Annotated in this window: 54 protein-coding genes and 1 tRNA gene (2 of these 55 only partly in view); 33 read left to right on the top strand and 22 right to left on the bottom strand. The window is 61.9% G+C overall.

Annotated elements, in window-relative coordinates; translation table 11 throughout:
• Positions 1-219: the 5' portion of an L-lactate permease gene (locus HMPREF9237_RS00715; protein WP_016441792.1), read on the bottom strand. Its footprint begins 1,530 nt before the window's first position; 219 of the gene's 1,749 nt are visible here — the first part of the coding sequence; it begins with the start codon at positions 217-219; its stop codon lies beyond the left edge, outside the window.
• Between the two features lie 43 nt (positions 220-262).
• Here HMPREF9237_RS00715 and HMPREF9237_RS00710 point away from each other — a divergent pair, with 43 nt between their 5' ends.
• Positions 263-1,342: an alpha/beta hydrolase fold domain-containing protein gene (locus HMPREF9237_RS00710; protein WP_016441791.1), complete on the top strand. Its 1,080-nt coding sequence runs from the start codon at positions 263-265 to the stop codon at positions 1,340-1,342.
• On the opposite strand, the gene HMPREF9237_RS00705 is transcribed toward HMPREF9237_RS00710, so the two are convergent.
• Positions 1,292-2,188: an A/G-specific adenine glycosylase gene (locus tag HMPREF9237_RS00705; RefSeq protein ID WP_016441790.1), complete on the bottom strand. Its 897-nt coding sequence runs from the start codon at positions 2,186-2,188 to the stop codon at positions 1,292-1,294. The two genes, HMPREF9237_RS00710 and HMPREF9237_RS00705, sit on opposite strands and share 51 nt — an antisense overlap.
• A 55-nt stretch (positions 2,189-2,243) precedes the next feature.
• Between HMPREF9237_RS00705 and HMPREF9237_RS09660 the strand changes: the two genes are divergently transcribed.
• Positions 2,244-3,590 (top strand): hypothetical protein, encoded by a 1,347-nt coding sequence (locus HMPREF9237_RS09660; RefSeq protein ID WP_039898137.1) that lies wholly within the window; start codon positions 2,244-2,246, stop codon positions 3,588-3,590.
• A 66-nt stretch (positions 3,591-3,656) separates the two neighbouring features.
• On the opposite strand, the gene radA is transcribed toward HMPREF9237_RS09660, so the two are convergent.
• On the bottom strand, positions 3,657-5,033 hold the full coding sequence (radA, locus tag HMPREF9237_RS00695) for a DNA repair protein RadA (protein WP_016441788.1): 1,377 nt from the start codon (positions 5,031-5,033) through the stop codon (positions 3,657-3,659).
• A gap of 37 nt (positions 5,034-5,070) precedes the next feature.
• On the bottom strand, positions 5,071-5,763 hold the full coding sequence (locus HMPREF9237_RS00690; RefSeq protein WP_016441787.1) for a potassium channel family protein: 693 nt from the start codon (positions 5,761-5,763) through the stop codon (positions 5,071-5,073).
• Between the two features lie 286 nt (positions 5,764-6,049).
• On the opposite strand from HMPREF9237_RS00690, the gene HMPREF9237_RS00685 reads away from it, so the two are divergent.
• Positions 6,050-6,289 (top strand): hypothetical protein, encoded by a 240-nt coding sequence (locus tag HMPREF9237_RS00685; protein ID WP_016441786.1) that lies wholly within the window; start codon positions 6,050-6,052, stop codon positions 6,287-6,289.
• A 25-nt stretch (positions 6,290-6,314) separates the two neighbouring features.
• Here the strand turns inward: HMPREF9237_RS00685 and HMPREF9237_RS00680 are convergent, their stop codons facing one another.
• On the bottom strand, positions 6,315-7,715 hold the full coding sequence (locus tag HMPREF9237_RS00680; protein ID WP_016441785.1) for a TrkH family potassium uptake protein: 1,401 nt from the start codon (positions 7,713-7,715) through the stop codon (positions 6,315-6,317).
• 187 nt (positions 7,716-7,902) lie between these two features.
• Here HMPREF9237_RS00680 and HMPREF9237_RS00675 point away from each other — a divergent pair, with 187 nt between their 5' ends.
• From HMPREF9237_RS00675 to HMPREF9237_RS00665, 4 genes are all read left to right on the top strand, one after another.
• Complete coding sequence (locus HMPREF9237_RS00675) at positions 7,903-8,109, top strand: helix-turn-helix domain-containing protein (RefSeq protein ID WP_039898405.1); 207 nt, start codon at positions 7,903-7,905, stop codon at positions 8,107-8,109.
• A 169-nt stretch (positions 8,110-8,278) separates the two neighbouring features.
• A complete protein-coding gene (locus HMPREF9237_RS09120; protein WP_005504750.1) occupies positions 8,279-8,377 on the top strand; it encodes a 30S ribosomal protein bS22 in 99 nt (32 codons plus the stop codon).
• 440 nt (positions 8,378-8,817) lie between these two features.
• Positions 8,818-9,324, top strand: a complete 507-nt coding sequence (locus tag HMPREF9237_RS00670) for a MarR family winged helix-turn-helix transcriptional regulator (protein WP_016441783.1) — start codon at positions 8,818-8,820, stop codon at positions 9,322-9,324.
• 86 nt (positions 9,325-9,410) lie between these two features.
• A complete protein-coding gene (locus tag HMPREF9237_RS00665) occupies positions 9,411-10,082 on the top strand; it encodes a histidine phosphatase family protein (protein ID WP_016441782.1) in 672 nt (223 codons plus the stop codon).
• A 71-nt stretch (positions 10,083-10,153) separates the two neighbouring features.
• Here HMPREF9237_RS00665 and HMPREF9237_RS00660 read toward each other — a convergent pair whose 3' ends face one another.
• From HMPREF9237_RS00660 to HMPREF9237_RS00650, 3 genes are read right to left on the bottom strand one after another with little or no spacing between them, the layout of a single operon-like run.
• A complete protein-coding gene (locus tag HMPREF9237_RS00660) occupies positions 10,154-10,633 on the bottom strand; it encodes a PLD nuclease N-terminal domain-containing protein (protein WP_155875751.1) in 480 nt (159 codons plus the stop codon).
• A 39-nt stretch (positions 10,634-10,672) separates the two neighbouring features.
• The gene (locus HMPREF9237_RS00655; RefSeq protein WP_016441780.1) at positions 10,673-11,581 is read right to left on the bottom strand and encodes a 1,4-dihydroxy-2-naphthoate polyprenyltransferase; all 909 of its coding nucleotides are present in this window, start codon (positions 11,579-11,581) and stop codon (positions 10,673-10,675) included.
• Positions 11,582-11,637: 56 nt separating this feature from the next.
• Complete coding sequence (locus HMPREF9237_RS00650; RefSeq protein ID WP_016441779.1) at positions 11,638-12,984, bottom strand: hypothetical protein; 1,347 nt, start codon at positions 12,982-12,984, stop codon at positions 11,638-11,640.
• A 169-nt stretch (positions 12,985-13,153) separates the two neighbouring features.
• Between HMPREF9237_RS00650 and ubiE the strand changes: the two genes are divergently transcribed.
• From ubiE to secA, 3 genes are all read left to right on the top strand, one after another.
• Positions 13,154-13,858: a bifunctional demethylmenaquinone methyltransferase/2-methoxy-6-polyprenyl-1,4-benzoquinol methylase UbiE gene (ubiE, locus tag HMPREF9237_RS00645; protein ID WP_016441778.1), complete on the top strand. Its 705-nt coding sequence runs from the start codon at positions 13,154-13,156 to the stop codon at positions 13,856-13,858.
• 50 nt (positions 13,859-13,908) lie between these two features.
• The gene (locus tag HMPREF9237_RS00640; protein ID WP_016441777.1) at positions 13,909-14,913 is read left to right on the top strand and encodes a polyprenyl synthetase family protein; all 1,005 of its coding nucleotides are present in this window, start codon (positions 13,909-13,911) and stop codon (positions 14,911-14,913) included.
• 135 nt (positions 14,914-15,048) lie between these two features.
• Positions 15,049-18,003: a preprotein translocase subunit SecA gene (secA, locus tag HMPREF9237_RS00635; RefSeq protein ID WP_016441776.1), complete on the top strand. Its 2,955-nt coding sequence runs from the start codon at positions 15,049-15,051 to the stop codon at positions 18,001-18,003.
• Between the two features lie 123 nt (positions 18,004-18,126).
• Here secA and HMPREF9237_RS00630 read toward each other — a convergent pair whose 3' ends face one another.
• Positions 18,127-19,116, bottom strand: coding sequence for an Rv3235 family protein (locus HMPREF9237_RS00630; RefSeq protein ID WP_016441775.1), 990 nt, complete (start codon positions 19,114-19,116; stop codon positions 18,127-18,129).
• A gap of 98 nt (positions 19,117-19,214) precedes the next feature.
• Positions 19,215-20,195, bottom strand: coding sequence for a LysM peptidoglycan-binding domain-containing protein (locus HMPREF9237_RS00625; protein ID WP_016441774.1), 981 nt, complete (start codon positions 20,193-20,195; stop codon positions 19,215-19,217).
• A 373-nt stretch (positions 20,196-20,568) separates the two neighbouring features.
• On the opposite strand from HMPREF9237_RS00625, the gene HMPREF9237_RS08705 reads away from it, so the two are divergent.
• Genes HMPREF9237_RS08705 through HMPREF9237_RS00610 form a run of 3 tightly spaced genes read left to right on the top strand, consistent with a single transcriptional unit; the run spans position 20,569 to position 22,559 of the window.
• Positions 20,569-21,147: a hypothetical protein gene (locus HMPREF9237_RS08705; protein ID WP_016441773.1), complete on the top strand. Its 579-nt coding sequence runs from the start codon at positions 20,569-20,571 to the stop codon at positions 21,145-21,147.
• A complete protein-coding gene (locus tag HMPREF9237_RS00615; RefSeq protein ID WP_016441772.1) occupies positions 21,144-22,028 on the top strand; it encodes a hypothetical protein in 885 nt (294 codons plus the stop codon). The genes HMPREF9237_RS08705 and HMPREF9237_RS00615 overlap by 4 nt, the downstream gene beginning before the upstream one ends.
• A gap of 9 nt (positions 22,029-22,037) precedes the next feature.
• Positions 22,038-22,559, top strand: coding sequence for a DUF6912 family protein (locus HMPREF9237_RS00610; protein WP_016441771.1), 522 nt, complete (start codon positions 22,038-22,040; stop codon positions 22,557-22,559).
• 102 nt (positions 22,560-22,661) lie between these two features.
• On the opposite strand, the gene HMPREF9237_RS00605 is transcribed toward HMPREF9237_RS00610, so the two are convergent.
• The 7 genes from HMPREF9237_RS00605 to HMPREF9237_RS00575 are packed head-to-tail and all read right to left on the bottom strand — an operon-like array spanning position 22,662 to position 31,355.
• Positions 22,662-25,736: an AAA family ATPase gene (locus tag HMPREF9237_RS00605; RefSeq protein ID WP_016441770.1), complete on the bottom strand. Its 3,075-nt coding sequence runs from the start codon at positions 25,734-25,736 to the stop codon at positions 22,662-22,664.
• A gap of 6 nt (positions 25,737-25,742) precedes the next feature.
• The gene (locus tag HMPREF9237_RS00600; RefSeq protein ID WP_016441769.1) at positions 25,743-26,999 is read right to left on the bottom strand and encodes an exonuclease SbcCD subunit D; all 1,257 of its coding nucleotides are present in this window, start codon (positions 26,997-26,999) and stop codon (positions 25,743-25,745) included.
• Positions 27,000-27,034: 35 nt separating this feature from the next.
• Positions 27,035-27,601, bottom strand: coding sequence for a phosphoribosyltransferase (locus HMPREF9237_RS00595; RefSeq protein WP_016441768.1), 567 nt, complete (start codon positions 27,599-27,601; stop codon positions 27,035-27,037).
• A 14-nt stretch (positions 27,602-27,615) separates the two neighbouring features.
• Positions 27,616-28,449 (bottom strand): inositol monophosphatase family protein, encoded by an 834-nt coding sequence (locus tag HMPREF9237_RS00590; RefSeq protein WP_016441767.1) that lies wholly within the window; start codon positions 28,447-28,449, stop codon positions 27,616-27,618.
• Complete coding sequence (gene rsgA, locus HMPREF9237_RS00585; protein ID WP_016441766.1) at positions 28,450-29,478, bottom strand: ribosome small subunit-dependent GTPase A; 1,029 nt, start codon at positions 29,476-29,478, stop codon at positions 28,450-28,452. It lies immediately after the preceding gene.
• Positions 29,475-30,851, bottom strand: coding sequence for a 3-phosphoshikimate 1-carboxyvinyltransferase (aroA, locus tag HMPREF9237_RS00580; RefSeq protein ID WP_016441765.1), 1,377 nt, complete (start codon positions 30,849-30,851; stop codon positions 29,475-29,477). The genes rsgA and aroA overlap by 4 nt, the downstream gene beginning before the upstream one ends.
• Positions 30,852-31,355 carry a DoxX family protein gene (locus HMPREF9237_RS00575; protein ID WP_039898130.1) on the bottom strand — a complete coding sequence of 168 codons (504 nt, stop codon included), beginning with the start codon at positions 31,353-31,355 and terminating at the stop codon, positions 30,852-30,854.
• An 89-nt stretch (positions 31,356-31,444) separates the two neighbouring features.
• Here HMPREF9237_RS00575 and HMPREF9237_RS00570 point away from each other — a divergent pair, with 89 nt between their 5' ends.
• From HMPREF9237_RS00570 to HMPREF9237_RS09110, 11 genes are all read left to right on the top strand, one after another.
• Positions 31,445-32,056: a sigma-70 family RNA polymerase sigma factor gene (locus tag HMPREF9237_RS00570; protein WP_016441763.1), complete on the top strand. Its 612-nt coding sequence runs from the start codon at positions 31,445-31,447 to the stop codon at positions 32,054-32,056.
• Positions 32,053-32,382 carry a mycothiol system anti-sigma-R factor gene (rsrA, locus tag HMPREF9237_RS00565; RefSeq protein WP_016441762.1) on the top strand — a complete coding sequence of 110 codons (330 nt, stop codon included), beginning with the start codon at positions 32,053-32,055 and terminating at the stop codon, positions 32,380-32,382. Before HMPREF9237_RS00570 ends, rsrA begins: the two co-directional genes overlap by 4 nt.
• 145 nt (positions 32,383-32,527) lie before the next feature.
• Complete coding sequence (locus HMPREF9237_RS09865; RefSeq protein WP_096334972.1) at positions 32,528-32,602, top strand: 50S ribosomal protein bL37; 75 nt, start codon at positions 32,528-32,530, stop codon at positions 32,600-32,602.
• A 331-nt stretch (positions 32,603-32,933) separates the two neighbouring features.
• Complete coding sequence (locus HMPREF9237_RS09115) at positions 32,934-33,506, top strand: MIT C-terminal domain-containing protein (protein ID WP_196800213.1); 573 nt, start codon at positions 32,934-32,936, stop codon at positions 33,504-33,506.
• A gap of 154 nt (positions 33,507-33,660) precedes the next feature.
• The gene (locus HMPREF9237_RS00550) at positions 33,661-34,011 is read left to right on the top strand and encodes a PadR family transcriptional regulator (RefSeq protein ID WP_016441758.1); all 351 of its coding nucleotides are present in this window, start codon (positions 33,661-33,663) and stop codon (positions 34,009-34,011) included.
• Positions 33,998-34,723 carry a DUF5808 domain-containing protein gene (locus tag HMPREF9237_RS00545; protein ID WP_016441757.1) on the top strand — a complete coding sequence of 242 codons (726 nt, stop codon included), beginning with the start codon at positions 33,998-34,000 and terminating at the stop codon, positions 34,721-34,723. Before HMPREF9237_RS00550 ends, HMPREF9237_RS00545 begins: the two co-directional genes overlap by 14 nt.
• A 2-nt stretch (positions 34,724-34,725) precedes the next feature.
• Positions 34,726-35,079 (top strand): hypothetical protein, encoded by a 354-nt coding sequence (locus HMPREF9237_RS00540; RefSeq protein WP_016441756.1) that lies wholly within the window; start codon positions 34,726-34,728, stop codon positions 35,077-35,079.
• On the top strand, positions 35,072-35,923 hold the full coding sequence (locus HMPREF9237_RS00535) for an ABC transporter ATP-binding protein (protein WP_016441755.1): 852 nt from the start codon (positions 35,072-35,074) through the stop codon (positions 35,921-35,923). Before HMPREF9237_RS00540 ends, HMPREF9237_RS00535 begins: the two co-directional genes overlap by 8 nt.
• Positions 35,920-36,714 (top strand): hypothetical protein, encoded by a 795-nt coding sequence (locus tag HMPREF9237_RS00530; protein WP_016441754.1) that lies wholly within the window; start codon positions 35,920-35,922, stop codon positions 36,712-36,714. The genes HMPREF9237_RS00535 and HMPREF9237_RS00530 overlap by 4 nt, the downstream gene beginning before the upstream one ends.
• Before the next feature lie 53 nt (positions 36,715-36,767).
• Complete coding sequence (locus HMPREF9237_RS00525; protein WP_039898397.1) at positions 36,768-37,004, top strand: type II toxin-antitoxin system Phd/YefM family antitoxin; 237 nt, start codon at positions 36,768-36,770, stop codon at positions 37,002-37,004.
• A complete protein-coding gene (locus tag HMPREF9237_RS09110; protein WP_081637263.1) occupies positions 36,998-37,267 on the top strand; it encodes a Txe/YoeB family addiction module toxin in 270 nt (89 codons plus the stop codon). The genes HMPREF9237_RS00525 and HMPREF9237_RS09110 overlap by 7 nt, the downstream gene beginning before the upstream one ends.
• Positions 37,268-37,636: 369 nt before the next feature.
• On the opposite strand, the gene HMPREF9237_RS00520 is transcribed toward HMPREF9237_RS09110, so the two are convergent.
• A complete protein-coding gene (locus HMPREF9237_RS00520; protein WP_016441752.1) occupies positions 37,637-43,483 on the bottom strand; it encodes a DUF4011 domain-containing protein in 5,847 nt (1,948 codons plus the stop codon).
• 251 nt (positions 43,484-43,734) lie between these two features.
• The gene (locus HMPREF9237_RS09385) at positions 43,735-44,001 is read right to left on the bottom strand and encodes a hypothetical protein (protein WP_016441751.1); all 267 of its coding nucleotides are present in this window, start codon (positions 43,999-44,001) and stop codon (positions 43,735-43,737) included.
• Positions 44,002-44,315: 314 nt separating this feature from the next.
• Between HMPREF9237_RS09385 and HMPREF9237_RS00510 the strand changes: the two genes are divergently transcribed.
• The gene (locus HMPREF9237_RS00510; protein WP_016441750.1) at positions 44,316-45,101 is read left to right on the top strand and encodes an L-threonylcarbamoyladenylate synthase; all 786 of its coding nucleotides are present in this window, start codon (positions 44,316-44,318) and stop codon (positions 45,099-45,101) included.
• 4 nt (positions 45,102-45,105) lie between these two features.
• On the opposite strand, the gene HMPREF9237_RS00505 is transcribed toward HMPREF9237_RS00510, so the two are convergent.
• A complete protein-coding gene (locus HMPREF9237_RS00505) occupies positions 45,106-45,696 on the bottom strand; it encodes a GDSL-type esterase/lipase family protein (RefSeq protein ID WP_016441749.1) in 591 nt (196 codons plus the stop codon).
• Between the two features lie 95 nt (positions 45,697-45,791).
• Here HMPREF9237_RS00505 and HMPREF9237_RS00500 point away from each other — a divergent pair, with 95 nt between their 5' ends.
• The 5 genes from HMPREF9237_RS00500 (at position 45,792) to HMPREF9237_RS00480 (ending at position 51,866) form a co-directional block, all read left to right on the top strand.
• A complete protein-coding gene (locus HMPREF9237_RS00500) occupies positions 45,792-47,093 on the top strand; it encodes a hemolysin family protein (protein ID WP_016441748.1) in 1,302 nt (433 codons plus the stop codon).
• Positions 47,086-48,111, top strand: coding sequence for a hemolysin family protein (locus HMPREF9237_RS00495; protein WP_016441747.1), 1,026 nt, complete (start codon positions 47,086-47,088; stop codon positions 48,109-48,111). The genes HMPREF9237_RS00500 and HMPREF9237_RS00495 overlap by 8 nt, the downstream gene beginning before the upstream one ends.
• 193 nt (positions 48,112-48,304) lie before the next feature.
• Positions 48,305-49,873: a M23 family metallopeptidase gene (locus HMPREF9237_RS08700; protein WP_016441746.1), complete on the top strand. Its 1,569-nt coding sequence runs from the start codon at positions 48,305-48,307 to the stop codon at positions 49,871-49,873.
• Complete coding sequence (locus HMPREF9237_RS00485) at positions 49,873-50,736, top strand: glycerophosphodiester phosphodiesterase family protein (RefSeq protein ID WP_016441745.1); 864 nt, start codon at positions 49,873-49,875, stop codon at positions 50,734-50,736. The genes HMPREF9237_RS08700 and HMPREF9237_RS00485 overlap by 1 nt, the downstream gene beginning before the upstream one ends.
• A 185-nt stretch (positions 50,737-50,921) precedes the next feature.
• The gene (locus tag HMPREF9237_RS00480; RefSeq protein WP_016441744.1) at positions 50,922-51,866 is read left to right on the top strand and encodes a zinc-binding dehydrogenase; all 945 of its coding nucleotides are present in this window, start codon (positions 50,922-50,924) and stop codon (positions 51,864-51,866) included.
• A 137-nt stretch (positions 51,867-52,003) separates the two neighbouring features.
• Here the strand turns inward: HMPREF9237_RS00480 and HMPREF9237_RS00475 are convergent.
• A tRNA-Arg gene (locus tag HMPREF9237_RS00475) sits at positions 52,004-52,076 on the bottom strand.
• Between the two features lie 129 nt (positions 52,077-52,205).
• Here HMPREF9237_RS00475 and argS point away from each other — a divergent pair.
• Positions 52,206-53,882, top strand: coding sequence for an arginine--tRNA ligase (gene argS / locus HMPREF9237_RS00470; protein ID WP_016441743.1), 1,677 nt, complete (start codon positions 52,206-52,208; stop codon positions 53,880-53,882).
• An 8-nt stretch (positions 53,883-53,890) separates the two neighbouring features.
• Positions 53,891-55,312, top strand: a complete 1,422-nt coding sequence (lysA, locus tag HMPREF9237_RS00465; RefSeq protein ID WP_155875748.1) for a diaminopimelate decarboxylase — start codon at positions 53,891-53,893, stop codon at positions 55,310-55,312.
• A gap of 55 nt (positions 55,313-55,367) precedes the next feature.
• On the opposite strand, the gene aroD is transcribed toward lysA, so the two are convergent.
• Positions 55,368-56,174 (bottom strand): type I 3-dehydroquinate dehydratase, encoded by an 807-nt coding sequence (gene aroD, locus HMPREF9237_RS00460; RefSeq protein ID WP_016441741.1) that lies wholly within the window; start codon positions 56,172-56,174, stop codon positions 55,368-55,370.
• Between the two features lie 272 nt (positions 56,175-56,446).
• On the opposite strand from aroD, the gene HMPREF9237_RS00455 reads away from it, so the two are divergent.
• A protein-coding gene (locus HMPREF9237_RS00455) for a homoserine dehydrogenase (protein WP_016441740.1) crosses the window boundary here: on the top strand, positions 56,447-56,475 show its 5' portion. Its footprint extends 1,258 nt past the window's final position; the window shows 29 of its 1,287 coding nt (coding positions 1-29); the start codon lies at positions 56,447-56,449; the stop codon falls past the right edge of the window.

Genomic DNA, 56,475 nt, shown 5'->3' with positions numbered 1-56,475 from the left:
GAGGGAAATAAGGGAGCACCAGTGGGTGGCGACGGAAAATACTCCCAGGAGCACGAAGAACACCAGGAGCGGAAGCGCCGCCAGGAGGGCGGAAAGCCACAGTTGGCCGCCGACCGCATCGGGCGCGGGCGTGAAGGTAGCGCTGGTGAGGAGCGTGGAAGGGGGGAAGAGTGCGGAAAGCGGGCTCGGTACGGCGAGCAGCGCGGGGCTACAAGGCATTCCTTTATCGTACCGGGGCGGGAGCTGCCTTTATGATGACCTTATGGCTAGCCCGGACGTGAGATTATCCGCCGCGATGCGCGCGGCGCTGGCGCAAGATGCGCGGCTGGCTCTGCCGCATTGCGGGCACGGAGAACCCGTTGCGATGCAGGCACGCTACGAAGCCGAGCACCGCTGGTGGAATGAAGGCGGCTCGGAAGTGGCCTGGCACGCGGAGCAGCTTTCTACCCGGCACGGCGTGGTCCCGGTGCGCTTTTATCGGCCCGGATGCCGGTCACTTTCACCCGCGGGATCAGGTACGACGACGCAGTTCCCGGCGGGTGCCACCCGGCCTATCATCGTGTATCTGCACGGCGGGAGTTACTGTGTGGGCAGTCCGGCCACCCATGACCGCCTCACCCGCGAACTTGCCGCGGCTACCGGATGCGTGGTGGTCAGCGTGGACTATACGCTGGCGCCCCGAGCGCGCTATCCGCGCATATCTGAGGAATGTGAGGATGCGGTTGTGGAGCTGGCCCGGCGATACCCCGGGTATCCCATCGTGCTGGCGGGGGATTCGTGCGGGGCAACCTTGAGCCTGGGAACCTGGTGGCGGCTAGCGCGGCGGGCTGGTGAGGATGGGGCCGGTGCGGATGCGTGCCAGCGCGCGGCCCGGAGGCTGGCTGCTAAGCCGATAGTCGCGCTCGTTTTGTACTACGGTGAATATGGTTTGCCCGCCGCTGCCGTGCCGCCCGATAGCGTAAGCGGTGCCGATGGCACAGGCGGCGCCGATGGTGTGAGTCCCGCTGACCGCGCCTACTATGATTCCCTCTACTTTTCTTCTCCCACCGAACGGGCCGCGGCCCCGGATATTGCGCTGCTGCGCACCGAGCTGCGCGGTTGCCCTCCCGTTTTCCTCGCGGCCGGGGAGTGCGATCCGCTCGTGGCCGATACCCGGGCCCTCGCCGCGCATCTCGAGGCACGCGCCGTGCGCACGCACCTGGAGGTTGTGCCCGGGGTGATGCATGCTTTTCTCCAGCGGGTGCGGTTACTGCCCGAAGCTGAGCGCATCATCGCTCATACCGCAGCGTTTCTAGCTGACGTTCTGGACCGCTCTGGCGGTCGCACCCGCAGCAATCGGTAGGTGGTAGCGGCCAGCAACTTCCTGGGCGAGGCCGTCCTCGATGAGTGAGGCGAGGGCGGGAACGAATCGCTTTTCACTCAGGTGGCTAGCCCGAAGCAAGTCCGGGCGAGTATATCCACCACGGTGTTCACGCAAAACCGCCATGATTTTTCCGCGTGCTTCCCGCTGGGTTCCGGTGAATTTCTGGGTGGTGCGCGGGGCGGCATTCTGTGGTTTCCCAGCCGCTAGCCAGCGGCATTCCGCGCGCAGCGGGCATATTGCGCAAGCTGGTTCGCGTGCCGTGCACACCAGGGCACCCAGCTCCATCAGAGCAGCGTTCCAGCGTGCCGCGCCCGGACCGTCCGCGGGAACAAGCGCATCGGCCAGGGTGCGTTCCCGGACTGTTTGATGGGCGGGCGGCAGAGCGACGCCGTCGTACACCCGCGCGAGCACCCGGCGGATATTCGTATCGAGCACAACTGAGCGTTGCTGAAAGGCGAAGGCGAGGAGGGCGTCGGCCGTATAGGGACCGATGCCGGGGAGCGCAAGGAGGTCCTCGCGGGTGCGCGGGATCTGGCCGCCGTGCCGTTCCACCAGGGCGATGGCGCATTCGCGCAGGCGCAGGGCGCGGCGTGGGTAACCGAGGCGCCCCCACATAATGAGCACATCGGCGGGCGCGGCCGCGGCGAGGTCGGCTGGGGTGGGCCAGCGTTCCAGCCAGGCCCGCCAGGCGGGTGCGACCCGGGCGACGGGGGTTTGTTGGCTCATCACTTCGCATACGAGAATCGCCCACGGGGAAGTGCCGGGCGCGCGCCACGGTAGTGGCCGCGCTGCGCCGTCGTACCACGATAAAAGATTCTTGAGCATTATCTGTAGTGTGCCGGAAACGCGGGGAATATGCACGTTTTGGTACCGTGGATCCGTGAAAGAAACGGGCGGAGAGCGCCGCGCGCACAAGCGGCCCACGGGTGCTGCGCCGCGGCGTGGCCGCGAGCAGCGGGAGGATCAGGCTGGGCGAGCCGCGCGCATGAAGCGCGGGGAGAATCAGCGCGAGCGCCCGGTTCGCGGAAAAGAGCGCGGCTCGGAGCGTCGCGCAGCCCCTTCGGCAGCATCGGAGCGCGGGCAGCGCAGCAACCGGGCGGGCATGCCGGCAGCTCGGCAGCGCGCTGGCGAAGTACGTACCGGGCAGTCGCGCGGTGATCAGAAGCGCGGCGGGCAACAAAGGTCAGCTCAGCAGGGTGTAAGCCGGCAGCGGCGAAACCCCCGGGATCACGTAAACCGGGAGCGCGTCAATCGGGAGCGGGCGGGCCAAGCACGAGCGGGTCAAGAGCGGGAAATTCGGGAGCGTCGTGCGCGGGAACGTACTTCCCGGGAGCGCGCGCCCCGGGAACGCGCTGGGCAGGCGCGTGCCGGGCAGCGCACTAGCCGGGAACGCCCGGCACCTACCCGGCGGCGTCGTACGTTGCCGGCCGGATCGCGGCAGCAGAGGCAGGTCCGGGAAAAGGCTACGATTCTCGCCCGTTTGGAGCCGAAGCATTGGTTGTGGATTTTCGCTGCGCTCGCGGTGGTTATTGGTGCGGTTGTGACGTTTAGGTTCGCGGCTTCGCGCTCTCAGGAACATGCGGAAGCTCAGGCTGCGGTTCCGACGGCTTTTTATGAGCCGGTGGCCTGCACTCCGGATATGCTGCGGATGCGGGTGACGAATAATGAACGCGGTGCGGGAGCTCCGGTGTCTTTCTCCGTGGAGCTGACGAATAAGTCGACCACGAATCCGTGTTATGTGGATGCCGGGTGGGGCAACCTTAATGTGTCGATTACTTCCGGCGGGCACCAGGTGGCGAATACCGCGGCCTGCCGGGCCGGGGAGGAACACCGGCGTTTGCTGCTGGATCGTGGGATGGATGCCGTGACCACGGTGACGTGGCCGGGCGGGAACGAGGGCGCCGGGTGCGGTAGCTCGGGTTCGCTATCTACGCCGGGCACGTACAAGGCGGAAGCTATTTTTGCCGACGGCGCAGCTTCTCCCGCGACCGCGGTTTTTGAGCTGATGACCGGGGGCGGGGCGCAACCCGCTCGTCCGAATGATGAGGCCGGTTCTGAAGCGAGTACGGACGCCAGCCCGGCTCCTAGCACGGAGGCGAATCCCGCTGCGAACGGTGCGGAAGGCGCGCAAGGTGATCCTCAAGGAACGGCACCCGCTCCGGAAACTGGTAACGGAGAAGGCGCCGAGGCACCTGCCCCGGAGGGTGATTCTGAAGCTGCAAACTAACTAGCTAACCAGCTAGCTAGCCAGATCCTGCCGGTTGCTCTACTGCCTATGTGCGGTGGCTACCTCCTATTCGGTGGGGAGCACCGATTCCAGGGCCTGGCGTATATCCGCGCAGCGCTGCACCCGAATCCCCTCGGGTAGTTTCGAGCTATCAGTGCGTTCGGGCACAATCGCGAGGGTGAAACCGAGCCGTGCGGCTTCGTTGAGGCGTTGGGGGAGCCCGGTAACCGGGCGGAGCTCTCCGGTTAGGGCAACTTCCCCGATGGCGATCACTCCGGGGGCGAGTGGCAGATCCACGTAGGCCGAGGCCAGCGCCAAGGCAATAGCGGCATCCGCAGCCGGTTCACTGGCCTGCGCCCCACCCACCGTGGACACAAAAATATCTTTCTGATCCAAACTCAAGCCCAGGCGTGACTGGAGTACCGCGACCATCATGGCCACCCGTGCGGAGAGCACCCCGGAATTGGTGCGCTGCGGCCGCCCGGAAGCAGGTACCACCAGCCCCTGTACTTCCACCGGCATGGGCCGCCGCCCTTCGAGAGTCATGGATACGCAGGTGCCGGGCACCGTGTGATCACGGGCGGAGAGGAACAACCCGGACGGATCGGGAAGCCCCACAATTCCATTTTCGGTGAGTTCAAAACACCCCACTTCATCGGTAGCGCCGTAGCGGTTCTTCACCGCGCGTACCAGGCGCAGCCGCGAGTGTTTATCCCCTTCAAACTGGCACACCACATCAACCAGATGTTCCAGAACGCGAGGCCCGGCAATGGAGCCATCTTTCGTGACGTGCCCGACCAACACCACCGGTAGGCCGTGCGTTTTGGCCACGCTCACGAGCGCCGCGGTGACGGCCCGCACCTGCGCCGGGCCACCGGCCGTTCCAGCTACCTCCGCATCGGCCAAGGTTTGCACCGAGTCCACGATAAGCAGGGAAGGCCGGGCATTCTCAATATGCCCCAGAGCTCGCCCGATATCACTTTCCGAGGCAAGAAGCAGATGTTCATCCATCGCCCCGATGCGTTCCCCGCGCAGGCGCACTTGGGATGCGGATTCCTCCCCGGAGATATAGAGAACCGGCGCCCGCCCCGCGCCCGCAGCAGCGCGCGCGGCCTTCGCCGCCACATCCAAGAGCAAGGTAGATTTCCCCACTCCCGGTTCCCCGGCGAGCAATACCACTGCCCCGGGAACTAAACCACCCCCGAGTACCCGATCCAATTCAGATACCCCGGTAGGGATTTTTTGCGCGGCGGTAGCCGGCACGGAGGTAATAGGTTGCGCCGGTGAGGTAGGGGCTAACGCGGCCGGAGCTGCTGAGGGCGCGGCCGGACTCTGCTGCTCAAGCGTGCCCCACGAGCCGCACCGCGCGCAGCGGCCCATCCATTTGCCGGTGGACCACCCACACTCGCTGCATTCGTACACGGTTGCCGGTTGTTTTGCCATGCCTCCATCCTAGAGGGGGCCTCCGACATAAAAATCGCTACCGAGCTGAACCCACCGCAGGAATCCAGCCCTGCCTGTTGGCGAACTCCTCCAGCAACTCGGTATCGCCAGACACAATAATCGTGTCATCGGCCCCGATGAGGGTGTCCTCGGTGGCGTACTCGAAGGGTTGGTTCGGGGCCTTCACCCCGATAATCCGCACCCCGAAACGCTCGCGAATACGCGATTTTGCGATGGTGAAGCCGCGAATTTCCCGCGGCGGCCGCATTTTCACGATGGAGAAGCCGTCCTCCATCTCGATATAGTCGAGCATTCGGCCTGAGACCATATGTGCCACGCGCGTTCCGGCGTCGTACTCCGGATAAATAACGTGGTGCGCGCCGATGCGTCGCAAAATCCGCCCGTGCGCACGCGAAACCGCTTTCGCCCAAATCTGCGGAATCCCCAGGTCAACCAGGTTCGCGGTCACCAGCACGGAGGCCTCCAACGAGGTCCCCACGCCCACCACGGCCACGGTGAAATCCCCGGCGCCCACCTGGTCGAGCACCTCCATGCTGGTGGCGTCACCTTCCACCACCCGCAGGCGGTGGCTCCAGCGCTGCGCGGTATCGGGATTCTTTTCGACGACGAGCACGTCACGCCCCAAATCATCGAGCGTGGTAGCGATAGCGGTCGAAAAACGCCCCAGCCCCACCACGAGGATGGCTTGTTCGTCGCGCGTATCCGGCATAGCCGCCCTTTCTCCGGTCACAATATCTCTGGCTCGTAGTCTAACGCTCCGCGCCAAAATTCATGTCGTAAGCCCGTGCGACCATGGGGGTACGCAGGAATTCTGCGTAAACATACTCAACCGATATCGAAGAAAGGTAGGTCATTATGGAACAGTATCTCGTGGTACGTGAAATATCTCGATGTAAAAGATGAAGGTTTGTCACGGGAACACTCGTGATGGGAACTTCGCACGGTTTAGGATAAAGGCATCCGCCGGTTATCGGCCCGGGTAGGTAGGGGATGTTATGAAGGATTGGCGCGCGCTTGCGCTAGGCCTTATCAATGCGCTCGTAGTGGCCGCGATTGGCGGCGGGGTTGCTTATCTGACGGTCACCCTTCTCAACCACATTTTCCCGCCGGCAACCCCGAATGCCATTGCCCCGGCCATAGTGGTCGCGGTGCTTATGTTCATCTCTTCTTTGCGCAGTATTTTTAGGAACGACGGCGGCGCAGCCGGCACGAAACACCGTGGCTCGCGTAGGTAAATTCTGGGATTAGCGGCGTACCAGCTCAGCCAATAATCGGTCGTTCCTCGGGCAGCCGGATGGTGCGGCGTCGTGACCGTAGCGCCAAAGCGGCCGCGAGCGTCATCGTGCCCGTGCGCCCAAAGAACATGAGGAGCACCAGCACAAACTTCGCGCTCGCCGGCAGTGCCCCGGTGATCCCGGTGCTTAAACCGCAGGTAGCGAAAGCTGAAATCACCTCAACCAGAATCTCGGAGAAGGTGAAATTCGTCAGCTGAAGCAGTGCCACCGAACCGGTCACCACCATGATCCCGCCGGCGAAGGTCGCTGCGATAGCCAGGCGCAACACCTCGGCAGGGATACGCTTACCGAAAGCTTCCGTATCGCGATCACCCCGCGCCTCGGCGCGAATGGCCAGCAAAAGCACCGCGAAAGTCGTTACCTTAATGCCGCCTGCCGCAGAAGCTGAACCGCCACCGATAAACATGAGGGAGTCCAGGAGAATCCACGACGTTTCACCCATTGCCCCCACATCGATTGTGGTCAAGCCCGTGGAACGCGCATCTACCGAAAGTGTGAGCGCGGCGTTGATTTTATCGGCTACCGCCAGATTGCCCAGGGTATTCGGGTTATTCCATTCCAGGACCGCCAGGAAAACCGCGCCGAGCACCGCCAAGCTGATATAGGTCACCAGCGTGATTTTCGTGGTCACAGACCATTTGCGCGGGCGGGCACGATGACGCCACATATCCAAGACCACCGGGAAGCCAATGGCCCCGGCAACAGTCCCCAAAATAATCGGGATAGTCAGCGCCCACTGACCCACATACGGGCTCACGCCCTCGGGCATGATCACGAAGCCGCCGTTATTAAAGATGGAGACTGCCATGAAATAGGAATGCGAGAGAGCGTGAAGGAGGGCCTCGCCATTACGCAAGAAGAAGGGGAGGAGGGCCAGGAATAAGATGGCCTGCGCCGTCGAGGCCACAATAATAACCGCGCGCAGCAGCGTACCCACTTCGCCCAGGCTCGATTGATTTTCTTCCGCGGTGAGCATGCGTTGGGTGAGCCCCACGTGTCTCGAAACCGCCCGCCCCAGAATCGAGGCGAGTGTCATGACGCCCAAGCCACCCACAATGAGCCCGAAAGAAATGAAAAGCTGTCCCCAAACCGACCAATACGTGGCGGTATCAACCGTCACCAAACCGGTCACACATACGGAGGACGTCGCGGTAAAGAGTGCATCAATAAAAGGAGCGCTCTTTCCCGTGGTGGTAGCCAAGGGCAAAGACAGTGCGGCGGTGAGAAGCAAAATAATGAGCGCGAAGATCAACAGAGCCAAACGAGCTGGCCGATCCCGCGCCACTCGATCCACGCGCCCACCCGCAGCCGCCAGGCGATCACGCCAGCTCAGGCGTGCGGATGCCACCTCAGGGTGTGCTGCCATGGGCGTCCTCCGGGTCCTCGAGCTACCGGCTGCGGCCAAGAAAAGCGCCGCGTACCTGTTCCGTAGTATATTCCCCTGCCGTCAAGATCATGGTTAAAAAGCTGTGAACGCTGAGAATATGGGATATCCTTGCTGTAGCTGTTGCCGATGTGGCAAAAAATTACTCCAGGATGATGGGATGAACCAGATGCAGATGCCTTCGTCTCCGCAGTTTTACACCGTCGCGGAAGTGGCTGAATTGACGCGTGTCTCGAAGATGACCGTCTATCGCATGGTTCACGCCGGCGATCTGCCGGCCGTGCGGGTGGGAAGTTCCTACCGGGTACCCGCCAGCGCCGTCGAAGCGCTCCTGTCCGGAAATAGCGCCCCGCAACAGCGCGTGGTGGGGGAATAGTTCGGCGCGCGGCCGGTACGGCGTCGTTACCCGAAACGGTGGCGGTCCGGAGCGGTTGTGAATTTAACCGTGTTCTGATTCACGCGCTACGCATAGGCGGGCGCGGGCCGGTAAGATACTGTGATGTTCCATCGGGGCGATTCCCCGCGATCTAGTTTTGGAGGTGCCTGTGGGTTCCGTTATTAAGAAGCGCCGCAAGCGTATGTCGAAGAAAAAGCATCGTAAGCTGCTGCGTAAAACTCGCCACCAGCGTCGGAACAAGAAGTAGTTCCCCGCGTGCGGAAGGGCCCGGATGTCCGGGCCTTTTTGTTTTGGTACGGCGATACCGTAGAAAATCGGTAAGTGAAAGTGCTCACATATTTATGAGGTATTGCCCGGATGAACCTTGACAATTCGGGCAAAGATACATATCAATATGACTATTGAGGTAAGGCTCGCCTTTCTTAAAAAGAGAATGTAACTCTGAGTTATGTTCGTACAAAGGTATACTTCACATGATGCTATGGTTTGCGGTGTTGCACAGGCATGCAGATGCCGGGTGCGGCACCGTGAAACAGCACCGCTTAAGGCCTTTCGCCCCAGCGTTCCCACGTGGGAAAATGAGGAGAAGTGGCGTCATCGTTCACCCGGTGGAAGCCGGGTGCGTTGCGTCCGGCGCGGGCGCAACGACGTAATGAAGACTCGCACGTCCCGTGTGAGTTGCCGTTAATGTCACGACGTGACATCGTGCCTGACGAAGGGAAGAATCTCATGGCCGCGGAAGTTCGCTGGCTTTCTGAAGAGGAACAATTTGCCTGGCGCGCGTATCTGCGCGCGACAGCCGTGACCGCAGAGGCGCTTAATCACGCACTCATGGTCAATTACAATTTGTCATTGAACGAATATGACGTTCTCGCCCGTCTCTCCGAGGCGGAAAATCGCTGCATGCGGATGTCGACTCTCGCTGATGTGATGGTACATTCCCGCTCGCGGCTCACCCACACCGTCCGCCGCCTCGAGGCGCGCGGCTTGGTAGCCCGTTCCGCCAACGCGCATGACCGGCGCGGGGTGGATTGCACTCTCACCGATGCTGGTTTCGCGCTGCTCGAGAAGGCGGCCGTCACCCACGTCATGTCAGTTCGCGCTCACCTCGTGGACAAACTCGGTCACGATGACTTTCTCAAGATGGGCGAGCTGTGTGCCCGCCTCGTGGGTAACCCCGCGGATATTTGGTAGACGTTCGGGCACGCCGGTCGGAGTGAGCTCCCCCAGGGAACTTAGCTTTGTCCGGCCGGCAGCTCCCGGTGCCGTAGACTGGCATCATGATTGACGTAACAGTTGTTCACCTGGTCCGCCACGGAGAGGTGGATAACCCCAGCGGCGAACTTTACGGCCGCCAACCCGGTTTTCACCTCACCGATCTGGGCCGGGAGATGGCCGGCAGCGTTCGGGATTTCTTTCGCGGGCATGATGTCCGCGCGGTGATATCCTCTCCGCTCGAACGGGCTATTGAAACTGCCACACCTACCGCGCACCTCTTCGACCTCGAGATTAGCACCGACGCCAATCTCATCGAAGCGGGCAATAATTTCGAGGGCATCAACGTCAACCGGAATCGGTGGATCTTGGCCTCCCCGAAATTCTGGCCGTGGTACATCAACCCCTTCCGGCCCTCCTGGGGTGAGCCATATACGGATATCGCAGCGCGTATGACGAATGCGGTGCGCAGCGGGCTCGCAGCAGCGCGCGGCGGCGAAGCGGTACTTGTGTCCCATCAGCTTCCAATTTGGACGCTGCGCTCCTTCGTGGAGGGGCGCTCCCTCGCCCACGACCCGCGCCGGCGCCAGTGCGCGCTGTGTTCGGTGACCTCGTTAACATTCCAGGGCACCAGTTTGGTGGCGGTGGATTATGCCGAACCCGCGGCTGAACTCCTGGCCCGGGCACGCGATATCACGCCGGGGATCTCCGCGGCTGATGAAAACCGCGGAGACTGATCTGGAACTCCGCGGGAGTTACGGTGGCTAGACGCTAACGGAAGCGTGTGCCGCGCGGTTCCGCGCGGCGGCTAGTCCTGCGCGGGCCGCGTGGGTTGCGACCCTTCAGAACCCTCAGAATCCTCGGGATTATCCGGGTGCTTTCCGGTCGCTTCGGGCTTGCTTGTTCCGTGAGACTCACCCGCGGTGGGGGAGTTCGATGCGGCGTCGTTCTCACGCTGTTGCCGTTCCCATTCGCGGAAACGGTTTTCCGCGTCCAAACGGGACAGGAAATCCGGATCGTCGTCGGGTGCAACGGGGCGACGGCGCCGCTGTGACGAGGAACGACCCCGCCCAAAAGAACCGAGCGAGATATTTTGCTGCGGGAACTTGACCGGGAAAGAAAAAGCGATCCACAGCAGCGACCCGAAAACCGGCACCAGAACCGTGAGGGCGAGCCACGCCGGCTTACGCAGCCGGCCCGGCATGCGGGTGGTGTCCGTGCGGATGACGTCAATGATGCCGTAAATCCAGATGCTGACGGCAAAAAGTGCCATAATTACTCGGGCCATACCACCATCTTAGTCGTTCGCACCGGGGGCTACAGCTGCCTAGACCAAGAGCGAACTGGCCCAGAAAGACACCAGGACCGCCAGCGCGAAAGCGAGCTCGGTAATGCCCGTGGTTTTCAGCACCGGGATAAGAGCGCGCCCCTGCGCGCGGGACGGTCCGCGGCTGAGCATCCGCCAGCTATTGCGGAAAGCAATAGCGAAGGCGGGGAGATAGAGAAGGAGGGACGCCTGGTGGGTGCTCGGCGTGAATGCCAGCACGACGCCGCATCCCATGGCCACCGCGAGCATTGCAACATAGAGGCGCCGTGCCCAGGTATCGCCCAAGCGCACCGCGAGAGTATGTTTCCCGGTAACAGCGTCGGTGGGAATATCGCGAATATTATTAGCCATAAGAATAGCGCAGGCGATGAGACCAACGGCGCTTGCGGCAACCCAGGCTTGCCAGGGCACCGTGCCGCCCTGGATATAGACGGTGCCGCAGGTAGCTACCAAACCGAAGAAAATGAAAACAAAAACTTCGCCCAGTCCCATGTAGCCGTAGGGGTGGCGCCCGCCGGTATAGAACCAGGCAGCCAGCAGTGCTGCCACGCCCACTCCGATAAGCCACCACTTCCCGCACCAGGCGATAATGATGAGACCCACGAGAGCCGCGAGGGCGAAGCAGGTGAGGGCCACCGCGAGTACCACGCCCGGGCGCACTGTTCCGCCACCCGTGAGGCGGGGTGGGCCGGTACGGTGATCGTCAGTGCCGCGAATCCCGTCGGAATAGTCGTTCGCAAAATTCACGCCGATCTGCAAGAGCAGAGCGAGAACGAAAGCCAAGGCAAGAATAGGGCCGTATAGCGTCCCTTCCCACAGCGCGATTCCAGCCCCGGCGATCACCGGGGAGACACTTGCGGGAAGGGTGCGAACGCGCGCACCTTCGAGCCAATCAGTAACAGTTGCCACGGCCGCTTATTCTATCGAGAGAAACATCCTGAGCGCATCACCCTCACCGCGAGGGATTACGCCGGATACTCCGGGTGTAAAGCCACGCCGCCCGGGGCTCCGGGCACGGAAGGATGATGTGGGATATCCGAGGCGTGCGGGGTGAGGTACCCCGTCGCCATCGTTTCGGGCGGGAGGGTGCGGAACAATCGCGAGAAAGCTTCCACCACGAGGCCCAGGCCGATCCCGATGAAAATGAGGTACCAGTGCAGGTCGTAACTGGCATTGGCCAGTTCCATTCCCTGCGCGGTCATCTTGGCCGACCCGCGGGCGATACCCCAAATAACCGCGGTGGTTGCCCCGAATCCGAAAGGCATCACCGTCCAGGCAATAGCCCCGAATTCCATGCGCGGATCACGTGAACGGCCCCAGCGGTAGGCCGTCCACACCAGAGCGAGAACCATGGAGATGAGCGCGATGATAGCGGGCACGGTAGCCAGGTGTTCCCAGAGCAGCAGCGTGGTATCCCCCTGGGCATTCGGGCCCATTCCCAAGCCGGTGGCATCATACATTGCAGCGAAGGAGGCACCCACCGCCCCGAACATGGTCACAACTCCGGTGGTGAGGAAGAAGGGGAAGGCCACGAGGAGCCACTCGATACTCGCGTCCTGGCGGACCATGAGGTCAATTCCAAAAGCGAGAGCGGAAATGCAGCTCACCAGGATAAAAGCGGTGAAGGCTAGGCGTACCGCGTGCGCGTAGGTGGGAATAGAGGACGCAGCCGTGAGGGTGAAACGGTTACGCGGGGTGGATTTCACCGTGGTCATGCGCCCGAAGCCCGCGGCGAAAAGTCCGAGCGGGAGGCAGGTGAGCGCCGTGAAAAGGGGGCTGGCCTGTAAAGCAAGCGGCGGAATCGGTTGGCCCATGAAGGCACCGCCCGGGCTCAGATCCACCCGCATGAACGCGGCCAGCCCGGCGCCGATTGCCGCCAGTACCCCGGCCGATACCCAGGCCGGAATCCACACCAGCAGGGTGGAATTTCGCTTGCCCCGGCCCACCCACTGGTTGAGGAAGTAGATGATGAGACCGATGAGGAGGGTGAGGGTGAGAGCCGGAACGAAGAAACTCATATCAAAAAGACTCGGTTCCGCCACTACTCGCGCGGTGCCGCCCAGGGCTAGCAGCAAAGTAAGGGCCGCCCACTTCGGGGCGGTGAGTACTTCGGCGAGGTTCACCCCGCCCATATCGAGACCGCTCATGCCGCGCAAGCCGAGCCAGGCGAAGAAAAGCGTGATAAGGAAGGTGACCACCACCGCGATCACGGGGCTCAACAGAGCCACAATCCAGGTACGGGCGCCAAAATCGCGGCGCACATCGGCCAGCAGAGGCGGGGTCATCGCTGGCATGGGCGTGGGCAGGGACATAACGACTCCTCGATTCGTGACTTCTTTTTCAGTCTAGTCCCCACCTGACGGAAAATGGCCGGTTTGAAGTCCCTCGGGGCGTCCGTCGAAGCCGGGGATTTCCCGCGGATGTACACCCGGCCGGGATTCTACTCTTGCCAAATACGCCCAAGCTGGTTGAATAGAGGGCATGTCTGCACGTGCACAACTCAGCAAAGATCCGCGCGCCGTCGCCGGGATGTTCGACCAGGTCGCCCCGCGCTACGACCTGAGCAATGACCTCCTCAGTTTCGGGCAGGTGCGGTTGTGGCGCCGCTACGTCACCGAAGCTCTGCGTATTGAGGAGGGGATGGAGATCCTCGATCTGGCCTGCGGAACCGGCACTTCCACCGAGCATTTTGCCCGGGTGGGGGCGCGTGTGGTGGGCGCCGATTTTTCGGGTGGGATGCTCGAGGTTGCGCGCCTGCGCCATCCTGATCTGCGTTTTGTGCAGGCCGATGCCTGCGATCTTCCCTTCGCGGATAATACGTTCGACGCCGTGACTATTTCTTACGGCCTCCGTAATATTCACGATCCCCAGCGCGCCCTTGAAGAAATGGCTCGCGTGACGCGCCCGGGTGGGCACGTGGTTATTGCGGAATTTTCCACGCCGTCCTGCGCGCCTTTCCGCGCCCTCTATCACGGCTATCTGCGCCACGTGCTCCCGCGGGTGGCGGCCCTGGCCTCCTCGGATGGTCCGGCCTACGCCTATCTCATGGAGTCGATTATTGACTGGCCTGATCAACGCACTCTGGCCGGCTGGCTGCACGAAGCCGGGTGGCGCGACGTTGAATACCGTAATATGTGCAACGGGATCGTTGCGCTGCACCGCGCTACCCTGCCGGCGGCGCACTGAGGCACCGGGCCGCGGGCCGGCGCACCATCGGAAAGCTAGGATTGGCTATCGTGAAAGACCTGACTGTCGAAGAGCTACTCACCCGCGTGGGGGAGCGGCTCGGCGTCGTCGAAAAAAAGCTGGACGCGGCCACGCATTTTGGTGACCTGCGCGTGGACCCGATCACCACGTATCTTGCCGAGGCGGGCGGAAAGCGGATGCGGCCGGCCTTGGCGTTGCTCTGCGGGTATCTGGGCCCGGAGCCGGAATCCGAGCGGGTCGAGCACGTGGCGGTGGCAATGGAGCTCACGCATCTGGCCTCGCTTTACCACGATGACGTTATGGATGAAGCTCCGCTGCGGCGCGGGGTTCCGGCCGCGCATCGCAATTACGGTAATTCCGCGGCGATTATGGCCGGAGATATTCTATTTTCGCGCGCTTCGTCCATGATGGCGGATCTGGGGCCGCGGGCGGTTAAGGATTACGCGGAAACCTTCCGGCGCCTGTGCACCGGGCAGCTGCTGGAAACCGTGGGGCGCACGCACGGAGTGTCCCCACGGGCGCACTACCTGGAGGTTCTTGCCGGGAAAACCGGGTCGCTTATTGCCGCCTCAGCACGTGAAGGCGTTTTTGCCGCGGCCGGGAACCGGGAGGCCGAGTACGCCCCAGTTGCTGCTCGGGTGCAAGAATTTGGCGAAAACGTGGGGATCGCCTTCCAGATCGCCGATGACTATATCGATGTTGTTTCCGAAGAAACCGGTAAAGAACAGGGCACGGACCTGCGCGAATCGGTGGATACCATGCCCACTATTTTGTTGCGGGAACGCGCCGCCGCGGGGGTATTGGACGACGACGGCCGAGCGATCTTGGCGGAATTGGACCGCGGAGAGCTTGCCGGGCAGCGCCTTGATACCGTGCTCGAAGCTTTGCGGAATCATTCGGTTATGGAAGAAACCCGGGCGCTCGCCGAGGAATGGGCGGCGCGGGCCGTGGCGGCTATCGCTGACCTGGAGAACACGGCGGTACGGGAAGCTCTAACGCAATATGCCCGCTCGGTGGTGGACCGTACGGTCTAGGCGGCCGGCTTTGCCGAGCTGGTGAAAAACTGAGCGTAATGAAGAACGCAAAGCTAATGGTGAAAGAGGTGGGGCGGGGCGCGCTTCTACCCCGTACAATTGCATCCGTATGCCCACGGTAAGGAGCTCGACGAAGTGGCACGCTTGATTGATCGTATCCTTCGCGCCGGCGAAGGCCGCACGCTGAAGAAGCTGAAGAACATCACCGCGCAGGTCAATGCGCTCGAAAGTGATATCTCGGCGATGAGTGATGAGGAGTTGCGCGCGCAAACCGATAGCTTCAAGGAGCGCCTGAAAGAGGGAGAAACCCTCGATGCCATTCTCCCCGAAGCTTTTGCCACGGTGCGCGAAGCTGCGGTGCGGACTATCGGCCAGCGTCCCTATGACGTACAGGTTATGGGCGGGGCGGCTCTCCACCTGGGCAATATTGCCGAAATGAAAACCGGTGAAGGTAAAACGCTTGTGGCAACTATGCCCGCCTACCTCAATTCGCTCACCGGTGAAGGCGTGCACGTAGTCACGGTTAATGATTACCTTGCCTCCTATCAGTCGGAACTCATGGGGCGTGTCTACCGTTTCCTCGGGGTAACCACCGGCTGTATTCTCACCGGGCAAACTCCCGAACAGCGCCGCGAGCAATACAATGCGGATATCACCTACGGAACCAATAACGAATTTGGTTTCGATTATCTGCGTGACAATATGGCCTGGCGTACCAGTGAGCTGGTGCAGCGTGGGCATAATTTCGTCATCGTTGACGAAGTTGACTCCATTCTTATTGACGAAGCGCGCACCCCGCTGATTATTTCCGGCCCGGCCGAAGGTGATGCCAATAAGTGGTATCGCGAATTCGCGCGCTTGGTGCTGCGGATGCGGCGCGATACCGATTACGAAGTGGATGAGAAGAAGCGCACCGTGGGTGTGCTCGAAGCGGGAATTGACAAGGTGGAAGATGCCCTGGGTATCGATAACCTCTACGAATCCCTCAATACTCCGCTCATCGGCTACCTGAATAATGCAATTAAGGCCAAGGAGCTTTTCGAACGGGACCGCGATTACGTGGTGCTTAACGGCGAAGTGCTTATCGTGGACGAACACACCGGGCGCGTGCTGCCCGGGCGGCGTTATAACGAAGGCATGCACCAGGCGATTGAAGCGAAGGAAGGTGTGGAGATCAAGGCAGAGAACCAGACTCTGGCCACGATCACCCTCCAGAACTATTTCCGCCTGTACAACAAGCTTTCGGGCATGACGGGTACGGCAGAAACCGAAGCCGAGGAATTCGCCTCGACGTATAAGCTCGGCGTCGTTCCTATTCCCACGAATAAGCCGATGATCCGCAAGGATGAACAGGATCTTATTTATCCCACGCGCGCTGCCAAGCTGCGCGCGGTTGTGGAAGATATTGTGGAGCGCCACGAAAAAGGCCAGCCTGTCCTGGTAGGTACCGCCTCGGTGGAAGCTTCTGAAGAGCTCTCCGATTTGCTCGCGCGCGAAGGCATCGAGCATCAGGTTCTCAACGCGAAGCAGCACGAACGGGAAGCGCGCGTGGTGGCCGAAGCCGGGCGTAAGGGTGCAGTCACGGTGGCCACCAATATGGCCGGTCGCGGTACCGACATTATGCTAGGTGGCAACCCCGAACACCGCGCGGTGGATGCGCTCGCGGCCCGGGGTTTGGACCCGGAAGAAACTCCGGAGGAATACGAGGCTGCCTGGCCGGAAGAACTGGCGCGCCAGCAGGAGGCCGTCAAGGCCGAACACGAAGAAGTGGCCGAATTGGGCGGCCTGTACGTGCTCGGTTCGGAGCGGCACGAATCCCGGCGTATTGATAACCAGCTGCGCGGGCGTAGTGGCCGCCAGGGCGATCCGGGTGAATCCCGCTTCTATCTTTCCCTGGAAGATGACTTGCTGCGCCTGTGGGGCCAGGGTATGGCCGGGCGGATGCTCAGCTACGCCATGGACGACGATGCTCCTATCGAAACGAAGCAGATGTCGAAGAACGTTTCGCGGGCTCAAACCGAAAATGAGGCGCGGAACGCGGAAATGCGTAAGAACGTCCTCAAGTACGACGACGTTATGAACGATCAGCGTACCGTGGTGTACACCGAGCGGCGTTCCATCCTCGAGGGTGAGAATATGGAGTCCATGGTGCAGGGCTTCCTCGACTTCGTGGTGGATGACGTGGTCAGTGCTCACACCGCCGATGATAATGAGGAAGCGTGGGATCTTTCCGCGCTGTGGACGGACCTCAAGGGCTACTACACTCCCGGTTTCACCGCGGAGGAATACCTCGATGAGATCGGGGGGCCTTCCCAGCTGGATCGTACCGCGCTTAAGCGTGAGCTCACCGATGATATTCACGCCCATTACGAGGAGCGCGAAGCGGAAGTCGGCGAGGAAAATATGCGCGAACTGGAACGCCAGATCGTGCTGTCCGTGCTGGACCGCAAGTGGCGCGAGCACCTCTACGAAATGGATTACCTCAAGGAAGGTATCGGTTTGCGCGCCATGGCGCAGCGTGATCCGCTCGTTGAATACAAGGACGAGGGCTACCGCATGTTCCAGGCGATGAACGACAATATCATGTCGGAAACCGTCCGGTACCTCTTCAAGTTCGAGCTTCCTTCCGAACGTGCAGCGCGTCTGGAAGCTGAAGCCCAGGTGAACGGCCCGGTGACTGTTGCGGGGAATACCGCGGCGGGCATGGCCGGCCCGGGGGTTGCGATTCACACCAGCGGGGCGGGGAGTGCTCAGCAGGTGGCCGCTTCCCAGCAGGCTCTGCGTGCTGCCCAGGAGCAACAGCGCCAGCTGCTAGCGGAAAAACAGCGGGCTTTGCAGGCCGCGGTGGGTGAGGGTGCTGAAGGTGCGTCCGGCCAGCGCGTGACCGCGGAGTCGCTCGGGATTAAGCAGCCGAAGCGGCAGCAGAACGTTTCGTATTCCTCGGCGGCGAAGGATGGCTCCGGGGAGACGGAAACTACCGGCTCGCGCGGCAGTTCGCGCGGCGGTCGAGGCCGGGCGGGGGGTGCCGGTGGCGGTAACCGGGCGCAGCGCCGCGCCGCGGCGAAGCAGAATAAGAAGCGGCGCCGCTAGGCGGTAAGTCGTTAGCGGTAGACATACGGGGTGCCGGCCGGTCACGTGCGTGATAGTTACGTGACCGGCCGGCGCTTATGTTTAATAGGTCCGGGCTCGCGTTCTTTTATCCTTACGTTCCGTTTACCCAATTTCAAGGGCGACGACGATCCATCTTCCCCGGAGGAATTCCAAGCGCATCGCAACTGCATGGTTTCGCTCGCCCGAAGATACGCAGGCGATCACCTCGGCTACGCGCGGGCGCGGATGCGTTATTTTGAGCGTGGAAATCCGCAGATCCCCGGGCCAGGGCGCTTTCCCCTTAATGCGCATAGCCAGGCCGGCCCGGCGCACCAGCGCCGCGAAAACCTCCGGGACAAGGTGTGGGCGCACATATCCGGGAGCGCGGTGGCCCAACAGTACCTCAAAGGAATAGGTAATTATTCCGGCGGCGAAGCGGTGCGGTGCTCGGATTCCGGGCGGAAGCGGGTCATCGAGGGTGGCCATGTCCTCACGCCAAATATCCCGGTAGGGTGTGGCCGATAGTGCGAGCCGGTTCCATTGGTGCAGTTCGGACTCGCTCGGTGCGGTCTCGAGGTTAGTGGCGCTGTGACCGCTATCGATGATCTCAATGTCATCGGTAGGTCCGCTGGTATCGGCACGCACAATATCATTTCCGGGTGACATCCCATCGGTGGGATCCGCGTCGGTGGCGGCTTGTGCATCGAGAAGGTCACCGGAGATTATCTGGGGCTCGTCGGCGGTCGGCGGCGGGTTCTCCGCTACGCAGGTGTTTTCCTCGTGGGGCACGCGCGAGAAAGGCGGGTGGCGGGTGACCGCCCGGTATTGCGTTACTTCCGCGAGTTGCACCTGATCGAAAGAGGCGACAATGTCATCAGTCTCTGGTTGCGCATAGACGGGAGGTGGTGCAGGTGGGAGCCGAGATACCCGAATTGTTTCCGCTTCCTCCGCCTCGTGGCGGGAACCCGAACGCGACTGGCCTTCCGATGCGACGTCCTCAGGAGGCGGCAGATCCTGACCCGCAGCACTGGATATGGGTGACGGCTCGGGGTGCGGGGGCTCCGTCGTTTCGGTAGCACCGGGGGTATTTTCGGTATGTGGGGCAGTGGACATATCGTCTCCTTGAGAGCGTGGGATAGGGGATACGCCTCGGTGACCGAGGCAAGCTGGATTGGTGGTAAAGCTGGATGCGGGGTGACAAGGCGTTTCTTTTATTCGCGCGTGGGCGGAAGAATGAAGTGCTCGCCAGGATAAATAAGGTCGCTATTCTCGATGGTATTTGCCGTGGTGATGGCGTGTACGTAGCTGAGGATATCCGCATCGCTCGCGCCCGCACCGAGGTCAGTAGCGGCGATATCCCAGAGAGTGTCCCCGGGCTGAACAATATAGGCCGGCGCAGGTGCTGTCCGTGGCCCTTCGGGAGGTTGAAGTTCCGGGGTGAAGATAGGGGCGGCTAGATCTGAAATATCGGTTGTAGAGAGAGTGGGCGTGCTCGGCGTTGGTGAACGTGGCGATTCGGCGAGAACGCTACCCGGATCGTCCGCTTGGTCAAGGTGAGCCGGTTCAGCCAGGCGACCCAAGGAGGTTGAGGGGGAAGAATTGGTGGCAACATTGCTAGGTGCACCCGGTTCCATCGCTTCGCCTGGCTCACCTGGTTCATGAGGGTCGGTCGAAGGAGACGTAGCGGATGGTATAGGTGGGTGCAGATAGTAACTACCTTCCGCATCTCGATACGAGATATCACCAAGCAATTCATCAGGGTTTACACGGAAAAGCCCGGTGGGATCTGGCCTGGGCGGAGACGACGAGGTGAGAAGAGCAGAATAATCACCGCCCCAGCCAATATCAATAACACTACTAGAATCTGGCTCTGCGGCCCATGCTCCGGGTACGGCCACCAGCGTCGTGGCGAGGGTGCTGGTGAGAGCCGCGTGGAAACGGCGTCCGCCGATGCGGCGGGCGAGGCGGGTGACGGCGTCGTCCTTCCCGCGTGCAAAACGCGCAACCGCGCAATAGCAGAGGGTGAGCCGCGCGCACGCCAGGCACGCAACGATGCATATGCCCACGGTGAGAATCCCGGTGAGCTGGGCGACGCTCCCGGGCGGGGTATACGGGCGGGCCGTCGCGACCGCGAAAAATGCGGACGCGAGCCCCGCGAGCGCTGAAAGCAGCGCTTTGATCGTTGCCGACATCGTGAACCTCTTCGGTGGGGTTTCCGGTCAGGACCGAGAACTGCGCGGTCCGTTCGTGATGAAGAACGGGTGGCACGCGGTTCTCACCGTGGTGGTATGACTAAATGTCCCGTGTGGCTCAACTATTAATCAGCCGGGTATACCCGGCATTATTTGTCTGTGGATAACTCATATAAGAAACGGCACGGATGAGGTCGATATCCACAAGCTGTGGATGGGGGCTTGGTGAGTTAGGTGCTACCTGCCACACTGTCACCACGGCACGAGCGAGTTCGACCGGAGCCGTGGTGGCAGTTATGTCCGGCCATCCCCCACTTGCTCCCGGTCACGAGTATTCGCGGTCAATCGCGGGCAATCGGATAAGGATGGGCAGATGCGTGAGAAAACATGGGCGCGGTGGAAAGATCCGCGCCTGGCAGGTGGGGTGGCACTGATTGCTGCCGGTGCGCTCGCGGGGGCGTACGTGCTGCGCGGTCCGGTTACTGTCCCTGTTTATCGGGCGACCGAGGCGGTGGTTCCCGGTACGTCGCTAGATCAGGCTGGGCTCGCGGTGGTGGAACTGCCGGCAGGGCTTGCTGATGCCTATATCCGTGCAGGTCACGTGGGTACGGTAGGGCGCACGATTTATCCGGGTGAATTGGTGGAAAAGTCGGCTTTGCGCATGGCGGGGGAGCGGGTGGTGGCGGTGTTACCCCTCAGCGGCGCGCTGCCCACCGCCTTGGCGCGCGGGGCGCCGGCCCAGCTGTGGGCACTTCCCGCCGCGGGTGGCAGCGGCGAAAAAGCTCCCGCCCGGCTGATTTCCCGGGAGGTCATTTTCGCGGGAACGGCTAGTGATACACATTTCGTGGGCACGGCGGCGATGGAAGTTCATATCCCGCGTGCTGAGCTGGGTGTGGCGCTGGAGGAACTCGCGGCGGGGGCTTCGTTCACGCTGGTAGGTGAGGTGCAATGAGCACGAACTCTGAGCCCGGGTTTCTGGTGGTGATCTGGGGGAGCGCGGGGGCACCGGGGCGTTCTACCTTGGCACGTGACCTTGCCTGGGTGCTAAGCGAGCAGCACACCGTGCTGCTGGTTGATGCGGATACCCGCAACCCGTCTTTGGCTCAGCTTGTCGATCTGGGTGAGGAACCTTCCGGGCTTATCGGGGTGGCTCGGGCGCTGCATAGCGGCGATGCTATCGAGAAGCAGCTTCCGCGTTATATGCGGCAATTGCGTGGCGGGCCACGCGGCACCTTGCAGTTCCTCCCCGGTCTTAACCGCGGCGGGCGCTGGCGTGAACTAACCGGGCCCGGTATGGGCGGCCTTTGGGATACGCTCCGGTCCATCGCGGAGATCACCATTGCCGATTGCGCCGCGGAACTGCCCGTTTTTCTTGACGATGCAGTTGTGCACACGGGTGGAGTCTCCGTTCCTCATCAGCACAACCAGCTAGGGCAGCGCAACTACCAGAGGGCGGATGCGGAGGATGAGGGGGAGCGTGATAGCTTGACTCTCAGTGCCCTCCTCGCTGCGGATCTCGTTGTGGTGGCCTGCCGTGCCGGACCGGTGGGTTTGCGCCGCGGAGTGGAAGCGTGGTGGCGGGCCCGGGCGCTGGGCCGTGCGGCCGTGCCGGTGGTCACCCGTGCCGGCCTGGAAGAACGCCTTGCTTTTGCCGCGCTCGCGGAGGAATCGATACCCGCCGTGGTGGGGGTGCGTGACGACGCCGCCCGTTACGCACGGGCCGAACGGGCTGGCATGAGCGTGGTGGCTTTAGCCCCTCGCAGTGGGGCGAGTCGGGATGTGCGGCGGCTGGCGCGCGCCGTTCTGGACTATCGGGGTGTGGACGGTGAGTAGACTGGGCGCATGAGAATTTATCTTCCGGCTACTCCTGCCGATGTGGCGATGTCCGTGCTTTCCGGGCGTGTGGTGCACGCGGCAACGGAGGCTCTGGCACGTGAAGTGAATGATGAAGATCGTGACTATCTGGAGGCGATTGCTTTCAATGCCGCAGCGGATGATTCTTTGCGTGCTGTTGCGGGATTGTTTGCCGGGAAGGCCGATCCTCGGTTCGGGGTAGTGCTGCCGGAGCGAGGTGGCTTGCGCCCGCGCCGGGTGGTGATTGCCGCTGAGGTGGCACCTGAGAAATGCCGGGATCTTGCCCAGCCGGAAGAGTATTTGCCCACTGCTCTGGAGCTTTCCGAAGAGCTCTCCTGGGATGATGTGGTCTCCATCCATGTGGACGGGGCGGACATGGAAGCGTACGTATTGGCAGGGCCTGATGACGAGGCAGCTTTTGAGGTGCTTGCCGAGGAGGACTTGCTCTGGTATGACGTTTCCGAGCGCCTTGAATTAGCCTTCGAACTGGGAGCTGCGGTGCGGGCTTAGAGACCGCTACGCGCTTGGTGTTGATTCTCGCCCGGGCCGATCCGCGAGGGCAGCGCCGTGCCGGTCGGGTGAGGCTGAGCAGTACAGCGGGCGACAGCCGCTTTAGGCAGTCACGCGGATATGTGAGGTGCCGTCGGCCCGCGGGATAACGGAGATGCGCTCGCTGATCATCTGTTTCATTTCGGAGACGTGCGAGACAACGCCCACGGTGCGCCCGTTTTTTCCTAGGCCGTGCAGCACCCCCATGACCTGGTCGAGTGCTCCGTCGGAAAGTGAACCGAAACCTTCGTCAATGAGGAGGGTGTCAAGGTGGATCCCACCGTTTTCCGCGCGCACCACTTCCGCTAAGGCAAGCGCCAGGGAGATAGATACATAGAATGTTTCCCCTCCCGAAAGTGTGCGAACGGAGCGCTGGACCGGTTCGGGGCCGGCGTGGTCAATAACAGCCAGCCCGAGACCGGTTTTCGACTGGTGACTGCCTTTCTCCTTTTCGTCCGTTCGGATGAGTTCGAAACGCCCGAGGGAAATATCTGTGAGCTGCTCATTAGCGACTTCAACAACTTGCTCGAAACGGTGTTGTAGCACGAAGGTTTCCAGGGGTACTTTCGTTACCGATTCGGGACCGGCGGTAGCTAAGGAAGCTAAACGTACAACCGCCCCGGAATGCTCACGCACCGCCCGCCACGCTTGTAGATCCCGCTGAGTGGTATATAGGCGTTCCCGCCCGGATCGTGCCTGGTTCTCCGCCCGGGTGGCGTGCGCCCGCGCTTCTTGAGCAGCGCGGCGTGCCAGTGCACTGGCTTCTTCCGCCCCTGTGACATCAGCCCGGGCATCTTCAGGAAGCTCAGCGAGCTCCGGTTCGGCAAGTTCACGCTTCACATCGCGGCATTCCTCATCAAAAGCGGTGATGGAATCCTGGAGGTGTGCCTCGTCCGCCCCGTTGAGCAGGGCAGCGTTCACAGATTCCGCATCCGCGAATTCAGTGCCGGCCAGAGCCGCCGTGAGTTCTTTGCCGCGAGTTTGTTCATCTTCACGCGCAGCGAGTACCCCGCTGGCGGCAGTGTTCCAGGCATCTTGGGCTTCACGCAGATCATCAAGAGCCGCGCGGCGCTCCGCGATAGAAGCAAAGCCGGCGTATTCCGCGCTGAGGCGCGCGAGTTGCTCGCTGATATCACGAGCATGGGCGGTGCTGGCAGCCTCTAAATGTGCCACGTCGCTACGTAATTGTTCCAAGGATGTTTCCCGCGAACTAGTTTGTTCGGCAAGCTGCGCGAGCCGCTGCTCCAAGTCGAGAACGCGCAATGCCGCCTGTTGTGCCGCATTCAAGTCAGCACGGGCGGCAGCTAATTCCGCAGTGGCTACTTCGGTAGTGACATCCCCCGCGATGGCACGTTGTTCCGTAAGCTGGGCTTTTATTTTCTCCAGGTGTGCTAGGCAGGTGCTGTATTTTTCCCGGGCGGCGGAGGCTGCTTCTTGGGAGATTTTCACCTGCGCGGCGGTGGCGCGAACAGCTTCCGGGGGAGCGGGAGCCGGGTGGGTGCATGACCCGCACACCGGGCAGGGCTCGTTCTCACGTAGCTGCCCCGCTAATTCACCGGCGGTGGACTGTACCCACGCATCGGTGATTTCCCGGGCGTTACTTTCCGTTTCCTGGACCTGGCTGAGGGCATCTGCCAGCGCGGCACGAGCTTCTGCTTCCGCGTTTTCACTGGCGGCCACCCGCTCCAATACTTCGAGGAGACCCGTGGCGCTGTGTACCCGCTGCGCGGCCGCGGGCTCACCACTCGCGATGGTGCGGGCCGTATCTAACTTGCCCTCCACATCCTCGCGTTCAGCTGCGGCAATAGCAGCTTCATCGCGTAGCTTTTCCATCGCGCTACGGCGCTCGGCAAGCTGTTCGGTAGCGCGGGCAGCTTCCTGTTGTTTGCGCTCTACCTCATGTTCCGCGCGCTCCAATTCGGTCAAGCGCCCGCTGGCTTCGCTTAGCTCCGTGACCGCACGTCGCCCGGATTCCACTCCGGCAGGGGTGATATCAGTAATGGGGTTAGCAACCCGCCCTGTGCTCGCGCCCAATTTCGCGAAAGTAGCAACGAGGTGGGCCTGAGCTTCTGCGCAGGCATCGGCGCAATTACGGCTTTCTTGGCGAGCCCGTGCCAACGCGTGAATATACGGGAGTAGCGGGGTAGCGGCGCGGTGGGCCGCGAGGCGAGCACGATCCGCGGTGATCGCATCTTTGCGTTCGCCGAGTTGGCCTGCCCGGGCGCGCAGCTCCGTGCGGCGTTCGATGCGGCTAGCCAGGGTGCGCTGCGCGTTTTCGTGCTCCTGTGCCCGCTCAAATACGTTTTCTGCTTCTTCGGCCCGGGCGAGCGCATCGTTAGCACGTTTCGCGGCAGTGGCGAGAGCTTGCTCTAGGCCAGCGACCACCTTTTCACCTTCGGCTGGTAAATCCACGCCTTGAGCGGCGGCGGTAAGAGATTCACTTTCTTCAGGTGGCAGTTCCAAGGCGGTCGCGGTATTCGAGACGGCCCGCACGAAGGTTTCCTGAGCGCCCGCAATAGCACCGCGCGCTGCGCGGGCGTGATCCGTGAGCCACTGGGTAACAGAACCAAAAACCCGGGTATCGAAAATCTGGGTGAGAAGCCTGGTGCGTTCTTGGCTTTCTAGCCGTAGAAATTCAGCGAATTTCCCTTGCGGGAGCACGATAGTTTGCAAGAATTGTTCCGCATTGAGGCCGAGTAGATTGCTGATATACACCCCGACATCGCGAGCTTTGGTCGCGATCGGCGAGCCGCCATCTATATCTCCGAGGTCCACTGCGGCTTCGGAGAGCTTCCACAATTTCGCGGTGGCGGCGGTGGGGGAGGAATTACCCGGCTTGGTAAAGCTAGGGGTGCGCCGCACCCGGAACGTACCCGCTTCGATGGTGAAAATAACGTCCGCGTAGCTGGTGGTGGAGGGATCAACATGCGTGGAACGCAGGCGCTCGGTTGAACTTTCTTTCCCACCGGCTACCGTACCGAAAAGCCCGAAAACAACGGCGTCAATAATGGTTGATTTTCCCGCCCCCGTGGGCCCTTCCACCAGGAAAAGCCCGGATGCTCCCAGGGCATCAAAATCAATGACTTCCCGCCCGGCGAAGGAGCCGATACCCTGAAGTTCTAAGCGGCGCAACTGCATGAGCCCTTACTCCTTTTCCCCGGTGCGAACGGCTTCCCATGCCGTTACCATGACATGATCTTCTTCCTCCGTGAGATCCCGGCGCCCGCTTTCTGTCATGAATTGGCGCAACACGCTCAAAGCATCAAGCCGCCGGGTATCTGCCGTGCTGTGGCGGGTAGCGGCCGGATCCACCACGTGGCGAATTTCTAAGGCGTGCGGGAAAGCGGCCCTTACCCGGGTGGTCAGATCTGCCGGGCGGGCTGGATCGGTCACGAGAATGCGCGCGAATTTGCTCCGATCATTATGGTGTGCCGGGCTGAGCACCTCAGTTAGCGGCGCTTCGATAGTGACGATGGGGCGCCATACCGGAGCGGGAATGAGCTCTTCTTCCACTAACACTCCGCCTTCAAAAGTGAGAAGAACAGAAGATTTAGGCCGGGTTTCTGAGAACGAAAAAGCGATGGGTGAACCCGAGTAGCGCATAGGAGGCAGCTCGCTCATGCCAGAAGTACCCGGCTCTGGCGCGCCACCTACCCGCTGCGGAGAATGTAAATGACCGAGAGCCACGTAGCTGAGGCCCCGGGTAGCGCGTTCCCCCGCACCATCCAGGGCGAAAAGCGAGGCGGGAACAACTTCTACCCCGCCCACCGAAATATCGCGTTCGGATTCACTGGCCGCCCCGCCGGCAACGAAGGCATGTGCCATAACGATACGGGCCAATGGCTGGCCGGCGTGCGGGCCGTGCTGGATATCCGCGGCAATACGCCCCACAGCTGCGCGCATCACCGCGGCGTGCGAGCGCTCTAGCAACTTTGCGCTATCCGAATCATCCACACCAACGCGCGCATCACCGCCCGCCAGGCGGCGCCGTTCCACATCAGGATCCAAATAGGGAACGGGGTAGACCAGCGCTCCGAGCTTCCCGGCACGGTCCCGCACCTCTACCGGCTGAGTGCAGCGCAGCGGATCGGTGCGAATAACAATACGCTCCTGGAAAAGTTCCGCACCGAAGCCCAGGCGCTGGGGGGAATCATGGTTCCCGGAGATCAAAATGACGGTGGTGAGCTGCGCGAGCCTCCGCAGGGTGCGCGAAAAAAGCTCAACCATGGGAGCGGGTGGAACGCTGCGATCATAGACATCCCCGCTAATAAGGAGGGCATCTACCTCACGTTCCCGCACGGTATCCACCACGTGATCCACCCACAGCTCAAAGGCGGGAGTGAGATCCGCCCGGTGCAGGGTGCGCCCGAGATGCCAATCGGAGGTGTGCAAGATCTTCATGGCTTCAGCCTACTGTGGGGCTACGACAAAAATTTTTAGGCTTCCGCCTGACCCCCGTTGACCGGGTCCTTATCCGACCAAGGGAAGGCAATCCACGAGTCGGTATGCAAATAGGCATAATCAGGTTTGAGTACCGAGCGCGACTTTTCGTAAAGGACCGCCACTCGAATCTCCGTGGCGTACTCTTCGCAGAGTTCCTTGACGAAGCGGAGGGTACGCCCCGAGTCAGCGACGTCGTCGACAATTAAAACCTTTTTGCCCGCCATTCCACGCACGTCACCGGAGGGTTCCACCAGGCGTGGATCTTTAAGCGTGACGCCGATACCGGTGTAAAACTCGACATTGAGGACAAGCATGCTCTTGAGGTCCAAAGCGTAGGCAATTGCGCCGGCGGGAAGCAGTCCGCCGCGTGCCACGCTCACGATAATCTCCGGGCGGTAACCGGAATCCCAGATGTCGCGGGCGAGTTCGCGGGTGACCTCGCCGAACCGCTCCCAGGTGAGAACTTCGCGCGCGGGCGCACTCGTGGGTGCGTTTGCGGGCGCGCTGGCGGGAAGGCCCTCGTTCTCGATTAACGGCTCGGCCTTATCACTGCGTCCCACAGTTCCTCCTTCGGCTAGTTCCGGTTATCCGGGCGCGTCTCTTCCCCGCTGCCCGGTTGCATATGTGTCTCATTAATAATTGCTTGGGCGGCCGTGTGCAACTTTCCATTGGTCACCAGCGCACTTCCCCACCACGGGCCCGGCTTGCCCTCCAGCGAGGTGAAGGTTCCCCCGGCCTCTTCCACGATCGGCACCAGCGCAGCCATATCGTAAACATCCAGGCCCGGCTGCGCGGCAATATCAAAAGCGCCCTCGGCAAGTAGCATATAGGGCCAGAAAGCCCCGTAGGCACGAGTACCCCAGGTGGCGCGGGCAAAGGCGATGAGCGTATCCATGCGCCCCGTTTCGTCCCAGCTCGAGAGGGAAGAAAAACCGAAAGCAGCCCGGTCCATTCGATCAATATCGGAGACGCGCAGGCGCTGGGGTTCGCCCCCGTTTTCACTCAGCCACGCCCCGTTTCCACGGCTCGCCCACCAGCGCCTCCCGAGCGCCGGAGCCGATGCCATACCGGCCACCATCTGCCCATTTTCCTCGACACCGATGAGAGTGGCCCACACCGGGTTGTGACGCACGTAGTTGCGGGTGCCGTCAATCGGGTCAATAATCCAACGCCGCGGAGCGTGCTCGAGGCTGCCGCCTTCCTCTTCCCCGTAGACGGCGTCCCCGGGAAAATCTCGCTCCAGATACTCGCGGATGAGCCGTTCGGCGGCCCGATCTGCGTCGGATACCGGCGAATTATCAGGCTTCGTATCCACGGTGAGACGGCGGCGTTCATAACGTTCCAGGGTAAGGGCGTCCACGGCATCCGCAACGGTGTGCAGAAAGGCGATGGTGGCGCTGGTATCCATTTATTTCTCCCATTCTTCAAAGCCGCGCGAGGCGAGCACACGGCGTAAGGAACTCACTCGCTCGCGCAGGCGTGGATCGGTGAGGCTATCGAGGGCACATTCGGGTTCGGTGGCTGCATGGCTGCATCCGCGTGGACATTCCAGCGCGGTTTCTTCCAGGTCGGGGAAGCCGTGGAGGATGTCGGTGGCATCCAAGTGGGCCAACCCGAAGCTGCGCACCCCGGGCGTATCGATAAGCTGCCCACCACCGGGTAGCGGAAAGGCGATAGCGGAGGTGGAGGTGTGGCGGCCTTTTCCGGTCACCTCATTGACGTGCCCGGTTTCGCGCGCCGCGGCGGGCACCAGCGCATTGAGAAGAGTGGATTTACCCACCCCGGAATGGCCCACGAGCACCGTGGTTCGCCCGCGCAGCGCCGCGCGCACTGCTTCCAAGCCCGAGTCCGTTGCAGGTTCCCCGGCCGCGGGAGTTGCGTCGTCGTACCCTAAAGCTGTTGCAAGAACCGGTACCCCGAGCGGTTCGTAATACGCGCGCAAGGCGTCCGGGCGCGCCAGATCCGTTTTGGTGAGGATGAGTAGCGGATCCATATCGGCATCGCGCGCGGCCACCAGGCAACGGTCAATCATGCCGCGCCGCGGTTCGGGTTGCGCGAGCGCCGCCACGATCGCCATCTGATCCGCGTTCGCCACAATGGTACGTTCGCGTTCGTTTCCTTCGTCCGTGGAACGCGTGAGTTGCGAGCTGCGTTCCTCGATAAAAACGATGCGGGCCAGGGTGTCCTTGCGTCCGGACAGGTCACCGGTCAGGCGTACTTTATCTCCAACGACGACGGCGCCCCGGCCCAATTCCCGCGCTTTGACCGCAATGATGCGGGTGCCGTGGTTCATGAGCACGGTGTAGCGCCCGCGGTCAATGGTGACGACCTGGCCGAGGGGCCGGTCGGAGTAATCGGGCCGAATCTTCGTGCGCGGCCGCGAGCCCTTTCCGGGGCGCACCCGCACGCGCGGATCGTCGGTACCGATATCCCTCATCGGCCCACCAGGTCTGTCCACATATGGGCGAAACGCGGCATGGTTTTCCCGGTGGTGGCAATATTTTCCACGCGCAGTCCGGGGATGCGCAGGCCGAGGATCGCCCCGAAAGTTGCCATGCGGTGATCCTCGTAGCTGCGGATGACCGGGCCTTCGCCCGTGGCTCGCGGGGCCGGCCCACCCGCCCCGCTCGGCACCGCTGGCGGGGTGATGATAATGTCATCGCCTTCTTCGCGGGCGGGAATTCCCACGCCGCTCAGTTCCGCCGTGATCGCGGCCAGACGGTTGGTTTCATGCCCGCGTAACTGCCCGATATTGCGCAGCGCGCTCGGCCCGGTCGCAAAAGCCGCCACCGCGGCGATTGTGGGCGTGAGCTCGCCTACATCGCTGAGATCCGCGTCAAGCGGGGCAATGTCCCGCGGCCCGGTGAGTTCGAGGACGCCATCCGCGCGCAGGTGGGCGCGCGCTCCCATGGCCGTGAAAATATCGACGATCTGCGCCCCGGGTTGGGTGGTGCGTTCCGGCCAGCGCGGAATTTCCACGGTTCCACCCGTCACCATAGCGGCGGCCAGGAAGGGGGATGCGTTGGAAAGATCCGGTTCTAACACCACTGTTCCCAGTTGCGGTATGCCAGGATGCACATGCCATTCCACCGCCGGGTGCTCGCGATCCGCAGGCGCCCCGCCGGCCGCGAATTCTTCAACCTGAATACCGGCCCGGCGCAGCACGTCCACCGTCATAGCCAGGTGGAAAGCGGAAGGAACCTTGGGCCCCACCGAGCGCAGCACCAGCCCGCCTTCGCAGCGCGGACCCGCCAGCAGCAGTGCGGAAATGAATTGCGAGGAGGCGGAGGAATCAATCTCCACCGTTCCTCCGGCCAGATGCCCCTGTCCGTGGACCCGCACCGGGAGGACCGCCCGCCCGGCGCTATCGCTGGCGGCATCAACCTCCACTCCCAGGTCACGCAGGGCCCGCACGACCGGGTCCATGGGGCGCACGCGGGCGGCGTCGTCGCCATCAATCACAACCTCACCGCGCGCGAAAGCGGCCAGCGGCGGTACGAAACGCATGACCGTGCCGGCGAGCCCCGCGTCAATGGTGGCGCCGTGGAGGGGAGCGGGGGAAATATCGAGAATATCCTCAGCTTCGGTCGCGCCGCGCTGCCAGGCCACCCCCACGCCCATATCCGCGAGGGCGCGGGCCATGAGCTCGGTATCGCGGGCGCGCAGGGGCGCGACGATACGCCCAGCCGTGCCGGCTTCCCCCAGCGCGGCGGTGATGAGGAAACGCGCCATAAGCGATTTGGACCCGGGAACGTCCACGCTGCCGCGAACGGGGGATGGGTGGAACGGTGCTGGCCACAGGTCAGTCATTTAGGAACGCTTCGCCTCTCTGATTTGTTCGCGTGCTTGCGCCCGCACATCCGCGAGCTCATTGCGCTGATCGCGCCATTCGGAAACACGGTACCCCAGGGAAGGCTTGCCTTTGCGATCCGTCCACGCCAGCGCGGCGCCGCCGGCCAGCCCGAGCGCGCCGAGCAGCCCGCCCAGCACCTCGCGGCGTTCGCTCTTTTCAGCTGCCCAGACCGGGTGATTGGCCAGGGCTACCGGGATTTGGGTGAGGGCGAGCGCAGCTCCGGATAGACGCTGGAATTTGCCGATGGAGAGGAAAGCCCCGCCGATAAGCTGGACGGCGCCCAGTGCGCGAGTGAGAGTGGTGGTGTCAACGGATTCGAGATCAACCCCGGCCATGCCGGCAAGGCCGGCGATGTTCTCCACCCGTTCCTGGTGGTCCTCGGGGTGGCGTACCGCGGATAACCCTTGTGCGATAAAGGGCGCGGCGAGCAGGGGCCGCGCGAGGAATCGAATCATACCCATACCTATATTGTTACACTAAATCGGGGAATATACCTGCGTTTTCCGGGCGTTATACCCATGTTAGTCCAGCAGACGGGCTAGGCTAGATCATGATGAGCACAGACCTAATAAGAAGCGCCCCCGATGAAACCGCCGCCGAACGCGCCGCGCGGTTCGAGCGGGATGCTCTTCCGTATCTCGACCAGTTATACGGGGCCGCGATGCGCCTCACGCGCAATCCTGCCGACGCTGAAGATTTGGTTCAGGAGGCCTACGCCAAAGCCTTCTCGGCTTTCCACCAGTATCGGCCGGGCACGAATTTGAAGGCGTGGCTCTACCGCATCCTCAATAACACCTTTATTTCTAATTACCGCAAGGCGCAGCGCCAGCCCAAGCAGGCTGATTCCTCGGAAGTGGAGGATTGGCAGGAATATCGGGCGGCTTCGCACGCGTCCTCGGGGATGATGTCCGCGGAGGCGGAGGCCCTGGAGAATCTGCCGCAATCGGAAATTCGCGATGCTTTGAGTGCGTTGCCGGAGGACCGCCGCATGGCTGTCTACCTTGCGGATATTGAAGGCTTCTCCTACCAGGAGATTGCGGACATCATGGAAACACCGATCGGAACGGTGATGTCCCGTCTGCATCGCGGGCGTAAGCAGCTGCGGGAATTGCTCGCGGACTACGCGCGTGAACTCGGCTATGGGAAGAAGGAGAAGCAGTGAGCGGTGAGGATAGGTTGCAGCGCGGGGTAGAAGACTCGTTCCGGAACCGCGGAGTTGAATTGGATAGCGCGGCGGGGGAGTGTTCCTGCAGGGATATTACGGATTATCTTTTCGAGTATCTTGATCACCAGCTTTCGGCGGTGCAAAGCGAGCGTTTGCAGGCCCATATTTCGGGCTGTTCGCGCTGCACGGAACGGGCCGAAGCGGAAACTCACGTGCGTGATATTTTACGAGCTTCGTGCCGGGAGGTCGCGCCGGCGACGTTGCGGGTGCGGATTGCACAACAGATTTCGATCTACCGGCGCACTACCCGCGATTTCGGGTAGTGCGCGTTACGCTTCGCGCGGATGCCGCGCCGGTTCGGGTATTTTCGCCACATTGTGCCGGTTTTATTTACCTGACCGGCAGCCCTTGGTAAGCTAATGTGGTTGCTCGTTTACGAGCTGAGAAAACGTGACGTGAGGAGAGAACATGAGCCAGCGTGGTCGTAAGCGCAAGGATCGCCGCAAGAAGAAGGCGAACCACGGCAAGCGCCCCAATTCCTAAAGTGGGGTGCTCGCTGTTGCGAGAAGTGTAGAGGGTCCGGTTTCCGGGCCCTTTATTTTTACGACGACGCCGTTAGCTGGCGGAATGGGCTTCGGCGGGGTACGCCGCCGCTCAACTCGATCCAAGATTCCATCAGAATAATCCCAATAGCCACATGAGTACCAGCGGGGAGGGGGCGTGTTTTCACAGCTGTACTGCGATTGTTTTACAGGTGCAGTACACCTCGGAAAACATACCCCCGAGCCGGCGGGGTATATCCCTCTGGTGAATGCCGCGGGTGGGATCAGCCACCTCTACGGAGAGCACGCGGCTAGTCATCTATATTTTCCTTATGGGAAAGCATGTACTGGAAGCAGATGAGGATCATGGCGGTCAAGAATCTTTGCATTGGCATGGCCGCGGTCGGCACCGTGTCGCGCTTCCGGGCTATCGCTTCTTTGAGGAGGGACAAACTGGTGTCTCTTTTGAGACGTTGTTTGCAGCCCATTTGCGTGGATGTGCGAACATCGAATTGCATGACCCGTTCATCAGCCATTCGTATCAGGGGCGTAACCTCGTCGAACTAATGGCGGTTGTGGCCCTCGTGAAAAATCCCGAAAAGCGATGCCGCTTTCGGCTGCATACACTTACGACAAAAAAGGTGGAGTACCACGGTGGTCGGGTTAAAATGTTCGAGAAGATCGCGAAAAATGCCGCGGCCCAGGGTATTGACTTCGAGGTGATTTTCGATCCGGACGCTCACGACCGCTGGTTGCGTACCGACACCGGCTGGATCATTTTCCTAGGGCGTGGTATCGACATCTTCCATAACTTCGAGGGTGGTGCTTACGCCTTCCCTAGCGCGCGCCAAGAGTTTAGGCGGGCACGCGCCTTTAGTATTTCCTATGTTCGGAAGAATCAGTAGGGACAGCCAGTTTCCGTGTGGTAGCACTGCTTGGATTTCTCATATCCTGAAAACTCGCCGCGCTACTGTGCCATCCCTACTACTATGTGATGCATACAAGCGGTGCGAACGTGCCCGCACGGCACCCGCACCGCGGTGACTAAAAGGGGGAGTGGTGGCTGATTCCCAGCTTCGTAAAGGCGTGCTTGAACTCATCGTGCTCGCCTCGCTTTCCAGGGCTCCGGCCTACGGCGGGGCATTGCTCCAGCGCCTGGAAAATGCGGGTATGGCGGTATCAGCCGGCACCCTCTACCCGCTTCTTAACCGCCTCAAAAAGGCCGGCCACCTGGCCATTCATTGGGAGGAATCCCCGGCCGGGCCCCCGCGCAAGATTTACACGATTACCGCGGCTGGCCGCAGCTACGGGGAACGACTCGCTGGCGAATGGCGCAACCTTGCCGCCGTCGTCACATCCCATCTCACCGCCCTCACAACCGACCGAGGTGATAACAATGCCGGAGCCTAGCTCGCCTACAACCCCCACATTCTTCGGAATCCCCGCTTCCCTGGAAGCCCGGCGCTCCCGCGAAGCCCGCTCGCGCTGGTTCGAACCGGAAAATCCCCGGATTTTCGTGCCGCGCAGCTTCGGAGTTGGCTGGGATATTAATATGGGCGCGCTCGCGGTACGCCTGGGAATGATCCGCCCGGATGATTCCCTCCCGGACCTGGAAGACTATATTCCTCCCCACATCAGCCGCGCCCTCAGCATCGCGCCCGCGCTTGGCGGAACGCTCACTGTGGGAGCAGCCGCATTGGTGGCCCGCCGCCACCGGCTCCTTCCCTCCGGTTTTCGTGCCAACCTGCGCCCGCGCGGCATAGTTCCGGCAGCGCGGGCCGTGGCGCCCGCCGCGCTCCTCGGTGCTACCGGCACGGCGCTCGCGGCCTGGAGTAATCGCGAACGCGTGGATGTTCCAGCCGCTGCGTTCGCCACCGGATTACAGGCCACGGCTCTCCTCTCACTTGCGGCACAGGACCGCTATGCCAGCCACCGCCCAGTCTTGGCATCCCTCCTGGCCGGATGCACCGCGGTGGCACTTCCTGCGGTGGCAGCTGGCGTCGTCGTCGCTACTACGCGCGGCGCGCTACGGAATCTGGACCGTGTGCTTAAACGCGAGCATTCGGAAAACCCGGCCGCGCGCGGTGTCGCACCCTCACCCGATACGAAAGAAACTGAGTAACCATGGAAGATTTTCTTGCTTTGCCCGCGGCGGCGCAGATCGCCCTGGGAATCGTGGCACTGATTCAACTCGCCCTGCTGATCACGAGCCTGGTGCTGCTGTCGCGGTGGCCGGAGCGGCAGCTCGCCGGGGTGCCGCGCCCGGGGTGGGCGGTGATTATTCTGCTCGGCTCGCTGGTGGGGATCTTGCTGTTCCTCCTTATGTACGCGCGGGCGCGTCAGGCATTGGCGCAGCGGCAGGCCTGGGAAGAACGGCGGGCTGCCGCTGCTACCGGGGCAACCGGTGCCGCCACGGAAACTACGTCCCCGTCACAATCCGCCAACGCGAGCGACACGGTGCGTGAGCTCTATGGGTAGCATGTACGCGGTTCGCACCGAAAATCTCAGTAAGAATTTCGCGGGGCTCGCCGCCCTCACGAATGTTAATTTGCACGTTCCCGCGGGCTCGGTGTACGGGTTGATCGGCGGAAACGGCGCCGGGAAAACTACCACAATTAAAATTCTGCTGGGGCTTATCGCCGCCAGTTCCGGCACGGCGCGGGTGCTCGGGTTTGAGCGGGGGACGCTGCCGGCTGCTCCGGTGCCCGGCGTCGCCTACCTTCCGGACGTACCCAGCCTGCCGGGGTGGATGAGCGCGCCGCAGGCCCTCGAATTTTTCGGCGAGGTGTCCGGGGTGGAACGCGCGGTGGCTCGCCGCCGGGCCGCTAATCTACTCGAGCTGGTGGGCCTGACCCGCGCCCCAGGGAATATCGGCGGGTTTTCCCGCGGCATGACGCAGCGCCTGGGAATTGCCCTGGCGCTGGTGGGTGCCCCGCGGCTCCTGGTGCTGGATGAACCGACGAGCGCCCTCGATCCGCTCGGCCGCGCGGATGTGCTGAATATTATTCGCGAGCTGGCCGGGCGCACCACCGTGCTTCTCACCTCGCATCTGCTCGCGGATGTGCAGCAGGTGTGCGACCACGTGGGGATGTTGCACGAGGGCACGCTCCTGGCCGAAGGGCCCCTCGATGAAGTGCTCGCGCTCTACCGGCCCGAACGCGCCACGGTGCAGGTGAGCGTGGCACGCGAGGAAACCGACGCGGCGCGTAGCGCTATCGCGGCAGCGTGCGGGGCCGCGGGCGTGGAGGCGCAACTTGATGTCGCCCCACCCTCGCTCCAGCATGTGTACGAATACCTCTCGCGCGGAAGGGTAAGCCAATGAGTTCCGCAGAAATCCGCACCGGCAACCGAGCGGTGCTGCGCTACGACCTGCGCCGTCTGCTGCGCGTGCCCAGCACCTGGGTGGTGCTCGGTCTGGCGCTGCTGCTCGCGGCGGTCTCCCCGCTGACGGCGCTCTACGCTCCCGATATTATTGCCGCGCTGGCCGGGCCGGATACCGCGGCGGCGCTCGGCGCAGCCATGCCCGAGCCCACCTGGATCCAGGCACACGCGCAATGGGTGAAAAACCTCCACCAGATTTTCGGGGTGCTTTTCGTGATGCTCGGCGCCTACCAGATCGTCACGGGGATGCTCGGCGGCGCGGTGGTGTTGATCGTAACGCGTTCGGTGAGCCGCACGGCCGTTTTCGCCGGGAAAATGCTGAGCACGGTGCTCCTGGTGGCAGCGGTGGCTTTCGGTGGCAGCGCGGTGGCCGGCCTTCTCACCCGCATTCTTTTCGACGACGGCGCCGTGCTCGCGCTCCTGGGAGCCGCGGCACTCTGGCTGCTCGCCATTGTTTTCTTGCTTTCCGTGGTGGTTCTGGCCGCAGTGGCAACGGGAAATATGCTGGCCAGTGCTGGTATCGGTTTCGTTGCGTACCTCGTGCTAGCTTTCGGCGGCATGTGGGAGGCGGGCGCGCGCTACAGCCCGCTCGGTTTGAATGATGCGGTGGGTGCGGTGGCGAGTGGTGCTGAGGTCCCGGGCCTGTGGTGGATAGTAGCGACGACGGCGCTCGCGGCCTTCGCGCTCCTCTGGCTCGCACTGCGCCTCTACCGGAGCCGCCCGCTCGGGTAAGCGGGAGGGGAGTACCTCTAGAGAGTTCGTACGGAATGGCGTACGCTGCTGGTATGAACGTTATAACCACTACCGCGGCTAGAGCGAATCTGTATCGTCTTATCGATGTCGTAAACGAGGAAAGCACCCCGGTTACCATTTCGGGGCAACGCCATAACGCTGTCCTGGTTGGGGAAGATGACTGGCGTGCTATTCAAGAAACCTTGTACTTGTCGAACATTCCCGGTTTCGTTGAGTCGGTAAAGGAGGCTCGGCGTGAGGGTGGCACGAGTGAGGCTCTCGATTGGTAGAGGCGTGGTCGTTAGAATTCTCTCGTCAGGCTCGAAAAGACGCGAAACTTCTCTCTCAAAGCGGTCTTAAAATCAAGACCGCCCAGTTGCTCGAAATCTTAACGCGCGATCCCTTTGAGACACCGCCGCGATACGAGAAGCTTATTGGTGAACTTTCGGGATGCTTTTCGCGAAGGATCAATATTCAGCATCGCCTTGTTTACGAAGTGGATGAAAAACGTAGGTGTGTCACGATTCTAAGGATGTGGACGCACTACGAGTAAATCTGGCAAGCGTTAGCGGCGCTCTGGCTGCTCGCGATCGTTCTTCTGCTTTCCGTGGTGGTTCTGGCCGCGGGCCTGTGGGGTGGATAGGAACGACGACGGCGCTCGCTGCCTGCGCGCTCCTCTGGCTCGCACCGCGCCTCTACCGGAGCCGCCCGCTCGGGTAAGCGGGCCAGGGGGCCAATGCCGTTCTGGTGAGCGAGGATAACTGGCGGGCCCTTCACGAAACTTTGCGCTTAGTGAGCACTCCCGGCTTCGCAGAATCCGTTAAGGCGGCCCGCCACGAGCGCGGCACAAGCGATCCGCTTGAATGGTAGAAAATAAGCGGCTCCCGCATTACGTTCAGTGCGGGAGCCGCTTTGCTGCCGGCTAGTCCCGGTGCTCGTTACCGTACAAAAGCACCGCTTCGCTCACCCGAGCTTGGGAATCCGGGCTGAGCCGCAAGAGACTGAATTCTTTGAGAATACGGCGCACGAAATCCTCATCAGGGTATTCGCCCCACCGGTATTCTCCCGGATACTTGTCAACCAATACGCGCGCCATATTATAGATTTCGCGCAGTGGAATCTCGTTGATGCCTCGGCCGGGATAGGGCCGGTAGTAATGCCAATTCTCCGGGTAGACATCCTCAGGCCATACGAATTCTTGGCCATCGGAATCATCAACGAAAATCTGATCCTGAGGGATGAAGGTATCGAGTATTTTGTTAACCTTCTCGGAAGTTCGTTGCCGCCCGAACCTCTTAACAATCGCTACCCGCAAGGACTGCAGAGGAAGCGGTGCACTCTCTTCGATCATCTCCCGCACAGCTTCGCGAACTTCGGCTGTTCGCGCGGTAGACATGGGGAATTCCAGCTCCTCCCGACTTCCCAAGAGCGACGTGTCCGGGAGAGTTAACGGTGCTGGGCATGGCGGAATATCGGTACCCCAGTCATCAACGCTCGCGCTTGTTTGACGGACAGATTCTCCGGGTTTCGTGCCGTGTTTTTCCCAGGCTTCACCAAAACGCCAGCGTTCCTCAGAAGTATTAGTGGGATTTTCCGGGGTGGCTGGTTTGAGAGCGACTCGAATTGTACTTCGCTTCGGTTGCGGGGCAGATTGCGGGGTTGTTTGCGGGTCCTCCTGGGTGCCGTGCTGCGCTGGCTCAGCCGCACGTTTCGCTTTTGTGTGCGTGCTGCGCTGCGCCGAGGGGACTTCGCGCCAGGTGAGGGCCGGTTCAGCATCCGGGTCCTGGTGGGCGCTTACTGACTTTTGGCCGGCGCTCACTGGAGTGCGGCTGCCTTCCGGGGCCGAGGTGAACTCCGGCTTCGGAGTAAGTTTCGCGTTTCGAGTGAGCTCCTCGCCAGCCGCGGCATCGCTATCCGCTGCTGCCTGGCGGGCGAGTTTGGCTTTGCGGCCGGCCAGCTTCTTCGCGGCCCGTTCCTGGCGTTTTTCTGCCTTCCGTTCCTCCGCCGCGTACCGTTCCTTGGCTGCCCGTGCCGATGCATCAATGCGGTCAATAACCCCGGCCGCATCGCGACGCAGCTCCGGAAGCCACACCCGTTCCACCGCGAGCCACCCCATCATGGAGGTCAGCAGCTGCGGAGTGATATCCCGATCAGTCACGGTGGGGAGCGAACTCCACTTTTCATCATCGAACATGACAGCCAGAAGCCATACCTTGCTCCCCGGCTCGCGCACCACGATATCTAGGGTGTAACTCGAGAGGCCGTAATCGGCCTCCACTTCCCAGCCGCGCTCGCGCAGTTCGTGCATGAGTCGGTCACGGACCGGGTTGTCGTTAATGCTCAGGGCGCGGGGAAGAGCGGAACTTCCTTCCGCATCCGTATCCACCGGTGCGGTAGCTGCGCCGTCGTTCTGAGTACGGGCGCGAGCCCGCAGCATATATTCACGCAAGTCCTGCATTCCGCGCGAGCGGGTGCGATTGAGGTCGATGTCTTCCGGATCGAAAGAAGTGACCACCAGCACCTCGCTGCGGGCCCGGGTAATGGCAACGTTGAAACGGCGCTCGCCGCCCTCGCGGCTGAGCGGCCCGAAATTGAGAGGAAGGGGGCCGCCCGGCTCGCGCGGTGAAAATGCGGTGGAGAAAATAATGACATCGCGTTCGTCGCCCTGAACGTTTTCGAGGTTCTTGACGAAAAGCGGATCCTTTTCCTGTTCCATTGCGGCGCGGATAAGAGGATCGCGCGAATCTTCCAGCAAGTCCAGGATGAGGTTGCGCTGCTGGATATTGAAGGTGACGACTCCGATTGATTGGTGCGCTAATGCCGGGGAATTGAGGCGCCGGTGAATATCACGCACAATTTCTTCGGCTTCCACCCGATTCGTTCGGAAAGTGGCACCGCGGCTGCGGTCGAATACTCCATCCACGCGCCGCATACTCACGCCTGCCCCGCCAAAAAGTGCCGCGTTACCGGGCGAGGGGAAACTGGAGAGTTTGCCTTCGTAATAGGCCTCATTAGAGAAGGCAATGAGGGATTCATCCCGGGAACGGTAGTGCCAGGACAGCCATAGCCGCGGCAGGCCGGATTCGACCGCCTCGGAAAGAATCGATTCCAGATCACTGACCACCGTCTCCACGAGGGGTCGATCCGGATCGTCCAGGTCCTCATCATCACCGCTGAACGGGCCGGTTTTCCCGAACCGCGTAGGCGGCATCTGCCGGCTATCCCCGGAGATAATAACCGCTTTGGCGCGGCCGATGGCCCCCATTGCCTGATCAACGGTAATTTGGCTCGCCTCATCAAAAATGACGACGTCGAAAACTACGGCAGTCGGATCCACGAACGTGGCAAGCGATGCCGGGCTAGCAAAGAAACAGGGCGTGGCTTCCAGGATCTCCTCGGTGAATTCTTCGAGCAGTGAGCGGAAACTGCGCGCTCCGCGTTTGCGATCCAGGTTACGCCGCAGAGTTCCCACTTTCCCGTGGAGTTCCCCGGGGCGGAACGAACGCCGCGCCATAAGGGTAGCCGGTAGCGCTTGGGTGGCTTCACCCTGGATCGCGGCGAAAGCTTCCTGGAGGCGAGTGAGATCCGAACTATTTTGTTCCGAAAGGGAAATATGACCGCTGAAAGCCCGCATGCGCTCTTCCGCGCTGGTGGAGGCCACCCCGCGGCGGAAGGCGAGGGAGATATCACGGTCGGGAACCTCACCCATTTCGATTTGGTGCTGGAATTCTTCCAGGCCGTTCTCACGCAAGATCGCGGTGGCACGGCGCCATTCAACCGCGGCAGCCAGGGAATCACGCCCGGCTGCTGACCAGCGCGGATACCATTCTTTAAAAACGCTCATCCACCGCTTCTCCGAGGGGAGTTGCAGATCGGCGGCATTCACCCAGGAATTCCAGGTGGTGCTGATGATGTCGAGCGCAGCGCGAGCATCATCCAGGCTGCCGGCGCGGCGGGTTAACTCCACCAGGGCGGGGAAACGGGTAGAAAGCTCCAAAGAACGCTGGAGAGAATCCGCGGCCTCCGCGAGAGCTGCCGGAGCACTCGGGTCGCTGAGAGCCACACTCACGCGCTGGCGAGCTCCCGGGATATTCTCTAGTTCGGTCTCCAGATCAGCTAAGGCGCGGCGCATATAGCTCAGCCGGCCGAGCGCGGCCCGGACTGCGTCAGGGGAGTGCTCGCCTTCAACATCCGGTTCCTTCCCGGCGGGCAGCGCCGGAATAAGGGCCGAACGGTACGCCGCCAGGCGCTTCTTCTTCCCGAAGAAGCCGCCCTCCGCGAGCTCAGCAAGCGCGCGGCTAAGTGCGGAGGTATCGCCGTACGCGAAGAACGTGGGAGAGAAAATCTCAGTGAAAAACTCCAGTTCGGGAGCGAGCCGGGAAAGCTTATCGGCAACCGTCGCGATTTTCCACGTGGAGGAAGCCAGCTGCCGGGCCTCATCCGGATCTAAAAGGGGTGATGTTCCATCAAGTGCCTTACGTACGTCCCCGAGTGGAACACTTTCGAGGGTATCGGCCAGTTCCGGGTACTTCTCGCATTGCGCGGCCATGCTCGCGAGCCCGTCGAAAGCATGCATAAGCTCAGGTACCGGGGCGTGATACGGGCCCACCAGTCGCCAGGCGGACATCGCGGATAGATCGGTACTGCGTGCTCGCACCGCGATATTGGGCAGCGCTTCATCAATAGCGGCAATGGTTACCCGCGCATTCGGAGCGGTGACGAAGCGTTGCGGAACTACCGCGACCGCTCCCTCACCAAGATCGAGAGACGCGGTGACGGCCGACCAGAGAGAATGCCCGGCCGCATTCATTCCGTGCACGAGCGCCGGGTAGGCCGCGAGCGGTTCTAGACGGGAACGCAACAGTGCCCGCGCATTATCCCAGCGGTGCATATCGTAATGGACACTCGCGTCAATCGCACCGCGCAATTGATCCCGAATCGCCTGGGGGCGTTGCTCCCCACCGTGTAAATCAAGAATAAAAGGTGCCAGGCCAATGCGTTCCATGCGTGTTTTGACGACGTCGAGCGCGGCCTGCTTCTCAGCGACGAATAGTACCCGTTTCCCCTGTTCCAGGAGATGGGCCAGGATATTCGTGATGGTTTGGGATTTTCCGGTTCCCGGAGGCCCCTCCACCACGAAGCTATATCCCTTGCCGGCAGCCGATACCACGCGCATCTGCGCACCATCCGCGGGAATAGGAAGATTGAGTTCCGCCTCGTTCGGGGTAATCTGCTCAATCGGTGGGAGGTCACTCGGTTCCACGAAGCTTTCCCCGGGATGCAGCGTCAAGTGTTCAAATACCGGAGATTCCATGAAAATATCCCAGTGATCGCGCAGATCCCGCCACATTCCGAACGTGGAGAATTTTGCGATACCTAGGTAGACATCCCGAGTCACCGTAAAGGGAAGATTCTCGCGCACCAGCGCGGCGGAAATCTCACGGAGCGCGTAGTCAATATCAAGACCGGAAGCATCAAGTTTCGGCTCCGAAAGCGCGGTGATATGCACGCCGTGTTCCTGATGGAGCCACTCCACCAGAGAATGATTGGGGGTGGCCTCGGCGCTGTTATCGGCTTGGATCGTGAAACGAGAACGGCCCGAACCGCCCCCCAGCCGTACCGGGAGGAGGAAAAGTGGTGCGCTGGCATCTTTCCCGTTTTTACTCGTGTAGCGCATCGTTCCGAGCATGAGATAAAGATTGGCTGAGCCGGTTTCCTCCGCCAGCGTTTTCGTGGTACGAGCCAAGTTCTTAAAGAACTCGGTGTAGCGGTACTCCGTTACGTGCCCGAATAGGATGCCGCGCTCGCTCAGTTCATCGCTCACCTCGGCATCGGATAAATCACTCACGTCCGTGGTTCCGCGCAGGAAACGATTATCGGAAAGATCATCCTGAGCGCGCATCGTAATACGATCCCCGCTGGAGATACGATCGTCGATATCCGCCAACATTCCAGCCCGGACCTCAAATTCCAGAACTTCCTTGGCCGGTTTGATATTGAGGAGGCGGTTGCGCAAGGTGAGATCCAATAGCTCGCGCTTCCAGCGCTGCACCCGGGCCGGGGCCGCATCGCTGGTATCCAAAGTGAGATAATCCGCGGAATCCTCTCCGGTCAACTGCTGTGCCAGTTTCCCGGCAGCTCGAATAGCCGCGGCGGGGGAATGTGCGTGAGGAGCAGGCGTGGCGGCCTCGGCTGTGGCGGAGGCCGCGCTTGAGGCGTCCGGCAGGGCGGCCGCCGGCGGGGCTTGAGTGGGAAGCGGGCGCAGGCCGTCTCTGTGCGATTCCACCAGACCGATGAGAGCAAGAACAGTACCGTCTGTCAGCTTCGCCTTGGTGCGATTGAGGTTATCCGGGAAGCTGAGTGCGGCGTCGTAAAAAGCAGCATCCAAGGCAAGAACCGCACCGGAGCGTAAATAATTATTGATGGAGGCCGGTTCGGTAATAACCGGTTCACGCAGGCCGTCCTCCGTGCTCGCAATACCCACGAGGGCGTGCCCCGGCACCAAAATAATCACGGGGAGTAGCCCGCAGGATTGTGCCAGGGCCGCATACGTAAGAACGAGGTCTATGCAGGTCCCCGCTTTCGCGGTGAGAACCTCCTCCGTAGTGCGGATGCGCTGACCGGTATTTTCGAAAGAAGCGGGCGGAGTGACGTAACGGATATCTTCAGCCGCTAAAACTGCGTACACAGCCGACATGATTTGAAGCACCCGTTCGATACCGGCCTGGTATCCCTGCACGGAAGCATCACCGGTGGCTTCCTTAAGCAAATCGGAAACCTTGCGTACCAGCGCGGGAATTTGCGGGGCATTGGGCTGCGCAAAAGCTGCCAGGGACTCAAAATATGCCGGAGCGTGGAACCACTCATTCGGAGCGAGGATACGTATATCGGTCCGGGCATACCCGGAAGCGGAACTCCCCTCGGTACGCAGGTGCGCTTCCAGGGTTCCGGGTTGGGATTCGGTGGCCTGTAGCAGGGGATTGCTCGGGTCGAGACGGGTCTGCGCGAGGAAACGCGGTGCTACCGGGGTGGCCTTTCCGGCCGGAGTTCGGGAAGGGGGATCGTGAGGTCGAAAAGCGGATTCGTGCCGATGCGAGCGGAAAGTTCCAGATGCGCCTGCTCGCTCGCCTCGCTATCCGAAACGTTGGTAACAAGAATGTTTTTGATAACGGGAACCTGGTTATGGGCAAGCGCCCAGCCAGTTTTCCCGGCGTAGGAGATCTCAACGCGAAGGATTCGGGATTCCACAACAAGAACGTCGACTCCCTCAGATCCCACTCCGCTCATTCCCGCTAGTGCCTTTCCGTACGGTGTTTCGTGCGCCGCGTCCTCATTGGCAATCGGCGATATTTTCGACAGTCCACCCGATATGTTACTCCGTATCGCTCCCGGGCAGGCGGGTATTTTAGTCCGCGGAACGATGCGCGCGTCCAATATGTGAACAATGTGTCTCAGAATCTGGAATTTACATTAGTCTCCAGAGTGCGCGGTTTCCCGGCGCGGTAGGCGCCGGGCGGCGTCGTACTAGAAACGAACTCCGCGTGAAGGTTTCACTCGGAAACGGAACCACCCACGGCATAAGAGAAGAGAAGGAGGCCCGCGTGGCTGAAGGATACGTGCACTGGAATGGCGAACTGAATACGGAAGCCACCCAGCTACTTCGCGCGGGCGGCGCCATGTGCGTGCTCCCCACCAAGGTTGGCTATATTATCGCGACTACAGATTCGGCCGGTCTGGAACGGAAATTTGCGGTGAAGAACCGTAAGCGCAATAAGCCCGCCGTGGTGCTGTGTGGCTCCATGCAAGAGCTGGAAACCCTGGCGCAGCTGACTCCGGAAATCCGCGATTTTTACCAGAAGAACTGGGATAAAGATATCCTCATGGGCTGCATCCTGCCCTGGCGTGCCGAGGCTGCTGAAAAATACATTCCGGAAGAAGGCGAAGCACGTAATCTGGTGCGCGACGGACGCGGAACCTCCTGTTTCGTGATTCGCTACGGCAGGGCTGCCGAGCAGATCGCGGCGGAGCTGTGGGAGAAGGATGAGAAGCTGGTCTTTGCCTCCTCGGCGAACCCTTCCGGGCGCGGGAACCGCGGCAAGGTGGAAGGGATCGGAACCGATATCGCCACCGAAGCGGACCTGGTGATCGAAGCCGATGACTACGTGACGTCCATCCAGCCCGATGCCTCAGAAGCCACGCGATGGGAGCAGGGGGTAATGGTGTCTTTCGTAGATGAATCCGGGAAACTGGTGCCCGAACAGAACGGGCAGCGCATGGTTGCCCCGGCGCCGGTACTTATCCGTAAGGGTGTGTACCTGGATCGGATTCTCCAGCTGCTTTCCGAATCATTCCTCAGCTGGGATTTCCGGCAGGGAGCATACTACTAAGCCACTAAAGAGCTTCGCGAATCCCGAGCCACTGGTTCCACCCGTGGTGGAGCACCAGCCAGGCCATAAGCCCGTAACCGGCCTGGCGGGGCGTATAACCCCCGCTCAGGTCCATATCGGTATTCCACTGCTCGTGGTCAACCAGCGGGCTAAAAGTATCCACGAAGGGGAAACGGCGCCGCTCGGTCACATCCCGGTAGGCATTGGACAAATTGAGCTGCACATCGCGGGGCAGATCCGGGCGCGGGGGCGGGCCCACCACGAAGGGGCGCATCCGCATACGGTCCGCGGAATCCAGCAGATTCGCCAGGTGCAGGCGCGCCCGCGCCATGGTGCCCCCGCGCTCCAGATCGTGACTACCCAGCCCGATAACCAGGCGCGCCTCAATATCCGGTCCGGTACGCAAAGCAACTTCCCGCTCCCAGCGCTCCGCCATCTCCGAAATCGTTTCACCGGGCACAGCCAAAGTGAGGGGGAGAAGCGGAGGATCGGTGAGAGTGCGTGCCATAACGCGGCCCGTCCATCCGAGGGCCCGCGCATCGCCGTACCCGGCCACCAACTCATCGCCTATGAAGATGACACGTAAAGAATCCACGGCTGCCTCCCTTGTTACTACGTAAATCCTACCGTGCTCGCCGCGCGGGACGCGGGAATCGCTAGACTGCAAGAAGTACCTACCCTGGAGTTTATGTGACCAACGCTCTTCTCTTACTTCTTGGCATCCTCCTCACGCTGGGAACCGCGCTTTTTGTGGCCGCGGAATTCTCCCTGGTGGCCCTGGATCCTGCCGCGGTGGAATCACGCGCCGCTGAGGACCCGGCCGCCGCCAGTGTGGCCGGACGCCTCCACCACCTCTCCCTCTTCCTGTCCGCCTGCCAGGTGGGCATTACCATCACCACGATTCTGCTCGGCTACGTGGCTCAACAACCCCTCACGGAAATATTGACGGGCTGGCTCGGTGCGGCCGGGGTGGCACGTGCTGCGGCGGTTGCTATTGCCGCGGCCGCGGCCTTCCTCCTCGTCAATCTCTTCTCCATGCTCGTCGGGGAATTGGTGCCGAAAAATATGGCGCTGGCCGAGCCTCTGCGCACCGCGGCCCGGGTGGGCGGGCCCCTGCACGCCTTCAGCGTGGTCTTCAAACCCGTGATCGTGTCTTTCAACGCCACCGCGAACTGGTTGTTGCGCCGCATGGGCGTGGAACCGGCCGATGAAATATCCGGGGCGCGCTCGGGTCCGGAACTGGGTGCCCTGGTGCGCCAATCCGCGGCAGCAGGAACCCTGGAGCCCTCCACCGCACGCCTGCTGACCGCCTCCATCGGCGCGGGCGGGCTCACCGCCATCGATATTATGACCGACCGTGGCCGGGTGGAGTACCTGGAAGAAAGCGCCTCCGCCGCGGATGTGATCACCGCGGCGCGTACCACCGGCTTCTCGCGTTTCCCCGTGGTGGGTGAGGGCGGCCTCGACGATATTCGCGGATTCGCGCACCTGCGCCCCGCCGTGGCCATTCCCGCCGAGCGGCGCGCGGAGGTGCCCGTTACTTCCTCCTCGGTGATGCGCGAAGCATTTGCGGTACCCGAAACGATGGAATTACCCGAGCTCCTCGTGGTGCTTCGAGATATCGGTGGCCAAACGGCCGTCGTCGTCGACGAATATGGCGGCACCTCCGGAATCGTGACGCTCGAGGACGCCGTGGAAGAAATCGTCGGCAATATTTCGGACGAACACGACCGCCGCGGCGGAGGCGCGCGCCGCACCGCACCGGGAACCTGGGTAGTGCCCGGATTGCTGCGCCCGGACGAAGCCTTCCGTATCTGCGGGGTGCGCCTGCCCGAAGACGGTCCCTACGAAACCCTCGGAGGGCTGATTATGGCCGAACTTGGCCGCATCCCCGTGGTGGGGGACACGGTGGAGGTCGACGACGCCCAGCTGACCGTGCGCGCTATGGACGAGCGGCGCGTGGAAACGGTGGAGGTGAAAATCCATGAGTAATACCCTCGCCCTTATTCTCACCGTGCTGCTGCTCGCCGGAAACGCTTATTTCGTGGCCTGCGAGTTTGCGCTCACCGCCTCGCGGCCCTCTCGCCTGGAACCCCTGGCGGAAAGTAATCCGCGCGCCGCGAAAACCCTGGCGGCCTCCCGCAACCTCAATGAAATGCTGGCCGCCTGCCAGCTCGGCGTGACCCTGTGCTCGGTGGCTCTCGGGGCGCTCGCGGAACCGGCGCTCGCGGCCCTGCTGCTGGTACCGCTGGCTGCTGTGGGTGCTGGGGCGGTTCTCGCCCACACCATCGCTTTTGTGCTGGCCCTGCTCCTGGTGACCGCCCTGCACGTGATCCTGGGAGAAATGGTGCCGAAGAATCTCGCGGTCACCCATCCCGAACGCCTCGGCATGCTCTTCGTGCCCTCGCTACTGATTTTTGATCGCATCTTCCGCCCGGTAACCGGATCCCTCAACTGGCTCGCGGTTCATATCGTTTCCTGGATGGGTATGAAACCCAAAGACGAGGTCATCTCCGCTTTTACCGCCCCCGAAGTAGCGGCGATTGTGCACGCGTCCCAAGCGGCCGGGGTACTCCAAGATACCCAGGGTCTTATTACCGGGGCGCTGGAATTTTCCGAACATCAGGTGGGGGACACCATGCTGCCCCTAGATAAGGTGGTGACCTGCCCGCGCACCGCCACGCCCGCGCAGGTGGAACGGCTGGTGGCCGACCACGGGTATTCACGTTTCCCGCTGGTCAGTGGCGGGAATATCGTCGGGTATATTCACGTGAAAGATATTCTCGACGCCGCCCAGCGCGAACTGCCCATTTCCGCCCGGTTGGTGCGCCCGGTGCGCAGCCTGGCCGCCAGTACGGGTGTGGAGGATGCCCTGCGGACTATGCAAACCTCGGGTACGCATATGGCCATCGTGGAAGATAACGGAAAGGTAACGGGTGTGATCTTCCTCGAAGACGTGATTGAGGACCTCGTCGGAGACGTGCGTGATTCCATGCAGCGCCGTTCCTAAAACCGCGAGATAGCGCCGATATAGTGGTATGTCATGAGTGTGCTTCGGGAGCGGGATGGCGTGGCTAGCGCGCGGGGCACGACGGGTCATGTGGCGAAAACTCTTTGCCTTTCGAGCGCTGACCGTTATCATTTTGTAACAGTAATAGGCCGGTGGAATGACCGGTCTCGGGGTGGAAATTATAAGGAGAGCAGTGAGCGCGGCACACCACACCTCTCGCGGCGGGCGCAGGGCTGTCCGGGCGAGCGAGGCTCCGCAGGAGCGCGTTGGGAAACGCGCCGTGCGCAGCACCGCGGATGTGGGTGCGGAAAGCTCGCGGCTTGCAGGCTCGCACACGGCCCCGTCACACGCCGCGCGCGCATCACACGTAGCGCCTGCTGCGGATGCGATTCCCACTTCGCATGCCGTGTCTGCTTTGCCTGAAACTTCTGCTGGCCGTGCCCGCCGTGCTGCCGCGCCGGTATCCCGTTCAACTTCCCGGGCGGTGCCTACCGCAGAAGGTACTGACCGGGTGCGCGCCCCCGGCAAACGGGCTGAAGCATCACAATCCGCGCGGCGCGGGCGTCGCGCTGCTGCCGTCGCCCCGGTCGCAACCGTAGAAACGGCCGCAACGGTAGCAACAGTTGCAGCGCTCGCTCCGGTTGCTTCAACCTCAACACACGCACCGCTCGCAACGGTGCGTGAGCTTCCCGCGCGCGGCAAACGGGCCTGCACCGCGGTACCCGCAAGCACCGAGTCAGATACCGCAGCGCTCCCCACCCCGGAACTGAAACCGCAGGTAGAAGTGGGGCGCGGGGCCGCTTTCGGCGTCGTTCTTCCTTCTTCTTTGACCGTAGCCGCTTGCGAGGCAGCGCCTACCGCAGGAATCGGCGCCGCGGGGGGAATTACCGATAGCGAGGGCACGGAAGTCCTCTCCGAATCGGAAATTGGCGCGGCGCTGCGTGCGGGTGAAGCCCGCGGGCGCGCGCAGAACCGGGAACGTTCAGACCGTATCCTGGCCGGGGCTGCCGCGCAATGGGCGGTGGCGCGTTCCGTTTCTCCCTACCGCAATATTCTTATTGGCGCGGTGGCTTGCCTGGGTATGGTACTTCCCGTCATGTCCACCTTGCAGGGGAATGCGGCGCAGGCCGCCAACCCGGCTTTTGTGGCACCCGTAGCGGAAGAATTCACCACCCCGGCCCAGCTCACCGGGGAAGTCGGTGCGATTCAGCGCGCCCAGGCCCGCACCGCGGCAGAAAATCCGCGTCGTGCCTGCCCGACCTCCGCCGGGGCCTCCGGCACCCGCGCCGCTTTTGATATCCCCACGGATCGCCTCATCGTTAAGCCACTTCCCGAGGGCAGCTACCGCCTCACCTCGCCTTTCGGCACCCGCGTGGATCCGATCTCCGGTGAGGTATCCTCCCACGCCGGGCAGGACTTCGGCGCTCCGGCCGGTACCCCGATCCATGCCATTGCCGACGGTGTGGTCAAGCACGCCGGTGAAGGCATCCAGGGCCGCTCCAATAATCTCATTATTATTGAGCACACCATTAACGGGGAAAAGTTCAGCTCCTGGTATATCCATATGTACGACGACGGAGTTTTCGTCAAGGCCGGTGACAAAGTCAAGGCCGGTGACGTGATCGGAGCGGTGGGTTCGAATGGCTATTCCACTGGCCCGCACCTCCACCTGGAGATTCACGCCGCCAATGACGAACTCCTCGACCCGCTCGCCTTCCTGGAAGAACGTCAAGCCCAGCCTCTCGAGGCGGATTGTAAGTAATGGGGCGACTCTACGATATTGATGGGCCGGCGCTCATCATCGCCCACCGCGGTGGCGGTAACGAATACCCGGAAAACTCCCTGCGCGCTTTTGATGCTGTTTACCGCGCGGGATTTCGGCATATCGAATCGGATGTGCATACTACCGCGGACGGGGTGGCGGTTATCCTCCACGATCCGCTTCTGGACCGCACCACGGACGGGGTCGGCCCGGTCAGTGCGCACACCTGGGCGGAAGTTGCGCAGGTCCGTAACGAAGCCGGGGAACGCCCGCCGCGCCTAGACGAAGTCCTCGACGCCTTCCCGGATGCTGTTTTTAATCTCGACGCGAAATCCGATGCGGCCGTGGAACCGCTGGTGGCGGCGGTGCGGCGCACCGGGGCTGCCAGGCGGGTGTGCCTGGCAAGTTTCTCCCAGCCTCGCGTGGAGCGTATGCGTAGTCAGCTCCCGGGAGCCACATTTTCACTGGGCCGCTCCGCGGTGGCCTGGCTTATGGCTCTCTCCCGCTTGCCCGGGGTGCAGGGGGTGCGCATCGCAAAATTCCCCGGCTCGCAGCGCGGCTTCCAGGCAGTTCAGGTGCCGGTTGATATCGCGCTGCCCCGCCCGCGCTCGCTACCCCGCCCTCTTTCACGCTTGCGCCGCCGCGAGGAGGAGGACGGTAAGCTCGGGCGCCCGGTTCCCGTGCTCACCGCTCGTTTTGTGCAGCTCGCTCACGCGCAGGGTCTGGCGGTACACGCCTGGACAATTAATTCGGCCGCGGAGGCGGAGAGACTCCTTGACCTGGGTGTTGATGGCATTATTACCGACGAACCGAGCACTATGCGCAACTATTTCGACCGCTCGCAGTACTCGGTGCGGATTTAAACCCCGGTAGCGGGAGGGGAGCGTGGCAGGTAGCGGCGGCGTCGTACCATCTCCCGCACCGCGCTCGCACCGCACGCTCTCAGCGCAACCACCGCGCAAATAGTGACGAAACAAACAAGAAATGCTAGGCTTAAAGTTCCTTGCGGTGCATCGAAGCGCCGCACCGCCACATAAAAGGAGTTGTGATGAAGGCTTGGCAATTTACCAATACCCACGAACCTCTTGTTCTCAATGAGGTTCCTGAACCCACGGCCGGTCCGGGCGAAGTAGTTCTGGAGATGAAGGCGGCCGGTATTTGCCACTCGGATGTCGGTCTGCTCACGGACGAGGGCTGGCTATCTATGCTCGCCAAACGGCCTATCACCATCGGGCATGAAAATTCGGGCGTTGTGGCCGAAGTGGGCGAGGGTGTCACCGAATACCAGGTCGGGGACCGCGTAGGTGTGTGCCCCACCACCGCGGCCGGCGCCCCGGGCTACAGTTTCGATGGCGGTTTCGCTCCAAAAATGGCGGTTCCGGCCGAAGCGCTTGTCCCGCTTCCGGACGGGGTTGATTTTGTTCTGGGCGCCGCGGCAACCGATGCCGGAATGACGTCCCACGCGGCGGTTGTGACCCAGGGTGGCCTGCAAAAGGGCCAAACCGTGGGAATTATTGGCCTGGGTGGGCTCGGGCAGATCGGTGCGCGGGTGGCGGTTCTCGCCGGCGCGGATGTGTACGTGGCTGAAATCAACGAAAAGGTGTGGCCGCTGGCCGAAAAGATCGGCGCCAAGGGCGTAAAAGGGAACATCAAGGACTTCTCGGATATTACCTTTGATCTCATCGTAGACTTTGCCGGTTTCGGCACCACCACCGCGGACGCCGTGGATATTATTCGCCGCGATGGCACCGTGGTGGTTGTGGGAATGGGCAAGCTGGAATCCCTTATTTCCACGAAGAGTCTCATCCTCAACCAGTGCCGCCTCATCGGTTCTAACGGCGGTACCAAGGCAGATATTGCCGGGATTTACGAGTTCATGGCCACCGGGAAACTCACCCCGCAGGTCACCACCATCCCCTTCGAGGAGATTCCCGAGGGTATCGAGAAGCTCAAGAATCACGAGGTCGTGGGGCGCCTGGTTGTTGAGTATTAAGTAGCGGTGGCGTGTTGCGCCCGCGCGCGTTGCGGAACGACGGGGCGCTTGTGGAACGACGGCGCAGCTCGGGCCACCAGCGTAGCGCGATGGGCCCGCATATCTTTCGATACGCGGGCCCATCTTGATGCGATTTGTGCCCCGAACAGGATTCGAACCTGCGGCCTTTCGCTCCGGAGGCGAACGCTCTATCCCCTGAGCTATCGGGGCGCACTGCGCTACTTTACCACGTTGGTAGGCGCCGGGAAAAATACCTGGATTCTTACTTGGAGTTTCGTATCTTGTGCGTCTGCGGGTGGCGGTGCAATTTTGTCGGGGTTAGCACGTACACTTAGACACGTGACTCCGGAAGAACTCAGTGCATGTATCGCGGCGGAAATTAACGCCGCACGTAATGAAGGTCAGCTTCACCTCGATGGTGATATTCCCGCGGTGAAAATCGAGCGCCCGCGTTCGCGTGAGCACGGGGATTGGGCCACGAATGTGGCCATGCAGCTCGCCAAGCGCGCGGGAATGCCCCCGCGCGATCTAGCCACCCTGCTGGCCGGGCGCCTCGAGGGCGTCGCCGGCATTGCCCAGGTAGAGGTTGCCGGCCCCGGTTTTATTAATATTCGCCTCTCCGCGGGTGCCGCTGGGGAATTAGCCCGCACCATCGTGGAGCAGGCGGAGCGCTACGGCTCCTCGCAAGCCGGCGCCGGGACCACCGTCAATTTGGAATACGTCTCCGCGAACCCCACCGGTCCTATCCACATCGGAGGAGCGCGCTGGGCCGCGGTGGGGGATACCCTCGCCCGGATTCTCAGCTTTACCGGCGCTAATGTCGTGCGCGAATACTATTTCAATGATCACGGCAACCAAATCAATCATTTCTCGGAAAGTTTGCTGGCCGCGGCACTGGGCCGTGAAACCCCGGAAGATGGCTACGGTGGAACATATATTTCCGATATTGCGCAGCAGGTTATTTCCCAGGAACTAGCTGCCGGGCATCCCGATCCGCGCACCCTCCCGGAAACTGAAGCTCAGGAAGTATTCCGCGCCGGTGGTGTGGAGCTCATGTTCGCGGAGATCAAGAATTCCTTGGCTGATTTCCGGGCTGAATTCGATGTGTTCTTCCACGAACAATCCCTCCATGATTCCGGAGCGGTTGCCGCGGCCATCGAAAAACTCCGTGAACGCGGTGTTATTTACGAAGAAGATAATGCGGTATGGCTGCGCTCCACCGATTTCGGTGATGATAAAGACCGCGTCATCGTGAAATCGGATGGGGAAACCGCCTACTTCGCCGGTGACATCGCCTACTACCTCGATAAGCGCCACCGCGGTGCCGATCATGCCGTCTATATGCTCGGCGCGGATCACCACGGTTACATTGGGCGCATGTACGCCATGGCCCGCGCGTTTGGGGATACCGCCGGCAAGGGCGGCAATATGGAAATCCTCATCGGCCAGCTGGTCAACCTCAAGCGTGACGGCGTTCTGGTGCGTATGTCCAAGCGCGCTGGCACGGTGGTGACCCTGGAGGACCTGGTGGAAGCCGTGGGAGTGGATGCGGCACGCTACTCGCTGGTGCGGGCCTCGGTGGATACCACCCTGGAGCTGGACCTCAATGTGCTGGCCTCGCATACCAATGACAACCCGGTCTACTACGTGCAATACGCGCACGCGCGCACCGCTAATGTGGCTCGTAACGCGGCCGAACACGGGGTGCGGCGCGCGGATGCCTTCACGCCGGAGCTGCTGGAACAAGCCGATTCCGATCTCATCGGGCAGCTCGCTCGCTTCCCGGAAGTGATCTCCCTGGCCGCGGCCAATCGCGAACCGCACCGGGTGGCCCGCTACCTGGAAGAACTGGCCGGCGCCTACCACACCTGGTACGGCAAGGCCCGGGTCACCCCGCGCGCGGATGAAGAAGTCAGCGATCTGCACCGCACCCGCCTGTGGGTTAATGATGCAACCCGTCAGGTTCTCGCTAACGGGCTGCACCTGCTCGGGGTCAGCGCTCCGGAGAAAATGTGAGCGCCGCTGTGAGTGCTCTCGAGCAGCTGCCCGCGCCCGTCCCGGATGGTTCACCCACCGGGGTGTGGTCAACTACGGTGCGCCGGGTTCCCGGCGATCTCGAGGTGGGTGGCTGTTCGGTAAGCGGGCTGACCGCGCAATTCGGCACCCCGCTCTACATCCTGGATGAAGTAGATGCCCGCGCTCGCGCCGCCGCCTGGGTGAGCGCTATGCGCGAGGCTTTTGCGGAGTTGGCGGGAGCGGATGTTTACTACGCCTGCAAGGCTTTTGCCAGCGTGGGTGTAGCTAGGTGGATGCTGGAAGAAGGCCTCCACCTGGACACCTGCTCCGAAGGAGAGCTGCGCATCGCCCTGGCGGCCGGAGCGCGGGGGCACCAGCTCGGATTGCACGGAAATAATAAATCCGCGGCGGAAATTGAGCTGGCCCTGGAGCATGAGGTCGCCCACCTCGTAGTTGATTCCTTAGCCGAAGTGGAGCTGGTGGCGGAGGCTGCCGCGCGCCGCGGGCGGGTAGCGGCCGTTGTTGTGCGAATAACCTCCGGTATCCACGCGGGCGGCCACGATTTCATTGCTACCGCTCATGAGGACCAAAAATTCGGCCTGTCACTCACCAGCGGTGCCGCCTGGGAGGCTATCCGGCGTATTAGCGCCAATCCGTGGCTGCGCCTGGTGGGATTGCATTCGCATATCGGCTCCCAAATCGTGGCCACGGATGCTTTTGTGGCTGCGGCACGCGCCATCCTTGACCTGCGGGCTCGGGTGGCGCGCGAGCTGGGGAGTGTTATCCCCGAAATAGATCTGGGCGGTGGCTACGGGGTGCGCTACACCGGTGCGGATCCGATTCCGCCTTCCCCACGTGACTTCGCCACCGTGCTCGCCACGGAAGTTGCCCGGCACAGCGCCCAGAGTGGCATTCCTGCCCCGCGGATATCCGTGGAACCGGGCCGTTCCATTATTGCCCCGGCCGGTATGACGCTCTACACGGTGGGAACCATCAAAGATGTCCACGTGGATACTACCCGCACCCGCACCTATGTTTCGGTAGACGGGGGAATGTCCGATAATATCCGCCCCGCTCTCTACGGTGCGGATTACACCGCGGCACTCGTGGATCGAGTCCAGGCCGAGGATGCAGATTCTTCGCGCGTATGCCGAGTTGTCGGTAAACATTGCGAATCGGGCGATATTGTGGTGCGCGCCGTCGCCCTCCCGGAAGATATTCACGCCGGTGACCTGCTTGTCACGCCGGGAACCGGCGCCTACGGCCGGGTCATGGCCTCCCATTACAATATGCTTCCCAGCCCGGGAGTTATTGCGGTGCGTGATGGCCGGGCCCGCTGGCTTATTCGCGGGGAGACCGTGGCCGATCTCTTCGCGCTGGATGCGGATTACCCGGCCGCGGATTCCCCGGCCACCACTGCTGAAAACTAGGGCGGTTGCCGGCCCGTAGCGCACCTTCAGACCGGCAACCTGCACGGTTAGAACGCTAGCTCTCCGGAAGCACGGCCTCCCTTACCTGCGTGGGCTTTTCCCAGGTATCCGGGGCGCTACTCCAGGCGGAGATAGCATCCACTACCGGGCGCAGTTCGGCTACCGCAATCTGCCCGGCTGCCGTGGTATGCCCGGCCTGACCCCAGGTTCCCGCGGACCCGAAAATAGCGGAAGTAATGCGGCTCATGGTGCCCAGCGCCCCCATGGCGATGGTGATAAGAGGGACGTGCAATTCCTGGCTGGCCCGATAAGTTGCATTGAGCACCGTCACCACATCGCCCGGATGGGAGGGAGTCACCGCAATTTTCGCGATGGAGGCCCCGTGCACCTGCAAGAGCCGCAAGCGATTAACGATCTCATCTTCGGGCGGGGTGGAACGGAAATCATGGTAGGAGCCAATCACCGGTATCTGGGCCCGCGCCGCTTCCTGAATAATACGTTCGGTCCAGGCTTCGGTGCGGAACAGCTCCGCATCCACCGCATCCACCAGCCCGGATTGGATGAGGCGTATCACCAGGGGGCCGTAATCATCGGGCAGAATTGCCTTCTGGCCGCCCTCCGCCGCGGAGCGGAAGGTGCCCAGAATCGGTAGGTTCGTGGATGTACGCAAAAGGGTTCCCACCTCGGTGAGGGTGGAAAGGTCCTCAAGGAAATCCACGCGCCATTCCAAGACGTCAATGTCCTGTGCGGGAAGCTTCGCTACCTGTGTCCGCAGCTCGTCACCGTTGGCGGGCGTTATGGACACGAGGATTTTCGTCGGCCCGGAGCCGAAGGCGACGTCCTTGATTTTCACAGTGGGCATCGCGCACCTCGCTTTCTCTTCGTGCATCACTCGATGCATTTTCCATGGGGATATTGTACCCATCTGCGTGGTGAGCACCACACCTCGTTTCGGTGCCACGCGGAGCCCATGCATCGGTAGCGGGCGGGCCAACAGCGCGCATCGGCTCCACCTTCGCTAGGCTAGGACACGCGAGGACAGCTAGGGGGCCGGCGCATCGCCCGGACCGAGCCGGCACCCGCGCAGGCCGAGCCGGCAGTCGCGCGGCGCGTTCGTCAAGATAAGGAGTAGGCGTGAAGGAAGTCAAGGTTGCCCTGCTGGG

This window comes from Actinotignum schaalii FB123-CNA-2 (genome assembly GCF_000411135.1).
Taxonomy (GTDB): Bacteria; Actinomycetota; Actinomycetes; order Actinomycetales; family Actinomycetaceae; genus Actinotignum; species Actinotignum schaalii_A.
The sequence above is the reverse complement of the archived record's forward strand: the minus strand, read 5'-3'. Positions and strand labels throughout refer to the sequence as shown.

Excerpts from the sequence above, each read along its gene's own strand:
- HMPREF9237_RS00530 (WP_016441754.1), top strand. The coding sequence starts at position 35,920 with ATGAGTTCCGCAGAAATCCGCACCGGCAACCGAGCGGTGCTGCGCTAC.
- HMPREF9237_RS00485 (WP_016441745.1), top strand. The coding sequence starts at position 49,873 with ATGGGGCGACTCTACGATATTGATGGGCCGGCGCTCATCATCGCCCAC.
- rsgA (WP_016441766.1), bottom strand. The coding sequence starts at position 29,478 with ATGAGGGATATCGGTACCGACGATCCGCGCGTGCGGGTGCGCCCCGGA.
- HMPREF9237_RS00670 (WP_016441783.1), top strand. The coding sequence starts at position 8,818 with ATGTCACGACGTGACATCGTGCCTGACGAAGGGAAGAATCTCATGGCC.
- HMPREF9237_RS00625 (WP_016441774.1), bottom strand. The coding sequence starts at position 20,195 with ATGTCGGCAACGATCAAAGCGCTGCTTTCAGCGCTCGCGGGGCTCGCG.
- HMPREF9237_RS00705 (WP_016441790.1), bottom strand. The coding sequence starts at position 2,188 with ATGCTCAAGAATCTTTTATCGTGGTACGACGGCGCAGCGCGGCCACTA.
- HMPREF9237_RS00665 (WP_016441782.1), top strand. The coding sequence starts at position 9,411 with ATGATTGACGTAACAGTTGTTCACCTGGTCCGCCACGGAGAGGTGGAT.
- HMPREF9237_RS00480 (WP_016441744.1), top strand. The coding sequence starts at position 50,922 with ATGAAGGCTTGGCAATTTACCAATACCCACGAACCTCTTGTTCTCAAT.
- HMPREF9237_RS00650 (WP_016441779.1), bottom strand. The coding sequence starts at position 12,984 with ATGTCCCTGCCCACGCCCATGCCAGCGATGACCCCGCCTCTGCTGGCC.
- HMPREF9237_RS00525 (WP_039898397.1), top strand. The coding sequence starts at position 36,768 with ATGAACGTTATAACCACTACCGCGGCTAGAGCGAATCTGTATCGTCTT.
- HMPREF9237_RS00570 (WP_016441763.1), top strand. The coding sequence starts at position 31,445 with ATGATGAGCACAGACCTAATAAGAAGCGCCCCCGATGAAACCGCCGCC.
- HMPREF9237_RS00680 (WP_016441785.1), bottom strand. The coding sequence starts at position 7,715 with ATGGCAGCACACCCTGAGGTGGCATCCGCACGCCTGAGCTGGCGTGAT.
- HMPREF9237_RS00685 (WP_016441786.1), top strand. The coding sequence starts at position 6,050 with ATGAAGGATTGGCGCGCGCTTGCGCTAGGCCTTATCAATGCGCTCGTA.
- HMPREF9237_RS00590 (WP_016441767.1), bottom strand. The coding sequence starts at position 28,449 with ATGGATACCAGCGCCACCATCGCCTTTCTGCACACCGTTGCGGATGCC.
- radA (WP_016441788.1), bottom strand. The coding sequence starts at position 5,033 with ATGGCAAAACAACCGGCAACCGTGTACGAATGCAGCGAGTGTGGGTGG.
- HMPREF9237_RS00545 (WP_016441757.1), top strand. The coding sequence starts at position 33,998 with ATGCCGGAGCCTAGCTCGCCTACAACCCCCACATTCTTCGGAATCCCC.
- HMPREF9237_RS08705 (WP_016441773.1), top strand. The coding sequence starts at position 20,569 with ATGCGTGAGAAAACATGGGCGCGGTGGAAAGATCCGCGCCTGGCAGGT.
- HMPREF9237_RS00710 (WP_016441791.1), top strand. The coding sequence starts at position 263 with ATGGCTAGCCCGGACGTGAGATTATCCGCCGCGATGCGCGCGGCGCTG.
- HMPREF9237_RS09115 (WP_196800213.1), top strand. The coding sequence starts at position 32,934 with ATGGGAAAGCATGTACTGGAAGCAGATGAGGATCATGGCGGTCAAGAA.
- HMPREF9237_RS09385 (WP_016441751.1), bottom strand. The coding sequence starts at position 44,001 with ATGAGCGGAGTGGGATCTGAGGGAGTCGACGTTCTTGTTGTGGAATCC.
- HMPREF9237_RS00495 (WP_016441747.1), top strand. The coding sequence starts at position 47,086 with ATGAGTAATACCCTCGCCCTTATTCTCACCGTGCTGCTGCTCGCCGGA.
- HMPREF9237_RS00675 (WP_039898405.1), top strand. The coding sequence starts at position 7,903 with ATGCAGATGCCTTCGTCTCCGCAGTTTTACACCGTCGCGGAAGTGGCT.
- HMPREF9237_RS00605 (WP_016441770.1), bottom strand. The coding sequence starts at position 25,736 with ATGCAGTTGCGCCGCTTAGAACTTCAGGGTATCGGCTCCTTCGCCGGG.
- HMPREF9237_RS00600 (WP_016441769.1), bottom strand. The coding sequence starts at position 26,999 with ATGAAGATCTTGCACACCTCCGATTGGCATCTCGGGCGCACCCTGCAC.
- HMPREF9237_RS00615 (WP_016441772.1), top strand. The coding sequence starts at position 21,144 with ATGAGCACGAACTCTGAGCCCGGGTTTCTGGTGGTGATCTGGGGGAGC.
- ubiE (WP_016441778.1), top strand. The coding sequence starts at position 13,154 with ATGTCTGCACGTGCACAACTCAGCAAAGATCCGCGCGCCGTCGCCGGG.
- HMPREF9237_RS00535 (WP_016441755.1), top strand. The coding sequence starts at position 35,072 with ATGGGTAGCATGTACGCGGTTCGCACCGAAAATCTCAGTAAGAATTTC.
- HMPREF9237_RS00610 (WP_016441771.1), top strand. The coding sequence starts at position 22,038 with ATGAGAATTTATCTTCCGGCTACTCCTGCCGATGTGGCGATGTCCGTG.
- aroA (WP_016441765.1), bottom strand. The coding sequence starts at position 30,851 with ATGACTGACCTGTGGCCAGCACCGTTCCACCCATCCCCCGTTCGCGGC.
- HMPREF9237_RS00575 (WP_039898130.1), bottom strand. The coding sequence starts at position 31,355 with ATGGGTATGATTCGATTCCTCGCGCGGCCCCTGCTCGCCGCGCCCTTT.
- HMPREF9237_RS00630 (WP_016441775.1), bottom strand. The coding sequence starts at position 19,116 with ATGTCCACTGCCCCACATACCGAAAATACCCCCGGTGCTACCGAAACG.
- aroD (WP_016441741.1), bottom strand. The coding sequence starts at position 56,174 with ATGCCCACTGTGAAAATCAAGGACGTCGCCTTCGGCTCCGGGCCGACG.
- HMPREF9237_RS00540 (WP_016441756.1), top strand. The coding sequence starts at position 34,726 with ATGGAAGATTTTCTTGCTTTGCCCGCGGCGGCGCAGATCGCCCTGGGA.
- HMPREF9237_RS00660 (WP_155875751.1), bottom strand. The coding sequence starts at position 10,633 with ATGGCCCGAGTAATTATGGCACTTTTTGCCGTCAGCATCTGGATTTAC.
- HMPREF9237_RS00690 (WP_016441787.1), bottom strand. The coding sequence starts at position 5,763 with ATGCCGGATACGCGCGACGAACAAGCCATCCTCGTGGTGGGGCTGGGG.